Source organism: Devosia sp. (genome assembly GCF_017307495.1).
Taxonomy (GTDB): Bacteria; Pseudomonadota; Alphaproteobacteria; order Rhizobiales; family Devosiaceae; genus Devosia_A.
Window position 1 is genome coordinate 1 of sequence record NZ_JAFKHE010000015.1, and the last position, 55,580, is coordinate 55,580.

Annotated in this window: 54 protein-coding genes (1 of these 54 running past the window's edge); 23 read left to right on the top strand and 31 right to left on the bottom strand. The window is 66.8% G+C overall.

What is annotated here, in order from left to right:
• Positions 1–496: 496 nt before the first annotated feature.
• A complete protein-coding gene (rpoH, locus tag J0I99_RS06390; protein WP_291396656.1) occupies positions 497–1,384 on the bottom strand; it encodes an RNA polymerase sigma factor RpoH in 888 nt (295 codons plus the stop codon).
• A gap of 196 nt (positions 1,385–1,580) precedes the next feature.
• Positions 1,581–2,600, bottom strand: coding sequence for an RluA family pseudouridine synthase (locus J0I99_RS06395; RefSeq protein WP_291392147.1), 1,020 nt, complete (start codon positions 2,598–2,600; stop codon positions 1,581–1,583).
• Between J0I99_RS06395 and J0I99_RS06400 the strand changes: the two genes are divergently transcribed.
• Positions 2,599–2,952, top strand: coding sequence for a hypothetical protein (locus J0I99_RS06400; RefSeq protein WP_291392149.1), 354 nt, complete (start codon positions 2,599–2,601; stop codon positions 2,950–2,952). The two genes, J0I99_RS06395 and J0I99_RS06400, sit on opposite strands and share 2 nt — an antisense overlap.
• A gap of 203 nt (positions 2,953–3,155) precedes the next feature.
• Here the strand turns inward: J0I99_RS06400 and J0I99_RS06405 are convergent, their stop codons facing one another.
• Both J0I99_RS06405 and J0I99_RS06410 read right to left on the bottom strand, forming a co-directional pair.
• Entirely contained in the window at positions 3,156–4,322 is a 1,167-nt protein-coding gene (locus tag J0I99_RS06405) for a hypothetical protein (protein ID WP_291396658.1), read from the bottom strand.
• Between the two features lie 233 nt (positions 4,323–4,555).
• Positions 4,556–5,149 (bottom strand): DUF1134 domain-containing protein, encoded by a 594-nt coding sequence (locus J0I99_RS06410; protein ID WP_291392153.1) that lies wholly within the window; start codon positions 5,147–5,149, stop codon positions 4,556–4,558.
• 196 nt (positions 5,150–5,345) lie between these two features.
• Between J0I99_RS06410 and J0I99_RS06415 the strand changes: the two genes are divergently transcribed.
• Positions 5,346–5,846 (top strand): YHS domain-containing (seleno)protein, encoded by a 501-nt coding sequence (locus tag J0I99_RS06415; protein ID WP_291396660.1) that lies wholly within the window; start codon positions 5,346–5,348, stop codon positions 5,844–5,846.
• A 143-nt stretch (positions 5,847–5,989) separates the two neighbouring features.
• Positions 5,990–6,664, top strand: coding sequence for a histidine phosphotransferase family protein (locus tag J0I99_RS06420; RefSeq protein ID WP_291392157.1), 675 nt, complete (start codon positions 5,990–5,992; stop codon positions 6,662–6,664).
• 157 nt (positions 6,665–6,821) lie between these two features.
• Here J0I99_RS06420 and J0I99_RS06425 read toward each other — a convergent pair whose 3' ends face one another.
• Positions 6,822–7,922 carry a helix-turn-helix transcriptional regulator gene (locus J0I99_RS06425; RefSeq protein ID WP_291396662.1) on the bottom strand — a complete coding sequence of 367 codons (1,101 nt, stop codon included), beginning with the start codon at positions 7,920–7,922 and terminating at the stop codon, positions 6,822–6,824.
• A 327-nt stretch (positions 7,923–8,249) separates the two neighbouring features.
• On the opposite strand from J0I99_RS06425, the gene J0I99_RS06430 reads away from it, so the two are divergent.
• Entirely contained in the window at positions 8,250–8,633 is a 384-nt protein-coding gene (locus J0I99_RS06430; protein ID WP_291396664.1) for a response regulator, read from the top strand.
• 79 nt (positions 8,634–8,712) lie between these two features.
• On the opposite strand, the gene J0I99_RS06435 is transcribed toward J0I99_RS06430, so the two are convergent.
• Positions 8,713–9,621, bottom strand: a complete 909-nt coding sequence (locus tag J0I99_RS06435) for a LysR family transcriptional regulator (RefSeq protein ID WP_291396666.1) — start codon at positions 9,619–9,621, stop codon at positions 8,713–8,715.
• A gap of 88 nt (positions 9,622–9,709) precedes the next feature.
• On the opposite strand from J0I99_RS06435, the gene J0I99_RS06440 reads away from it, so the two are divergent.
• A complete protein-coding gene (locus J0I99_RS06440; RefSeq protein ID WP_291396668.1) occupies positions 9,710–10,114 on the top strand; it encodes a cupin domain-containing protein in 405 nt (134 codons plus the stop codon).
• Positions 10,115–10,184: 70 nt separating this feature from the next.
• Here the strand turns inward: J0I99_RS06440 and ctrA are convergent, their stop codons facing one another.
• Positions 10,185–10,895, bottom strand: a complete 711-nt coding sequence (ctrA, locus tag J0I99_RS06445) for a response regulator transcription factor CtrA (protein WP_291392172.1) — start codon at positions 10,893–10,895, stop codon at positions 10,185–10,187.
• Positions 10,896–11,278: 383 nt separating this feature from the next.
• Here ctrA and fliI point away from each other — a divergent pair, with 383 nt between their 5' ends.
• A complete protein-coding gene (gene fliI, locus J0I99_RS06450) occupies positions 11,279–12,616 on the top strand; it encodes a flagellar protein export ATPase FliI (protein WP_291392174.1) in 1,338 nt (445 codons plus the stop codon).
• Between the two features lie 28 nt (positions 12,617–12,644).
• Positions 12,645–13,058 carry a flagellar export protein FliJ gene (gene fliJ / locus J0I99_RS06455; protein WP_291392176.1) on the top strand — a complete coding sequence of 138 codons (414 nt, stop codon included), beginning with the start codon at positions 12,645–12,647 and terminating at the stop codon, positions 13,056–13,058.
• Positions 13,059–13,124: 66 nt separating this feature from the next.
• On the opposite strand, the gene J0I99_RS06460 is transcribed toward fliJ, so the two are convergent.
• The 3 genes from J0I99_RS06460 to J0I99_RS06470 all read right to left on the bottom strand — a co-directional run bounded on the left by J0I99_RS06460 (position 13,125) and on the right by J0I99_RS06470 (position 15,969).
• Positions 13,125–14,078, bottom strand: coding sequence for a PRC-barrel domain-containing protein (locus J0I99_RS06460; RefSeq protein ID WP_291396669.1), 954 nt, complete (start codon positions 14,076–14,078; stop codon positions 13,125–13,127).
• A 302-nt stretch (positions 14,079–14,380) separates the two neighbouring features.
• Entirely contained in the window at positions 14,381–14,818 is a 438-nt protein-coding gene (locus J0I99_RS06465; RefSeq protein WP_291396993.1) for a GNAT family N-acetyltransferase, read from the bottom strand.
• Positions 14,819–14,850: 32 nt separating this feature from the next.
• Positions 14,851–15,969: a putative zinc-binding peptidase gene (locus J0I99_RS06470; RefSeq protein WP_291396672.1), complete on the bottom strand. Its 1,119-nt coding sequence runs from the start codon at positions 15,967–15,969 to the stop codon at positions 14,851–14,853.
• Between the two features lie 110 nt (positions 15,970–16,079).
• On the opposite strand from J0I99_RS06470, the gene J0I99_RS06475 reads away from it, so the two are divergent.
• A complete protein-coding gene (locus tag J0I99_RS06475; protein WP_291396674.1) occupies positions 16,080–17,123 on the top strand; it encodes a hypothetical protein in 1,044 nt (347 codons plus the stop codon).
• Between the two features lie 8 nt (positions 17,124–17,131).
• Positions 17,132–17,323: a hypothetical protein gene (locus J0I99_RS06480; protein ID WP_291396676.1), complete on the top strand. Its 192-nt coding sequence runs from the start codon at positions 17,132–17,134 to the stop codon at positions 17,321–17,323.
• A gap of 86 nt (positions 17,324–17,409) precedes the next feature.
• Here the strand turns inward: J0I99_RS06480 and flhA are convergent, their stop codons facing one another.
• From flhA to fliF, 6 genes are all read right to left on the bottom strand, one after another.
• Complete coding sequence (gene flhA, locus J0I99_RS06485; protein WP_291396678.1) at positions 17,410–19,545, bottom strand: flagellar biosynthesis protein FlhA; 2,136 nt, start codon at positions 19,543–19,545, stop codon at positions 17,410–17,412.
• A gap of 216 nt (positions 19,546–19,761) precedes the next feature.
• Positions 19,762–21,132 (bottom strand): sigma-54-dependent Fis family transcriptional regulator, encoded by a 1,371-nt coding sequence (locus J0I99_RS06490; protein ID WP_291396680.1) that lies wholly within the window; start codon positions 21,130–21,132, stop codon positions 19,762–19,764.
• Positions 21,133–21,297: 165 nt separating this feature from the next.
• Positions 21,298–21,585, bottom strand: a complete 288-nt coding sequence (fliN, locus tag J0I99_RS06495) for a flagellar motor switch protein FliN (RefSeq protein ID WP_291393671.1) — start codon at positions 21,583–21,585, stop codon at positions 21,298–21,300.
• A 38-nt stretch (positions 21,586–21,623) separates the two neighbouring features.
• The gene (locus tag J0I99_RS06500; protein ID WP_291393667.1) at positions 21,624–22,271 is read right to left on the bottom strand and encodes a FliH/SctL family protein; all 648 of its coding nucleotides are present in this window, start codon (positions 22,269–22,271) and stop codon (positions 21,624–21,626) included.
• On the bottom strand, positions 22,271–23,305 hold the full coding sequence (gene fliG, locus J0I99_RS06505) for a flagellar motor switch protein FliG (protein WP_291396994.1): 1,035 nt from the start codon (positions 23,303–23,305) through the stop codon (positions 22,271–22,273). Before fliG ends, J0I99_RS06500 begins: the two co-directional genes overlap by 1 nt.
• A 53-nt stretch (positions 23,306–23,358) precedes the next feature.
• Positions 23,359–25,041 (bottom strand): flagellar basal-body MS-ring/collar protein FliF, encoded by a 1,683-nt coding sequence (fliF, locus tag J0I99_RS06510; RefSeq protein WP_291393665.1) that lies wholly within the window; start codon positions 25,039–25,041, stop codon positions 23,359–23,361.
• Between the two features lie 150 nt (positions 25,042–25,191).
• Here fliF and J0I99_RS06515 point away from each other — a divergent pair, with 150 nt between their 5' ends.
• Positions 25,192–25,818: a glutathione S-transferase family protein gene (locus J0I99_RS06515; protein ID WP_291396682.1), complete on the top strand. Its 627-nt coding sequence runs from the start codon at positions 25,192–25,194 to the stop codon at positions 25,816–25,818.
• 124 nt (positions 25,819–25,942) lie between these two features.
• Here J0I99_RS06515 and J0I99_RS06520 read toward each other — a convergent pair whose 3' ends face one another.
• Complete coding sequence (locus J0I99_RS06520; protein ID WP_055046067.1) at positions 25,943–26,221, bottom strand: DUF1153 domain-containing protein; 279 nt, start codon at positions 26,219–26,221, stop codon at positions 25,943–25,945.
• Positions 26,222–26,446: 225 nt separating this feature from the next.
• On the opposite strand from J0I99_RS06520, the gene J0I99_RS06525 reads away from it, so the two are divergent.
• Positions 26,447–27,004 (top strand): pyridoxamine 5'-phosphate oxidase family protein, encoded by a 558-nt coding sequence (locus J0I99_RS06525; protein WP_291396684.1) that lies wholly within the window; start codon positions 26,447–26,449, stop codon positions 27,002–27,004.
• Here the strand turns inward: J0I99_RS06525 and J0I99_RS06530 are convergent.
• Entirely contained in the window at positions 27,001–27,693 is a 693-nt protein-coding gene (locus J0I99_RS06530; protein ID WP_291393659.1) for a flagellar hook assembly protein FlgD, read from the bottom strand. The genes J0I99_RS06525 and J0I99_RS06530 overlap by 4 nt on opposite strands.
• A gap of 9 nt (positions 27,694–27,702) precedes the next feature.
• A complete protein-coding gene (locus J0I99_RS06535; RefSeq protein ID WP_291396685.1) occupies positions 27,703–29,571 on the bottom strand; it encodes a flagellar hook-length control protein FliK in 1,869 nt (622 codons plus the stop codon).
• A 223-nt stretch (positions 29,572–29,794) separates the two neighbouring features.
• On the opposite strand from J0I99_RS06535, the gene mnmA reads away from it, so the two are divergent.
• Positions 29,795–30,943 (top strand): tRNA 2-thiouridine(34) synthase MnmA, encoded by a 1,149-nt coding sequence (gene mnmA / locus J0I99_RS06540; protein WP_291396687.1) that lies wholly within the window; start codon positions 29,795–29,797, stop codon positions 30,941–30,943.
• A 179-nt stretch (positions 30,944–31,122) separates the two neighbouring features.
• Complete coding sequence (locus J0I99_RS06545) at positions 31,123–31,326, top strand: hypothetical protein (protein WP_291396689.1); 204 nt, start codon at positions 31,123–31,125, stop codon at positions 31,324–31,326.
• 63 nt (positions 31,327–31,389) lie between these two features.
• Here the strand turns inward: J0I99_RS06545 and J0I99_RS06550 are convergent, their stop codons facing one another.
• Positions 31,390–31,584, bottom strand: coding sequence for a hypothetical protein (locus tag J0I99_RS06550; RefSeq protein WP_291396691.1), 195 nt, complete (start codon positions 31,582–31,584; stop codon positions 31,390–31,392).
• 332 nt (positions 31,585–31,916) lie between these two features.
• On the opposite strand from J0I99_RS06550, the gene J0I99_RS06555 reads away from it, so the two are divergent.
• Together J0I99_RS06555 and J0I99_RS06560 are read left to right on the top strand one after the other, a co-directional pair.
• Entirely contained in the window at positions 31,917–32,474 is a 558-nt protein-coding gene (locus J0I99_RS06555; protein WP_291396692.1) for an RNA polymerase sigma factor, read from the top strand.
• Positions 32,471–34,504, top strand: a complete 2,034-nt coding sequence (locus J0I99_RS06560; RefSeq protein WP_291396693.1) for a VWA domain-containing protein — start codon at positions 32,471–32,473, stop codon at positions 34,502–34,504. The genes J0I99_RS06555 and J0I99_RS06560 overlap by 4 nt, the downstream gene beginning before the upstream one ends.
• Before the next feature lie 18 nt (positions 34,505–34,522).
• Here the strand turns inward: J0I99_RS06560 and J0I99_RS06565 are convergent, their stop codons facing one another.
• The 4 genes from J0I99_RS06565 to efp form a co-directional block, all read right to left on the bottom strand.
• Entirely contained in the window at positions 34,523–35,119 is a 597-nt protein-coding gene (locus J0I99_RS06565; RefSeq protein WP_291396695.1) for a hypothetical protein, read from the bottom strand.
• 3 nt (positions 35,120–35,122) lie between these two features.
• Complete coding sequence (locus J0I99_RS06570; protein WP_291396697.1) at positions 35,123–36,220, bottom strand: hypothetical protein; 1,098 nt, start codon at positions 36,218–36,220, stop codon at positions 35,123–35,125.
• A gap of 211 nt (positions 36,221–36,431) precedes the next feature.
• Positions 36,432–37,382: a ring-cleaving dioxygenase gene (locus J0I99_RS06575; protein ID WP_291396699.1), complete on the bottom strand. Its 951-nt coding sequence runs from the start codon at positions 37,380–37,382 to the stop codon at positions 36,432–36,434.
• Positions 37,383–37,633: 251 nt separating this feature from the next.
• On the bottom strand, positions 37,634–38,206 hold the full coding sequence (efp, locus tag J0I99_RS06580) for an elongation factor P (RefSeq protein WP_291394292.1): 573 nt from the start codon (positions 38,204–38,206) through the stop codon (positions 37,634–37,636).
• 192 nt (positions 38,207–38,398) lie between these two features.
• On the opposite strand from efp, the gene epmA reads away from it, so the two are divergent.
• Complete coding sequence (gene epmA / locus J0I99_RS06585) at positions 38,399–39,418, top strand: EF-P lysine aminoacylase EpmA (protein WP_291396701.1); 1,020 nt, start codon at positions 38,399–38,401, stop codon at positions 39,416–39,418.
• Entirely contained in the window at positions 39,415–40,467 is a 1,053-nt protein-coding gene (locus J0I99_RS06590) for a lysine-2,3-aminomutase-like protein (protein WP_291396703.1), read from the top strand. The genes epmA and J0I99_RS06590 overlap by 4 nt, the downstream gene beginning before the upstream one ends.
• 206 nt (positions 40,468–40,673) lie before the next feature.
• On the opposite strand, the gene J0I99_RS06595 is transcribed toward J0I99_RS06590, so the two are convergent.
• Positions 40,674–41,414 carry an SIS domain-containing protein gene (locus J0I99_RS06595; protein ID WP_291396704.1) on the bottom strand — a complete coding sequence of 247 codons (741 nt, stop codon included), beginning with the start codon at positions 41,412–41,414 and terminating at the stop codon, positions 40,674–40,676.
• 1 nt (position 41,415) lies between these two features.
• Positions 41,416–42,150, bottom strand: coding sequence for a GntR family transcriptional regulator (locus J0I99_RS06600; RefSeq protein ID WP_291396705.1), 735 nt, complete (start codon positions 42,148–42,150; stop codon positions 41,416–41,418).
• Positions 42,151–42,423: 273 nt separating this feature from the next.
• On the opposite strand from J0I99_RS06600, the gene J0I99_RS06605 reads away from it, so the two are divergent.
• The 5 genes from J0I99_RS06605 (at position 42,424) to J0I99_RS06625 (ending at position 47,532) form a co-directional block, all read left to right on the top strand.
• Positions 42,424–43,692 carry an extracellular solute-binding protein gene (locus J0I99_RS06605; protein ID WP_291396708.1) on the top strand — a complete coding sequence of 423 codons (1,269 nt, stop codon included), beginning with the start codon at positions 42,424–42,426 and terminating at the stop codon, positions 43,690–43,692.
• Between the two features lie 76 nt (positions 43,693–43,768).
• Complete coding sequence (locus tag J0I99_RS06610) at positions 43,769–44,599, top strand: carbohydrate ABC transporter permease (RefSeq protein ID WP_291391047.1); 831 nt, start codon at positions 43,769–43,771, stop codon at positions 44,597–44,599.
• Entirely contained in the window at positions 44,583–45,422 is an 840-nt protein-coding gene (locus tag J0I99_RS06615; RefSeq protein WP_291391045.1) for a carbohydrate ABC transporter permease, read from the top strand. Before J0I99_RS06610 ends, J0I99_RS06615 begins: the two co-directional genes overlap by 17 nt.
• Before the next feature lie 6 nt (positions 45,423–45,428).
• Positions 45,429–46,907 carry a beta-N-acetylglucosaminidase domain-containing protein gene (locus J0I99_RS06620; RefSeq protein ID WP_291396710.1) on the top strand — a complete coding sequence of 493 codons (1,479 nt, stop codon included), beginning with the start codon at positions 45,429–45,431 and terminating at the stop codon, positions 46,905–46,907.
• Entirely contained in the window at positions 46,897–47,532 is a 636-nt protein-coding gene (locus J0I99_RS06625; RefSeq protein ID WP_291391043.1) for an N-acetyltransferase, read from the top strand. The genes J0I99_RS06620 and J0I99_RS06625 overlap by 11 nt, the downstream gene beginning before the upstream one ends.
• Before the next feature lie 136 nt (positions 47,533–47,668).
• On the opposite strand, the gene J0I99_RS06630 is transcribed toward J0I99_RS06625, so the two are convergent.
• The 5 genes from J0I99_RS06630 to J0I99_RS06650 form a co-directional block, all read right to left on the bottom strand.
• Positions 47,669–48,445, bottom strand: a complete 777-nt coding sequence (locus J0I99_RS06630) for an SDR family oxidoreductase (protein ID WP_291391042.1) — start codon at positions 48,443–48,445, stop codon at positions 47,669–47,671.
• On the bottom strand, positions 48,442–49,437 hold the full coding sequence (locus tag J0I99_RS06635; RefSeq protein WP_291391041.1) for an ABC transporter permease: 996 nt from the start codon (positions 49,435–49,437) through the stop codon (positions 48,442–48,444). Before J0I99_RS06635 ends, J0I99_RS06630 begins: the two co-directional genes overlap by 4 nt.
• A 209-nt stretch (positions 49,438–49,646) precedes the next feature.
• On the bottom strand, positions 49,647–50,687 hold the full coding sequence (locus tag J0I99_RS06640; RefSeq protein WP_291396712.1) for a sugar ABC transporter substrate-binding protein: 1,041 nt from the start codon (positions 50,685–50,687) through the stop codon (positions 49,647–49,649).
• Positions 50,688–50,725: 38 nt separating this feature from the next.
• The gene (locus J0I99_RS06645; RefSeq protein ID WP_291396714.1) at positions 50,726–51,496 is read right to left on the bottom strand and encodes an ATP-binding cassette domain-containing protein; all 771 of its coding nucleotides are present in this window, start codon (positions 51,494–51,496) and stop codon (positions 50,726–50,728) included.
• Positions 51,493–52,641, bottom strand: coding sequence for an ROK family transcriptional regulator (locus J0I99_RS06650; protein WP_291396717.1), 1,149 nt, complete (start codon positions 52,639–52,641; stop codon positions 51,493–51,495). Before J0I99_RS06650 ends, J0I99_RS06645 begins: the two co-directional genes overlap by 4 nt.
• Positions 52,642–53,136: 495 nt before the next feature.
• Here J0I99_RS06650 and J0I99_RS06655 point away from each other — a divergent pair, with 495 nt between their 5' ends.
• Positions 53,137–55,580, top strand: partial view of an alpha-2-macroglobulin family protein gene (locus J0I99_RS06655; protein ID WP_291396718.1) — the beginning only. The gene runs 3,010 nt beyond the window's last position; the window shows 2,444 of its 5,454 coding nt (coding positions 1–2,444); its start codon is at positions 53,137–53,139; the stop codon falls past the right edge of the window.

The following is a 55,580-nucleotide window of genomic DNA, read 5'->3' on the forward strand; positions in this document are numbered from 1 at the left end:
GCCCGGTATCCGCCGGCGTCTGCCTGACGCGAACCCGTAGCTCCGCTGCCCATGCCCGGCAGCTTCCAGTCCTTGGCAGCACCGGCATGGCGCCACCCCGCGTTGACAGCGGCTCATCCGGCGAACCGGACCATGCCGCGCGTGCTTTGAGCCTGGGGCAGCACGACTGCCACCCCACCCAACCTCCCCTGCACCAACCACTCGTCATGATCTCCCTTCGGTGCAGCGGACGAGGGGGAGAATCGCATGGGTTGGAGCGAGGGGGACAAGATTGTGCAGATTCTTTTGTTCGGTGCGTGGGGCACCCCCCCTCCCACCGGCTTCGCCGGTACCCCCTCCCCCGCAGGCGGGAGAGGGAATCCCGACTGAAGCTTCGGTGGCGCACGGACATCCTCTCCCGCTTGCGGGGGAGGGGGACCAGACAAAGTCTGGTGGAGGGGGGCGGGAACAAGAAAGGCCGCCTGGGGGCGGCCTTTCTTACTTCGATCTGCCGGGCTCAGTGCGCGGCTTCGCGGGTCTTGGAGTTGGCGGCCTTCTGGACCGCTTCCTGCACCTTTTCGAAGGCCCGGACCTCGATCTGGCGGATGCGCTCGCGGCTGACGTTGTACTCCTGCGCCAGTTCCTCGAGCGTCGCCGGCTCATCCTGCAGGCGGCGCGCCTGGAAGATGGCCTTCTCGCGGTCGTTCAGATCCTGCATGGCGTTGTTCAGCAGCCCCATGCGCTCCTTGAACTCCTCGGTTTCGCCAAGGGTCGTCTCCTGGTCCGGGGTATCGTCGGCGAGCCAGTCCTGCCACTCGGAGGCACCCTCGTCGGCGCGCATGGGCGCGTTGAGCGAGGCGTCGCCGGACAGGCGCTGGTTCATCGACACCACGTCGGCCTCGGTGACGTTGAGCGTGGTCGCGATCTGCTTGATCTGGTCGGGATGCAGGTTGCCGTCATCGAGGGCGGCGATCTGGCCCTTGACCTTGCGCAGGTTGAAGAACAGCCGCTTCTGCGCCGCGGTGGTGCCGATCTTCACGAGGCTCCACGAACGCAGGACGTATTCCTGAATGGCAGCGCGGATCCACCACATGGCGTAGGTCGCGAGGCGGAAGCCCTTCTCGGGCTCGAAACGCTTGACCGCGTGCATGAGGCCGACATTGCCTTCCGAGATGACCTCGGAAATCGGCAGGCCATAGCCGCGATACCCCATGGCGATCTTGGCCACGAGCCGCAGATGCGACGTGATGAGCTTCTGGGCCGCGGCAGGATCCTCATGCTCCTTGTAGCGCTTGGCGAGCATGTACTCCTCGTCCGGCTCGAGCATCGGAAACTTGCGGATTTCCTGCAGATAGCGGCTGAGGCCGCCTTCAGCTGAAAGCACTGGCAGGTTGGTCTGGGCCATGGTGCACCCTCGTCTTTCCCCCGTCGTCACGGGCAGATGTCCAGCCCGCATCCAGTCGGCATACTGGCTGACGTCGTGATGATATAGGTCGAAATCGGGCCTTGATAAGACCCACTTCCTCGCCACCGTAATGCACCAGGCCGCCTTACGGTTGCATGAAGCGCAGCTTACATTTTGGTCACGTGACGCCGGGCGCCTACCGCGCGAACGCCCGGTCAAACGGCTCGATGGCGACCACAAGGGCCTCGAGGTCGGGCGGCAGGGGGGCCTCGAACTGCATCTCCTCGCCGGTCGAAGGGTGCTCGAAGCCGAGTTCGGCGGCGTGCAGGGCCTGTCGCCCCAAAGCATGGACGGCGGCCCTGGCTGCCTCGGGCAGGCGATTGACCTTGGTGGCAAAGCCCGGGGCGTACAGTTGGTCGGCGACCAGCGGATGGCCGATATGGGCCATGTGCACGCGGATCTGGTGGGTGCGGCCGGTCTCGAGCTCACAGCGGATACGGGTGATATCCCAGCCCTCGTCGCCATAGCGGGCTTCGACCCGGTAATGGGTGATGGCCTCGCGGCCATCCTTGCGCACGGCCTGCTTCAGGCGATTGGCCGGGTCGCGGCCGAGCGGCGCCTCGACCGTGCCGGAGGCCTGCTGGGTGCGGCCCCAGGCGAAGGCGGTATAGGCGCGGTGCAGGGGGCCGGTGCGGCCGTGGTCGGCGAACTGGGCGGCGAGGTGGTTGTGCGCGGCCTCGGTCTTGGCCGCGACCATTACGCCGGACGTATCCTTGTCGAGGCGGTGCACGATGCCGGGGCGCCTGACCCCGCCGATGCCCTTGAGGCTTGCGCCGCAATGATGGAGCAGGGCGTTGACCAGCGTGCCGGTGAGATTGCCGGGGGCGGGGTGGACGACCATGCCGACCGGCTTGTTGATGACGATGAGGTCGTCGTCCTCGTAGAGGATGTCGAGCGGGATATCCTCGGGGATCGGCTCGGCCTCGACCGGCTCGGGGGCGACGAGCAGGATTTCGTCGCCGGTCCTGAGCTTGTATTTCGGCTCATCGACAGCCTGGCCATTGATCGAAACGCTGCCGGCCAGTATCAGGTCCTTCAGCCGGTTGCGCGAGAAGACCGGCACGGCACGCGCCAGCGCGGCATCGAGGCGGCTGCCGGCTTCGGCCGCGTCGACCGTCACTTGCCATTCCTGTTCCTCGCCGGAAAATTCCTGCATGAGCCATCCTGAAGACAAAGACCAGACCACCACCCCGGAACTGACGCCGGAAGCCAGGGCCGTGCTCAACCGGGCACGGAAGAGCTTCATGGTGTCGATCGGGCTGCTGGTGGTGGGCCTTATCGCCGTCGGCGGCGCGCTTGTCTACCGCGCATCGCAGGGCGACTCCAGGGGCGGCGGGGACTATGTCATCGCGGCGCTGAAGATCCCCTCGGGCGGGGAAGTCGTTTCGGCCGTGGCGGCCGACGGGCGGCTGACCGTGACCTACAAGCTGGGGCCGCTCACCAGCGTGCGCATCTTCGACGGCAAGTCCGGCGAGCTGATCCGCGAAGTGCCGGTCGTCAGCGAGTAGGGCTGAACCAACGCCTCAGCCCCAAGGGAAACGCTGGGCTACATCACTGCCGGGGTCATCCCCGCGAAAGCGGGGATCTCCGTTCGGTCATGAGCACCGAAAACAGAGGTTCCCGCTTTCGCGGGAATGACTCCGTAAGTCACGGCGAAGACCGAGCGTCGTCCGAAGGGAATGCTCTCCCGGTCAGTGGGAGGACGAGAGGCTCAGTTGCCGTCCTGCAGCTCGCGCAGGGCTTTCAGGCGATCGGACACGGCCTGGCCCTCGGGCCGCGTGCCGTTCCGTGCGTTGGGGCCGCGGACGGGAGCGGTCGCCGCCTCTTCGACGTCGATGAACTTCTGCATGCGGGTGGCGAGGCTTTCCTCTTCGTCCACCGGGCCGTTGCCCTCGAGCGCATAGACGAGGCGGCTGACGTCCGAGGCGATATCGTTGAGGCGTTCGCGCAGGTGGGACTGCTCGATGCGGTCGGTATCCCAGTCCGCCATGATGCTGTCCTCGACGCTCGCCACCTTGGCGCGGAGCTTTTCCATCTCTTCCTCGAGGCCGAGCTTTTCCGCCAGCAGCATGTCGTGCCTGTGTTCGCCGTCATCGACCAGCTTGGTAGTTTCGGCAAGCAGCGAGGAGACGCGGCTCTCGGCGTCGGCGATGCGGGCCTCGGCGTCGGCAAGCTCGCTCTGGCCGGTCGACACCGCGTCCTCGCGGTGGGCCAGCGTTTCGCGCGCCGCAGCCGCTTCGGAGCGGGCGTTAGCAGCGGCCTTGTTGGCGCTCTCGAGTTCGGCGATCAGCGTCCGGTTCTGCGTCTCGAGGAATTCGGCGCGCTTCTTTTCGACCTCGAGATAGCCGAGCAGCTCGTCGACATCGGCATTGTAGTCGCCGGTCAGCGACTTGCCGTCGACGCTGAAGGCGCGGGGCGAGCTGCCGCGCAGGCTTTCGCGGGCGGCTTCGAGCTGGCTCGACTTGTCCGTCAGCTCGCGGTCGCGCATGCGCAGTTTCTGGGCGAGGTCGGCGCCCTCCTTCTCGAGCTCAAGAATGCGGCGGCGCGCCTCGGCCTCGCGCTCCTCCAGCTCGCGGACGATCTGCAGGTGGCTGTCGCGCTCGCCCTTGATGCCGCCGAGTTCGTTCTTCTTGCGGTTGATGTCACGCAACTGGTCGGCGAGGCGGCGGCGCAGGGCCTCGACGTTCATCTCCAAGCGCCTGGTGGACAAGGCGAATTCGGCGCGCAGCTGGTCCTTGTCGGCGCGGAATTCGGCCATGGTCATGGGCGTGGCGGCCTCAATTCGCTTCTTGGTCAGGCGCACGGCGCGGCGCCAGACAGCGGGCATCACGATCAGCGCAAGCAACCCGGCCACGAGCAGGCCGAGCACGAAATACATGATGTTTTCCAAGACCATAACTCAACTCCGCCACCACTGACCGGTTGCAGTCCGGCCAGGCGGGAACGCGCCCGCTGCAATGATACCGGAGAAAGCCGTTGCGGTCACGACACCAGAAGGCGCCGCCACACCAGCGCCGCCGGATTGCCGCATGGATGAACGCTAACTGAACGGGGCGCGCGCCAAATCGATCCCCGATTGAAGCCGAGGATCAAAGCAGCGGGGCCCGCGCGTCAGAACGGGTTCCAGGTCGGTTCCTGGGTGAACTTGAGATAGCCGACATTGATGCCGAGACGGGCGCCGACGCCGGAGCGGATCGGCACCATAACGACGTTGCCATACTTGACCACGGTCATGCCCAGCCCGCCGACGACATAGGCGGAGCCGTCGACGCCGGGGTAGCGGCCATAGACGTCCGAGATGGTCGAGAGGTTGTAGACCAGCATCATGACCTTGGAACCGTCGCCGCCGAAATCGAGGCCGACGGTGGGGCCCTGCCAGAACACCGGGTGTTCGCCCTGGTTGCGGGTGTACATGGTGCCTTCGCCGTAACGGGCGCCGGCGAAGATGGCGCCGCCGGCTTCCTCGCCCAGGATATAGGCGTTGGGCAGGCCGAACTGGCTGACCGCACGCTCGACCAGGGAGGCGAGGCCCTGCGCCACCGAACCGAAGAACTGATGGCCGGTATCGACCAGTTCGTCTCCGGAATAGCTGTCGGACAACGAGCCCTGCTGCTGGGCATAGGTCAGGGTGGGGGTCAGCACCAGCGTGGCCGCGGTCAGGGCGACGAAGGCGGCAAGGATCAGATAGACCATGCGATCAAGCATGTGGGCACTCCCGGCGGGCTAGTTCGAGCGGCAGTCCATTTACGCGGTACTTACCTTGGCGACGCTAAGGTCCAGCGCATCCGGTCTGCGTGAGGGGCCCTCAAGCTAGGCCTTCATGGCGGCAATGATGCGGCAAAAGCGTAAACAAAACTTAACCATAACCGGACTTCTCGCGGGCCTTGCGATGGTTTCCGGCATGGCCGCCGCCATGCCGGTCAGAGCCGCATCGCTGGTCGAGGCGATCGTTGCCGATCCGCTGACCGGGGTTGCGCTCGAAGGCTACGATCCGGTCAGCTATTTCCTCGGTGCGGAGCCCGTGCCGGGCTCGCCCGACCATGTGTTCGAATGGGGTGGGGTGCCGTGGTACTTCGTCTCGGATGCGAACCGCGACGTGTTCAGTCGCAACCCCGAGATCTACGCGCCGCAATATGGCGGGCACTGCCTTACCAGCCTCAGCCGGGGTTACATGTCCGACGGCAAGCCGCGGCTGCATGTCATCAGGCAGGCCAAGCTCTACCTGTTCTATTCCGTCGCCAACCGCGAGGCGTTCCTCGCCAGCGGCGACGACATCGTGGCCCTGGCCGACGCAAACTGGGCGAAGTTCCGGGATGGGCTCGCAGGCGCTGGGCAGGACGTCACGCAGGCGCTGGACGCGCCGGCGGAGCCGGTGGCAGACGCCGAGAGCGCAGGGCACTAGGGCTGCCGGACAAATGGGCGTGGTCGCGCTAGCGAACCGGAAAAGCCTGCAATCCCCGCCTTCGCGGGGACAGGCATTTTCCTGTGAACGCTCATCTCGGGTAATCTCACCAAAATTGATTCGACTGCAGAGGTCAGGAAAGAATGGCGGATATCATCGAGCTCAAGGCGACCGATCTCGCGGCGATGCTGTGTTCGCGGGTGTGCCACGACCTGATCAACCCGGTCGGGGCGATCGGCAACGGGCTCGAAGTGCTGGCCGATCCCTCGCAGGCTGCGATGGCCGATGGCGCTCAGGAACTGATCGTCAACGCCACCAAGCAGGCCCGCGCCAAGCTGGAGTTCGCTCGCCTGGCCTATGGTGCTAGCTCAACTGCCGGTGTCGATTTCAGCACGCGTGAGTGCGAGCGCGTGGCCCAGCTCTACTTCGAGATCGAGAAGGCCGAGCTGGACTGGCAAGTGCCGATGGTCATGGTGCCCAAGCACAAGGCCAAGCTGCTGATGAACATGCTGCTGATCGCCGCCATGGCGGTGCCGCGCGGCGGCAAGGTGTCGGTAAGGTTCGAAGGGCCGGAAGGCAACGAGCGGTTCGTGCTGGTGTCCACGTCCGACCCCGAGAAGCGGCAGAAGACCCTGATGCCGTCGGGCGCCGAGGGCCTGCTCTCGGGTGCGCCGGAAGGTGGCGTCGACGCTCGTGGCATCCAGCCCTTCTACACCGGCATCCTCGCCCGCATGACCGACATGGACCTGAAGATCGGCATCGAGAACGACGTCTTCGAGTTCAGCGCCACGCCCAAGGCCGTCGCCGCGGCGGCTTAAGCTAGCACCAACTCGCCTCATACGCGGTGTCGTCCCTGCGCAGGCAGGGATCCATTTCGCCGCCCGCGCCAGCTGAGAGTTGGATCCCTGCCTGCGCAGGGATGACAGCCGGTGGGTGGTGCGAAGGCGCGGGCAGACCACTCTCCGCAGAGAGTGCCTAACCCGCTTTCTCCGGCATCGGGCGGGTGGCCGACAACAGCAGTGTCAGCTCTGCCTGACGGCGGGTGCCGGTCTTGGACAGCACGGCGTTGAGCTGGTTGCGGACCGTTGCCGGCGACAGGTTCAGCGTGCCGGCGAGGCTCTCGACATTGAGGCCGGAGGCGATGCCGCGCGCCACCTTGGCTTCGGCGGGCGTCAGGTCGAACAGTCCGGTCAGGATGTGCGTCAGCGGCGCCTCGGGCATGGTGACGGGCGTGACGACGACGAGGCCCTCCGCGCGGGTGAAGACGTCGCCGGCCGAGCGCCGTATCGGCACGAGGTGCACGACGAGCGCGGAACCGGTTTCAGTGGAGCGTACGGGGATCGAGCGGAGCACCGGCCTTGCTTCGTAGCGCAGGTCGGCGATGGCGGCCGAGACCAGGCTGTCGACCTCCGGATCATCGAAGCGGAGGCCATCGAAGGCGGTGAAGGCGATGCGCGGCGCCAGGTCCTCGAACATCTGGTTGAGCGCCAGTACCCTGCCGCCGCGGCCGAGCACGGCGCAGGGCAGGCCGACCAGTTGCAGCGCTGCCGCCTGGTTGCTCGCCGACTTCAGGCCGAGGCGATGCGAGAGCAGGGCCGCGCGGGCCAGGTGCGGCCGGTAGCTGTCGAGCCGCGCCATGGCGGCGCGCTCAAACGGATCCGAGCCCATGCGGCGCGCGAGGTCGAAGACGATCAGGTCGCCGGTCGGCGTCGGAATCGCCGTCCCGGCGGTCCAGGCGAAGCCATGCGGATGAACGAAGTCCACGTAGATGGGATCGGCGGCCAGTTCGGCCGGGCTGCACAGCTCGAGATCGGTGGAGAAGGCGGCGGGAAACAGCTCGAGCCCACGACCGAAGCGGACATTCGCATGGGCCCGACCGTTGGCGATGAAGTCGCCATAGGCGAGCTCGTACGAAGGCGTGGCGGCGTATCGGCCGTATCCGTCCCGGTCGACGGAAAGGATTGTTGCAGCATCGGCCCGCGCCACCGCTGCCAGGCGCTCAAGTACGCCGGGCCATAGCTCAGGAATGGCCGCCGCCTCATAAATGTCGTCGACAAGAGTTTCCAATGTATTCAAGGCTGGCCTCGCAGACGGCCAGATGATCCACCCTTTTCGTGCTTCTGGTCAGATGCGGTTGCCGCGTTTCATTTCCAGGCGTGCAAAGCCGAGAAAGACGACCAGTAACATCAGGGGCCGGCGCTGTCATGCGATTTGGGCCGGGTGACGGGCGAGCCCATCATGCGCGGAATCCAGCATGTGCCGGATCGAGTTCCTGGCCGCAGGTCGGTGGGGCCGCTGTGATGGGGCCAGAAGATGGGGCAGGCTTCAGTCTTCGATAACCAATAGCAGGCAGATTTGGGAGAGCGTGCAGGCTTCAAGGCATGCCTCGCGGAGAGATGCGTCATGAAATCCTGCCTCGTGGTCGACGATTCCAGTGTCGTGCGCAAAGTCGCCCGGCGAATCCTCGAGGACCTCGACTTCATCGTCGATGAAGCCGAGGATGGGCAGGAAGCCTTCGACAAGTGCCGCCAGGAAATGCCCGACGCGATCCTGCTCGACTGGCAGATGCCGATCATGAGCGGGCTTGAGTTTCTGAAGCTGCTGCGTGGATATGTCGGTGGCAACACCCCGCACGTCGTCTACATGGTGACGGAGAACGACATCGGGCAGATCGCCATCGCGCTCCGGAGCGGCATCAACGACTACATGATGAAGCCGTTCGAGCGCGATCACCTCGAAGCGAAGTTCACCGCGCTTGCCGAGCCGGCCCAGGCCACCATCGCCTAGACCAGTCCAGGCGAGCCTGGCATCGGCCGGCGCGCCCGGGGTCGCGCAATTCCGGCCCGGCAATCATCGATCGGCCGCATCAGCCCATCAGTACGGCGCGCAGGGCGGCCAGGTCGGCGAAAACGAAGGCGAAGAAAGCGGCGATCCGCGGCTGTCGGCGAAGGTCCGGGTGCGTGAGCAGGTACCAGCCCCGGGTCAGTTCCGGGATGGTGGGCAAAACCTCGACGAGCCCCGGTTCGCCCTCGGCGATGGTCGTAGGCAGGGCCGCGAGGCCGACGCCGGACCGGGCCGCCAGCAATACGCCTAGGACGCTCGAATTGGTGGCGGCGATGGTGGCGCCAGGCGCGACGCTGGCCAGCCAGACGTTGGCGCGGTGCTGCGACATGGCGCCGTCGAAGGCGACGAGGCGGTGCCGTCGCAGGTCCGCGGTGCCCGCGGGCGCGCCGTGGCGGGCGATGTATTCCGGGCTGGCATAAAGCGCCCAGAACGAATCCGCGACCTTGCGGCCGACCAGGTGGGGATCTTCCGGTTCGCCCGAGCGCAGGGCGACGTCGGCTTCTCCCCGGCTCAGGTCGAGGTAGCGGTCGCTGGTGAGCAGCTCGACATGGGCGTCTGGATAGCGGGCATGGAAGCGGTCGAGCAGGCCCGATTGCGTGAGCCGGCCGACAATCGGCTCGGGGCAGGTCAGCCGGATCGTCCCCGTGACGGCCTCGCCGGCGCCCCGGGCCTGTCGCTCGAGCGCGATGACCGCGTCCTCGACGGAGCGGGCGAGGGGCAGGATGACGCTGCCGAATTCGGTCAGCTGGTAGCCGGTGGGCCGGCGGACGGCGAGGGGCGTGCCGAGGCGCCGCTCCAGCTCCGCGAGTCGGCGGTGCACGGTCGACTGGTTGACGCCAAGTGCCCGGGCCGCCGCCAGCGTGCTGCCATGGCGGGCAACGGCGAGCAGATAGCGAAGGTCACCCCACTCGAACATACCCCAGTTATGCACTTCTGCATCGGGCGCCGGCAAGCTTGCTGCTGCCCGGTCCGGGGCGGCGGACGTAGTCTTTCTGGCGTCGGATAGCGAGGAGGACAGGATGTTCGAGACACGGCCGGTCGACGCTGCCATCGCGGGACTTGATGTCGGCGTCACCACGAGTGCGAAGGCGAGCGGGATGGCGCAACTGACGCCCCTCCATCGGCAGGCGGTCCGGTCCATGCCGGTCGCGGCGGAGCAGGAGATCAGGGTGCTGCAGGCGGTGCTGCTGCCTGGGGATCGGACGCCGCGGCATACGCACCGCCACCCGGTGACGGTCTTCATGCTCGAGGGGGAGTTCACGCTCGAGTTCGACGGATTGCCGACGGTCGTGGCGCGGGCGGGCGAGGTGCTGGTGGAGCCGGCCGGCGTCGCGATGACGGGCGGCAACCGGGGCGACGTAGCGGCGCGGATGGTGCTGTTTTATGCCTGCGCGCCGGGGGAACCCTTCGCCGATCCGGCCTAACCGTCGGCCAGACAACAGAAACCCCGCGCCGAGGCGCGGGGTGCTCAGGTCCGCCGCAGGGCGGAGTGCGTCAGGCGACGCTGGATTCGGCGAAGGATTCGTTCTCGTCGGGCTCGCGCAGCACGTAGCCGCGGCCCCAGACGGTCTCGATGTAGTTCTTGCCGCCGGTGGCGACCGAGAGCTTCTTGCGCAGCTTGCAGATGAAGACGTCGATGATCTTCAGCTCGGGCTCGTCCATGCCGCCATAGAGGTGGTTGAGGAACATTTCCTTGGTGAGGGTGGTGCCCTTGCGCAGCGAGAGCAGTTCCAGCATCTGGTATTCCTTGCCGGTGAGGTGCACGCGCTGGCTCTGCACTTCGACGGTCTTGGTGTCGAGGTTCACCGTCAGGTCGCCGGTCGAGATGACCGACTGGGCGTGGCCCTTGGACCGGCGGACGATGGCGTGGATGCGCGCGACCAGCTCGTCCTTGTGGAACGGCTTGGTCATGTAGTCGTCGGCGCCGAAGCCGAGCCCGCGCACCTTGTCCTCGATGCCGGCGAGGCCGGACAGGATCAGGATCGGGGTCTGCACCTTGGCCACGCGCAGGGTGCGCAGCACTTCGTAGCCCGACATGTCGGGAAGGTTCAGGTCGAGCAGGATAATGTCGTAGTCGTAGAGCTTGCCGAGATCGACACCCTCTTCGCCCAGGTCCGTCGTGTAGACGTTGAAGCTCTCCGACTTGAGCATCAGCTCGATGCTCTGCGCTGTCGCGCTGTCGTCTTCGATCAAGAGCACACGCATGCCGCCAATCCCCTTAAACCGTTCCCTGCTGGAACCATGGGTGACGCGACCGGCGCGTTCACCCTTAACCGAACCCTACTGGATATGACCCAAACCTAAGCGCAATTAGTTAACAAAGTTTAATTCTGATCCGCAAGATGCAAACGTCCTCCCGCTAACGATATATTAAGTCATTGAAATTGCAGTCTAATTTAGCCTCAACCGACTTAAGATTTTAGGTTAAGAAAGGGTTCCAATCGACTCTGTCGACTCAGGGATTTCGAGGTGTCCGGGAAGGTTTTCAGAGCGGCGCACGCATGGGGCCGGCACCCTATGGTTAACGCTTTTTGCTTAACGTTCGGTTACCTTGGGAAGCAAGCGATTCGACCCTCCGAAAGAGGCTGATGCAGTCCCTAATTGCCGCCATCGACGCCATCGAGGACGTGGAGGTCTTCGGCCGGGTGAAGACCGTGCAGGGGCTGCTGGTCGAGATCGTCGGACCGGTGCGCGAACTGCGGGTCGGCGGACGGGTCGAGATCGAGACGACCAATGGCGGCGTGCTCGGCGCCGAGATCATCGGCTTCCGCGACGGGCATGCGCTGTGCCTGCCTTTCGGGGCCCTGACGGGGGTACGGCTCGGCTGCCGGGCCCTGTTCAGGAGCCATGACGGATCGGTGCAGCCCTCCGAGCAGTGGCTGGGGCGGGTGATCAACGCCGACGGGCAGCCCATCGACGGCAAGGGGCCACTGCTGCCGGGTCCGTTGTCGTATCCGATGCGACAGGTGCCGCTGCCGGCGCACGAGCGCGTGCGCGTCGGCGATCCGCTCGACATGGGCGTGCGCACGCTCAACACCTTCACCACCATGTGCGAAGGCCAGCGCATGGGCATCTTCGCCGGCTCGGGCGTGGGCAAGTCGGTGCTGATGAGTATGCTGGCGCGCAACGCGCAGGTCGACGTGGCGGTGATCGGGCTGATCGGCGAGCGTGGGCGCGAGGTGCAGGAGTTCGTCACCGACTACCTGGGCGAAGTCGGCATCCAGCAGGCGGTGGTGGTGGTGGCGACTTCCGACGAGGCGGCGCTGATGCGGCGGCAGGCGGCCTACCTGACGCTGACGCTCAGCGAGTATTTCCGCGACCAGGGCAAGCGCGTGCTGTGCATGATGGACAGCCTGACCCGCTTTGCCCAGGCACAGCGCGAGATCGGGCTCGCCATCGGCGAACCGCCGACGGCCAAGGGGTATCCGCCGACAGTGTTCACCGAGTTGCCGCGACTGCTTGAAAGAGCAGGTCCGGGGTTAAAGGATAGCGGCTCCATTACCGGTCTATTTACCGTTTTGGTGGAAGGTGATGACCACAATGAGCCCATTGCGGACGCCGTTCGCGGCATCCTCGACGGGCACATCGTGATGGAGCGCTCGATTGCCGAACGCGGTCGCTATCCGGCGGTCAACGTGCTCCGGTCCATCTCGCGAACGATGCCAGGATGCGTGCCGGTGACTGTCCGGCCTGTCCTGCAGAAGGCGCGGGAACTCATGTCGACATTTGCCGACATGGAGGAACTGATCCGGCTGGGGGCTTACCGGAAGGGATCGGATCCAGGCGTGGACCGTGCCATCGCGATCAACCCGGCGCTGGAGGCGTTCTTGAGCCAGCAGCGGGAAGAGCGCACCTCGATCGCCGACGGCTATGTGATGCTCGAGGCGATCCTGGACAAGGTGGGCGGTGAGGCGCCAGTGAAGTGAATGACTTGATGTGTAAGGAGTACAAGTCATGAAGTCGCGCAGCGAAAGCCTGATCCGGCTCAAGAAGTTTCAGGTGGACGAGAAGCGCCGGCAACTGACGCAGATCGAGATGATGATCGCCGATTTCGAGCGCATGGCCGCCGAACTCGACCAGCAGATCGAAATCGAACAGCAGAAGACCGGAATTTCCGACGTCGCCCATTTTGCCTACTCGACCTTCGCCAAGGCGGCGATCTCGCGTCGGGACAACCTGTTGGCCTCGGCCAACGACATGCGCGGCAACCTCGAGGCGGCGCAGGATGCCTTGGCCGAAGCAGTGGAGGACCTCAAGAAGGTCGAACTGCTGGACCAGCGCGAGCATGGCCGCGAGGCGGCGGCGGAAGCCAAGGCCGAGCAGGCCGAATACGACGAGATCGGCCGGCTGCGGCATACGCGTCGCTAAGCCGGCGGGAGCCGGATATGAAAAAAGGCCCGCCGGAGCGGGCCTTTCGTACTTGGACGGACGGCTTCACTTCAGCGGCTGGGTGGCCAGCAGCTGGGTGTCGCGCTCGTTGACGAAGGTGTCCTTGTTGTAGGCCACGGCCTTGTCGAGCTGGTCGCGCGTCACGTTGACGAACAGGTACTTGTTGCCGTTCGCGTCGGTGGCAAAGCGCAGGTTCTCGATCGCCACGGCAACCGGCTTGGTGCCGATCCCGAGGAAGCCGCCGAAGTCGATGACAACGGCGTCGACCATCTTGCCATCCTGGCCAAGGATCACATCGCCGATCGTGCCCAGATGCTCGTCGCCCGGGCCATAGGCGTTGGTGCCGATCAACTCCTCGGCGGTCAGCGGAGCGTCGGTCAGCTGGTCGCGGGCAATCGGGGTTGCGGCGGCAGCGTGATTCTGGTCGGCCGGTGCGGCGGTCTGGGTGGCCGGAGCAGCGGCATCGGCCGGCTGGTTGGCCGGGGCCATGGCGTTGTTGTCCGAGGGTGCGGCCTCTGCCTCGTCAGTGGTCTTGAAGTCCGGCGCGGATTCCAGCGCGTCCTTGCTGGTCGGGAGGACGAAGCGCTTCGAGCCGTCGTCCGCGGTCACCCACTGGAGCTCGGAATAGTTCACGGCGACGTTCTTCTCGCCGATGCCGAGGAAGCCGCCCACGCCGATGATCACCGCGGCGATCTCGCCGTTGGCGCCGACGACGAGATTGTTGACGTCGCCGATATGCTCGGCGTCAGCGGCCGTCGAGGAATACACCTGCTTGCCGATGATCTCGGTGGCGAGGTTGTCCTTGTCGGTGACGGTGTAGCCGGAGGCGAGGATCGAGCTGTCGACAGCAGCGGGCGCCGTCGTGGTGGCCCCGGCGGCGGGAGCCTCCGTGGTGGTGGCCGGAGCATTGGTGGCCGGGGCCTGGGTGGTGTCCTGCGCGATGGCGCCTGCCGTGAGAATCGCGGCGAGGGCAGTGGTGGTCAGCAGGGTGCGGAACATTGTATCGTCCTCTCGTTCGTGTCTGTCATGAACAAGGCCGTGCGGCACAACGCTTGGCTGTGAGGTGCCGCACGGCCCGATGAATAGGCAACGTGGGCGGACGCAAGTTGTTCCGCACCCTGGCGACGGAACGGTCCCGAACGACAAAAGGCCGGCCTCGTTTTCGAGGTCCGGCCTTCCACGCCTCCCAGCGTCCGGTCGGGGCGGCACAGCGCCCCACGTCCATCAAGCTAGCGGAGAATTGACGGCGGTGCGCGGCCTACCCGGTTAACCGGTAAAGATTGAATGAATCCAGTAACGGCTCAGTAGGTCTTCATCCTGAGGTGCAGGATGCCAGAGCCGTCGTCGAAGGGCTCGCCGTAGGCGACGAAGCCGAGCTTTTCGTAGACGCGGAGCTTGTCGTGCTGGGCGGTGAGATAGAAGCGGGACTGGCCGTTTTCGCGGGCGATGGCCATGGCGCGCTCGAGCAGGCGAGTCGAGACGCCCTTGCCGCGCCAAGATCTTGCGACGGCGACGCGGCCGAGCTTGGCGTGTTCGGGCGCGTCGATGATGCGCAGAGTGCCCACGACGTGGCCCGCCGCGATGGCGACGAGGTGGGTTGCCGTCAGGTCGTCGGCATCGAACTCCTCGCTTTCCGGGATCTGCTGCTCGATGACGAAGACCTCGCGACGCAGCGCAAAGGCGGCGTTGCAGAGGGTCGAGAAGACCGGAACGGTGAGCAGCGTGATGTCGTCGGGCATGAGCGCAGACAATCATACTGCTCCGGCTGCCGCTACTCTGCCTGCGGCACATTGATGGGGATCGGCCCTGCGGGTCCGGCAACCGTCCACTGCGACGCGCCGGCCTCGCGGACGAGGCGGAGGACGAAGCCGAGCTTTTCGATCACGGCGGGCGTGAGCACGAAGGGGTAGGCATCCTGCTGGCCGACGGCGCGGTTGAGGTTGTTGATCAGGGACGCGAGGGGGACCCAGTTCTCGACGAGGTCGTCGATCCGGGCATCCCGGTAGGGGTTGTAGTCGAGTTCCGCCGAGAGCTCGCCGGCCCGATCGAGCTTGGGCTTGAGCCGGATCCCGAAGGCGGCGGCCATTTCGGTCGTGTCCACCAGGTGCAGATAATGCGCGAAGGTCTCTGCGAAATCCTCCCACGGATGGGAGGTGGCATAGGCCGAGATATAGCCCTGCTGCCACTCGGCCGGGGCGCCATCGGCGTAGTGGCGCTGGAGCGCCACCCCATAGTCGGCGGTTTCATCGCCGAACAGGCGCCGGAACTCGGACTGGGCCGGTTTGCCGGAGACGAGGATGCTCCAGTAGTAGTGGCCGATCTCGTGCCGGAAATGGCCGAGCAGGGTGCGATAGGGCTCGTTGAAGCGAGCGCGGCGATACTCGCGCGCGGCATCATCCGCTTCCTTGAGAGCAATGGTGATCACGCCGCTCTCGTGGCCGGTCAGCACCGGGGCGGGCGACAGTTCCTCGTCGGGGAAGCGGAAGCTCAGGCCGTGCACGGGGTCCTCGTTGCGGGTGGCGAGGGGCAGGTGCAGGCGCAGCAGGGAGTAGATCAGCCGCTTCTTGGCGCGCTCGATGGCCTGCCAGCGGGCGAGGTCGGCGGGCAGCTCGATGGCGGGGACAAGCTCGTTGTGCCGGCAGGCGCGGCAATACGGATCGTGGCCGGGTTCGGCGGCGACCAGCCAGTTGCAGGCGCCGTGGGCGGCGTTGGCGCAAAAGACGAAGCTGCGGTGGTCGAGGTGCGGGGCCTGCCAGCTGTGGGGCCCTCCGTCGAGCGCGACCATGCGATTGGGCAGTGGCGCATAGCCGAGCGTGTGCCCGCAGCGCTCGCAGCGGGTGTTCTCGAAATACAGCATGTGACCGCAGTGGTCGCAGCGGAAGAGCTTCATCGCGGTCTCCGGTCGGCGCAGCCGGGAATGCGGCCCGATGCTAGCCGGTTCCGGGCAGAAGCCGAAAATTAAGGCCGAGGCGGCATGGTTTCGGGAAACCGGGAGCATTCATGTCGACACGACTCGCAGGCCTTGGGCGGGTGCAGCGCTGGGCGGTGCTCGGCGTCACCCTGGCGGCGATGCTGGTGCTGCTGTGGGTGGCGATGCAGCCCTCGCCCACGGTGGCCGGCTCTGCGGGAGGCGGCCCGGCCGAGGGCGACCTCGTGAGCTACCAGCGGATCATCGAGCGCATGCGTGGCGGCCAGGGCTACTACACCGCGGCGCATGAGGTGCTGGTGGCCGACGGCTACGGCACGCGCTCGGTATTCAACTGGCGGACGCCGGCCTGGCCGATGCTGCTCGCGGCACTGCCGGCTGGGTGGGGGCAGGGGCTGCTGGGGATGGTGGCGCTGGCGGGACTGGTGCTGAGCTATGCGGTGGTACGGCGGGACGGCGGGATCGTGCCGGCGGTGCTGGTGCTGATCGCGGTGGGCGGGAGCCTTGGCGGGCTGGCATCGCCGTCGAGCGCGGTGTTCTCCGAAGTCGGGGCGGGCACGGTGATGCTGCTCTCGGTTGCGGCCTATGGGATGGGCTGGCGCTGGGCCGGGCTGATCGCCGGATTGGCGGCGCTGTTCCTGCGCGAGCTGGCGGCGCCATACGTGGTGGTGGCGGCGGTGCTGGCGCTGCGGGAGCGGCGCTGGGGCGAGGTGGCGGCCTGGGTCTCGGGCGGGCTGGCCTATGCGAGCTATTTCGGCTGGCACTGGTGGAGCGTGATGCAGCAGCTGGGGCCCATGGACCGGGACTATGCCGAGGGCTGGGTGCAGTTCGGGGGGGTGCGATTCCTGCTCTCGGCGGCGAGCTTCAACGGGCTGTGGAGCCTCGCGCCAGGCTGGCTGGCGGCGCTGGTGCTGCCGCTCGGGCTGCTCGGGTTATGGGCCTGGCGGGGAGGCGTGCTCGCCCTCGCGGCGGTGGTCGCCTATCTCGTGCTCTTCGCGGCGGTCGGGAAGCCGTTCAACTCCTACTGGGGAGCACTGTTCACCCCGCTCTTGATGCTGGGGGCAGGCTGGGGCCTATACGCTCTCAGCGAGTTGTTCGGAAAGGCGAGGTCGTCGTGAGCAAGCGCATGTCGAAGACACTGGCGGCAGAACTCGCCGAACGGACGCTGGCGATTGTCAACCCGTCGAACCGGGCGATTGCGCTCAACGAGGCGCTGAAGCGGCGGGGGTTCGAGCCGGTGCGGATCGCGGCGGCGGAACTACCCAAGGAGAAGGCGGCTCTGGCGCTCTGGCTGATGGGGCGGTTTCCGGGGGAGTAGTCGGGGTAGGGCTCGGTGCGCCTGGCTGCCCCTCACCCCGGCCCTCTCCCCAGAGGGGCGAGGGGGCGCTGTGGGGCTTGCGGTGATCAAATGCTTCCGATGGTCTTCAGCCGCACCCTCGGATGCACTTCGTTCTGGCTCATCACCACGGTCTGCGGGCGGAAGCGTTCGATGATGGCGCGGACGTGGGGGCGGATGCCGGGGCTGGTGATCAGGACCGGGATTTCGCCCTGTTGAGCGGCATTCTCGAAGCCCTGCTGGACGCCGATGATGAACTGCTGCAGGCGCGACGGGGCCATGGCGAGGTGGCGGTCGTTGCCGTCACCGATCATCGCTTCGGCGAAGTCGCGCTCCCACTGCGGCGAGAGCGTGAGGAGCGGCAGGTTGCCGTCCGGGCCGAGGTTGGCGGCGCACAGCTGGCGGGCGAGGCGCGAACGGACATGCTCGGCGATCGACTGGGCGGTACGGCCCGGGCCGGCGATCTCGGCGATGCCCTCGAGGATCGTCGGCAGGTCGCGGATCGAGATGCGCTCGGTGAGCAGCGTCTGCAGCACGCGCTGGATGCCGGAAACCGAGATCTGGCTGGGGACGATGTCCTCGACGAGTTTCTGCTGGTCCTTGGGCAGGCCCGACAGAAGCGACTGGACGTTGGCGTAGCTCAAGAGGTCCGAGACGTTGGCCTTCAGCACCTCGGTGAGGTGGGTGGAGATGACGGTCGAGGGGTCGATGATCGAATAGCCGCGGAGTTCCGCTTCGTCGCGCAGCGCCGGCTCGATCCAGGTGGCGGGGAGGCCGAAGGTCGGCTCGGTGGTGTGGACGCCGGGCAGGTTGATCTCCCGGCCCATGGGATCCATGACCATGAGCTGGTGCGCAAAGATCTGGCCGCGGCCGGCGTCGACCTCCTTGATCTTGACTTTGTAGTCGTTCGGCTCGAGCTGCATGTTGTCGAGGATGCGCACCGGCGGCATGATGAAGCCGAGTTCGGTGGCAAGCTGGCGGCGCAACGCCTTGATCTGCTCGGTCAGCCGGTCGGTGCCGGTGTCGTCTTCCTTGACCAGCGAGAGCAGGCCGTAGCCGAGTTCGAGCTTCAGTTCGTCGATCCTGAGGCTGTCGGTGATCGGCGCTTCCTCGGCGGGTCTATTCTGCTGGGCCTGGGCCATGGCGGTTTCGATGATCGCCTTGTCGGCGGCGTTCGACTTCTTCTTGCCCGACTTGAACGCCAGCCAGCCGACGCCGCCCGCGAGGCTCAGAAACGGGATGATCGGCATGCCGGGCAGCAGGGCGAGTGCACCGATCACGGCGGCGGACATGCCCAGCGCCTTGGGATAGCCGGTGAATTGGGCGACCAGCGCCTTGTCGGCTGAACCGGTGACGCCGGCCTTGGAGACAAGCAGGCCGGCAGCGGTCGAGACGATCAGCGCGGGAATCTGCGAAACAAGGCCGTCGCCGATGGTGAGCAGGGTGTAGTTGTGGCCGGCTTCGGCAAAGCTCAGGCCTTCCTGCAGCATGCCGATGACGAGCCCGGCGATGATGTTGATGAAGGTGATGAGCAGGCCCGCGATGGCGTCGCCGCGCACGAATTTGCTGGCGCCGTCCATGTTGCCGAAGAAGGCGCTTTCGGCCTCCAGCGTCTCGCGGCGCTTCCGGGCGGTCGCTTCATCGATCAGGCCGGCGCTCAGGTCGGCGTCGATGGCCATCTGCTTGCCGGGCATGGCGTCGAGGTTGAACCGCGCCGCGACTTCCGCGATGCGACCCGAACCCTTGGTGATGACGATGAAGTTCACGATGATGAGGATCGCGAACACCACGACGCCGATGACGAAGTTGCCCTTGGTGATGAACTCGCCGAACGCTTCGATGACGTGGCCGGCCGCATCGGTGCCGTTATGGCCCTCGGCGAGGATGAGGCGAGTGGTGGCGAGGTTGAGCGCCAGACGCAGCATGGCCGCGATCAGCAGCACGGTCGGAAAGGAGCTGAACTCGAGCGGCGTCTGGATGAACAGCGCCGTCATCAGGATCAGCACCGAGAAGACGATCGAGATGGCCAGCAGCAGGTCGAGCAGCAATGGCGGCAGCGGCACGATGAGGACGACGATGATCCCCATGATGCCGACGGCAAGGCCGATCTCGGACGAGCCGAGCGACTTCAGCAGCCCCTGCAGCGTGAACGCCGGGAGCTTCAGGCCGGAGGCAGGTCCGCCGGTATTGGAGAGATCAGCCATGGCTCGTCACGAGTCTCGCAGTTGTCGCCTTCTCCCCTTGAGGGAGAAGGTGGCCGAAGGCCGGATGAGGGGAATGTCTCGGAGTCCCCGGTCGCTCGTCGCTTCGCTCCAAGGGCGCAGACTGCGTCCGCGAACCCCTCATCCGACGCTGCGCGCCACCTTCTCCCTCAAGGGGAGAAGGAAGGACCGAGAGGCTGGCGGCGAAATCAGGCTGTGTCACGCCGCGTTGGTCCGCTGTTCGCCCGGGCCGGGCACCGGAATGCCTTCGTCCATGTACTGGTTGAGCTTGTTGCGCAGGGTGCGGATCGAGATGCCGAGGATGTTGGCGGCGTGGGTGCGGTTGCCGAGGACATGGTCGAGCGTATCGAGGATCAGGTCGCGCTCGACGTCGGCGACGGTGCGGCCGACCATGGCGCGCGAGATCGACTCGGCGGCCTGCGCTGCCTGCGTCGCGAGCGAAGCGGTGGCGACGAGTTCGGTGAGGCCGGTGCCGTCGGGCATGGCGATGGCGTCGGGCCCGATGATCTCGCCGCCGGCGAGCAGAACGGCGCGGTGCAGGGTGTTCTCGAGTTCGCGTACGTTGCCGGGCCAGGGCGCCTTGAGGAGGGCAGCGCGCGCCTCGTCGGAGAGCACGCGGCGGCCGAGGCCGTTGGCCTTGGCATACTTGTCGACGAAATGATCGGCGAGGGTCGCGACGTCCGCCGGGCGCTCGCGCAGCGGCGGCAGCTTGAGGTTGACGACGTTGAGGCGGAACAGCAGGTCCTCGCGGAAGCTGCCTTCCTTCACCGCCTCGCCAAGGTTGCGGTTGGAGGTGGCAATGATGCGGATGTCGACCGGCACGGGCTTGGTGCCGCCGATCCGGTCGATCAGCCGTTCCTGGATGGCGCGCAGGAGCTTTGCCTGCAGCCGCACGTCCATTTCGGAAATCTCGTCGAGCAGGAGAGTGCCGCCGGAGGCTTCCTCGAACTTGCCGATGCGGCGGGCGACGGCGCCGGTGAAGGCGCCCTTCTCGTGGCCGAAGAGCTCGCTCTCGAGCAGCGCCTCCGGGATGGCGGCACAGTTGATCGAGATGAAGGGTTTGCTGGCGCGCTTCGAACGGGCGTGGAGGTATTTGGCCATCACCTCCTTGCCGGTGCCGCTCTCGCCGGTGATCAGCACCGAGGCTTCGGACGGGGCGATCTGCTCGGCGAGCTTGACGACGCGCGCCATGGCCGGGTCGCGGTAGAGGAAATCGCTCGACTCGCGGGCGACGGCGGCGATCACGGCGGCGATCAGCTCGGCGTCGGGGGGAAGGGGGATATACTCCTTGGCGCCGGCGCGAATGGCGCTCACGGCGGCCGCGGCGTTGCTCTCGGTGCCGCAGGCGACCACGGGGATGACGAAGCGCTCGGCATCGAGGCCGGCGATGAGGCCGGAAATGTCCATCATCACGTCGACCAGCAGCAGGTCGGCGCCGCGGCCGGCGCGCAGGCTGGCGAGCGCAATTTCAACCGACGGAGCGTGGGCCACCTTGGCGCCGCCGCCCATGGCGAGCTTGGTGGCGGTGGTGAGCTGGCCCTCGAGGGCGCCGACGATCAGTAGCCGCATATTATGCTCCTCGAGTCCTGGTGGTCGTCCCAACCACTGCTGTCATCCCCGCGGAAGCGGGGATCTCTGTTTGCGGTGCCAGCCGCGCGTGCCGAAAACAGAGGTTCCCGCTTTCGCGGGAATGACTCGGTAATGGAAGGGGAACGGCGGCGTGGTTGTTTGGCATCACGTTGCCTTGATGATTTCGGTCATGGTGACACCGAGGCGGTTCTCGACGAGAACGATTTCGCCGCGGGCGACGAGGCGATCGTTGACGTAGATTTCGACGGCCTCGCCAACCTGGCGGTCGAGCTCGACCACCGAGCCGACATCCATCTTGAGCAGGTTGGCGACCGGCACCTTGGTCCGCCCCAGGACCACCGAGATGCGGACGGGAACGTCGAATACTGCCTCGAGGTCGGCGGCCGTCTTCTCGCCGGGCGGCATCTGGCCCTCGCGGCCAGGGGCGGTCATTTCCTCGAACTCGACGCCCGGGTTCATGCCTCCGGTGCTCATTGTTCGGTCTCCTCGTCTGTCCCGCGGCGGATGCCGCGGGCGGCAAAGTAGTCGGCGATCTTCTGGTCGATCTCGGCGCTGAGCTTGCGGATGTCGCGCACCACGCCGCCGTCGGCCCATTCGATGCGGGCATCACCGATGGCGATGTCGGGATCACCGAGGACGACGAGGCGGCCGTTGAAGCCGGAGGTGCTCATGCGGCCGGTGGCGATGTCGCGCACCGCGTCGGCGAGATGGGGCTCGCAGCGGATGACGAGGTGCGGCACGCCATCGAGCGTCGCCATGCACTCGGCGATGAGGCCTTCGATCTCGCCGGTCGGCTGGCGGGCGATGAGGCCGCCCGCGAGCTTGCGCGCGATGGAGAGCGAGAGTTCTACTGACTCGGCAATGATCTGCCTGCGGGCATCGTCCATGCCGGCAGCCATGGCCGCGACGCGGGAACCGAGCGCCTCGGCAGCGGCGACCTGGGCCCGCTGGGCACTGGCGAGGGCGGTCCGCTCGCCCTCGGCCATGCCGGCGGCGATGCCGTCGGCGCGCGCAGCGGCGAGCAACTCGGCCATGGCCGTCTCGGTGACCAGCGAGTTGCGCTCCTGGCGGTGGCCGAGGTCAAGGTCGAAGGTGAATCGGGCGGGTGCGGCGGTCATCAGCCGATCATCTCCTCATCGGCCTTGCCCTTGGTGATGACGATCTCGCCCTTGGCGGCGAGGTCCTTGGCGGTCGCCACCATGCGGCCCTGGGCTTCGTCCACGTCCTTGAGGCGCACCGGTCCCATGGCCTGCATGTCTTCCTTCAGCATCTTGCCGGCGCGGGCGGACATATTGGCGAAGAACACGTCCTTGACCGTCTCGTTGGCGCCCTTGAGGGCGAGCGCCAGCTCCTTCTTGTCCAGCTTCTGGACCAGGGTCTGGATGGCGCCGGGCTCAAGGCGGGCGAGATCCTCGAAGGTGAACATCAGCGCCTTGATGCGCTCGGAACCGTCGCGGTCGCGCTCCTCGAGAGTGGTGAGGAAACGGGCCTCGGTCTGGCGGTCGAAGGCATTGAAGATCTCGGCCATCTGCTCGTGGCTGTCGCGGCGCTTGGTGTGGCTCAGCGTCGACATGAACTCGGTGCGCAGCGTCGTTTCGATCTTTTCGAGGATCTCCTTCTGCACCGGGTCAAGCGCCAGCATGCGCTGCACGACTTCCAGCGCCAGTTCCTCGGGCAGGTTGGCGAGGACCTTAGCGGCGTGGTCGGTGTTCAGCTTGGAGAGGACGACGGCGATGGTCTGCGGGTACTCGTTCTTCAGGTAGCTTGCGAGCACGTCTTCCTGAACGTTGGAGAGCTTCTCCCACATGTTGCGGCCGGCCGGCCCGCGGATTTCCTCCATGATGGAGTCGACGCGATCGGAGGGCAGGAAGCTCAGCAACAGGCGCTCGGTGGTGTCGGTGTTGCCGGCGAGCGAGCCGTTCGACGAGATCGTGGTGACGAACTCGATGAACAGGGTGTCGAGCATGTCCTGGGTGATCGGGCCGAGCTTGACCATGGCGCGCGAGAGCTGGCGGATTTCCATCTCGTCGAGCTCCTCGAGGATCGGCCGGCCGAAATCGGGACCGAGCGCGAGCAGCAGGACCGCGGCCTTCTCGTCACCGCGCAGCGCGCGCTGCATGGCGTTGGCGCCGACGACGAGCTGGGTGCTCATCGCCTGCTGGGCGTCGTTCTGCGCGAGTGCGTTTGCGGGCATGCCTGTCGATCCTATGCCGCGCTACCAAGCCAATCGCGAACGATCAGCGCGGCCTGCTTTGGGTGTTCTTCAACCAAGCTGCCGACGGTGCGCAGCGTGTTGGCCTGGGCCTCGCCCATGGACTTGGCATTCTTCATCCAGGCGGGATCGCCCTTGGGCCGGATCGGCTGGTCGTCGTCGCCGTACTCACCGTTGAGGTTGGGGAGCGTTGAAGGGACGCCGTCTGCACCAAATTGACCAGGGGCGGGCACGCCGGGGGCGGCGCCCAACTCGGCGCTGGCGGGCAAGGCCAGGGTCTTGTTCTCGGGCGCCAGGACGCGCTTGAGCAGCGGGCGGAGGACGAAGAAGACGAGGGCCAGCGCGATCAGTAGGGTGACGGCCATCTCGGCGCCGTTCATCAGGTCGTCGCGGGTGAAATCGAACAGGCCGGGTGAGGCCGTACCCTGAGCGGCGAGGTCCGGGCGATCGGCGAACTGCAGGTTCGCGACCTGGACCTGGTCGCCGCGCGCCTGGTCGTAGCCGATGGCGGATTTCACCAGCGCGGTGATCTGGTCGATCTCGGCCGGCGTGCGCGGGGTGTAGGTGGCGTTGCCGTTGGCGTCGGCGACATAGGTGCCATCCACGACCACGGCGATGGACAGGCGCTTGATGCCGCCGGCCTGGGTCAGCTCGGTCTGGGTGACCTTGGAGATCTCGTAGTTGGTGGTTTCCTCGGTGGTCGTCGAGTCCTCGCTGGTGCTCGAACCCGAGCCGGAGTTGGCCGAGGCGCCGGGCAGTTCGTTGGCCACGCTGACCTGGCCCGAGTCGCCGCCCTTGGCCGAGTTGGCGAGGTCGCGGGTCTGGGTGGAGCGGACGACCTGGCCGTTAGGATCGAAGGTCTCGGAGGTCTTGCTCAGCTGGTTCATGTCCAGCTCGGCGGAAACCTGTACGCGGGCGCGGCCGGCGCCCACGATATTGGCGAGCAGGTCCTCGACCCGGCCGCGCAGCCTGTTCTCGACGCTGAGGGTACGCTCCTCGCCCTCGGAGGCGAGGATGCCGTCGGCGCCGTTGCCGGCGCCCGAGGCGAGCAGGCGCCCGGTGTCGTCGACCACCGAGACGCGCATCGGGGTCAGCCCCTCGACGGCGGAGGCGGCGAGGTGCTGGATGGCGCGGATCTCGCCGGCCGACAGCTCGCCGCGCACCGACAGGACGATCGAGGCCGTCGGGTCCTTCTGCTCGCGGCTGAACAGGGCACGCTCGGGCAGGACGAGGTGGACGCGGGCGCTCTTGATGCGGGCGAGCGAGCCGATCGTGCGGGCCAGCTCACCCTCGAGGGCGCGGACATTGTTGATGTTCTGGACGAAGCTGGTGGCGCCCAGCGTCGACTGCTGGTCGAAGATCTCGTAGCCGACCTGGCCGCGGGTGGGCAGGCCGTCCTGCGCGAGCGACATCCGAATCGAGGTGATCTGGTCGCGCGGCACCAGGATGGTGTCGCCGTCACCGCGCACTTCGTAGGCGATGTTCTGTGCCTGCAGCTCGGTGACGATGGCGGAGGAATCTTCCAGCGACAGGCCGGAATAGAGCGGGGCGAGAGAAGGCGCGGAGGCGCGCATGATGAGGAAGGCGAAAAAGCCCAGCATCAGCACGGCGATGACGGCCATGGCGGCGACGCGCGCCAGACCGAGGCGGTTGATAAACGCTAGTAACCCGTCCACGCGGGATCACCCTTTAGTCTTGGGTGCGCGTCAACGCACCGAGCCCATAGGCAAAAATTACCGAGTGGATGGTAAACAAGGTGTTAACTCGGTGTCGCAAAATGCGAAAATCGGCAGGAACTGCCGGGCGAAGGTTAAGGAGAAGTGACCATGGCGGAACTCAGGATCCTGGGGCGGATCACCTCGATCAACATGCGCAAGGTACTCTGGACGGCCGACCTGATCGGCACCGAGTATGTGACCGAGCTATGGGGGATGCCGCATCGCGATCCCAGATCGCCCGAGTACCTGGCGCTCAACCCCAACGGGCTGGTGCCGGTGATCATCGAGGATGGATTCGTGCTGTGGGAGAGCAACGCGATCATGCGCTACCTCGCCGATACGCGCCGGAGCGGACTATGGCCGGTGGGGGCGCGGGAGCGGGCGCTCGTCGACCAGTGGCTGACCTGGCAGGTGTCGGAACTCAATGCGCAATGGGGCTACGCGGTTTTCGCCCTGCTGCGCAAGAACCCTGCCTATGCCGACGAGGCGCGGATCGCCGAGTCGATCAAGAACTGGACGGCGCGGATGCACATCCTCGAGAACCAGCTGATCAAGGGCGGCGGCCATGTCGCCAACGGCCGGCTCAGCATTGCCGACCTGGCGATCGCGCTGTCATCGCATCGCTGGTACTCGACCCCGTTCGCGCGCGAGGAGTTCCCGGCGATCCGCGACCACTACGAGCGGCTGAAGGCGACGCCGGAGGGGGCGAAGTATCTGAGCGCGGAGACACCATAGGGGGTAGCCTCATCTCCTCCAGGAGGGGGTGGCCACAAGCACAGGTGTCTGCTCGGTCAGCCGAATAGACTAAAGCCCGCCAAGCATTTGCCGGGCGGGCTTGAACTTATCGTGGAACTTCAGCTCAGCCTTCGCGGTAGTGCTGGATCCAGGTCGTGCGCAGGCCGGCAAGGCCATGCTTGTCGATGGCAGCCTGCCAGTTGAGGAATTCATCGACGGAGAGGGTATAGCGCTGGCAAGCCTCCTCAAGGCTCAGCAGGCCGCCGCGCACGGCGGCAACGACCTCGGCCTTGCGGCGGATAACCCAGCGGCGGGTGTCCTTGGGGGGAAGGTCCGCAATCGTCAACGGACTTCCGTCCGGACCGATCACGTACTTTACGCGGGGACGCATTTGGACGGTCATTGTACTCACTTACTCAACCTGACCACGCCGCAGACGCTACCGGATCGCGCTTAAAATTCGGCTAAGGCATTACTTACAATGCGTTAAGAGCCGGAGCAGACTGGGAGGGCACTCCTTAACAAGCGCGAGGTAGGTGCGGGCGATTCCGCGCTCAAGACTTGGTCGCAAGTTGCATCGAATGTGAAATGTGTCGGCGTCGCCGGCTCTAGCTGAAAGGGGCTCCGGATGGCCAAGGACTTCCCCGCGCTCAATGCGCATCACCGCGATTTCATCGGCAAGCAGCACGTCTTCTTCACCGCGACGGCGGCCACGGGCACGCGCATCAACATCTCGCCGCGCTCGACCGACCTGTTCCGGGTCATGGGCGACAACTCCGCCTGCTATCTCGACCGTACCGGGAGCGGCAACGAAACGGCGGCGCACCTCAAGGCGGACGGACGGATGACCATCATGTTCTGCGGCGTCGATGGTCCGCCGCTGATCCTGAGGCTTTATGGGCGCGGCCGGATCATCGCGCGGGGGAGCGCTGATTACGCGCGTCTGCTGGTGGCGGAGTTCGCCAATACCGAACCGCTGGGCGCGCGCCAGATCACCTGGCTTGACTTCGACCTGGTCAAGACCTCGTGCGGCTACGGCGTGCCGCTGATGGACTATGTCGGGGAGCGCGACACGATGGACCGCTGGGCCGAAGCCAAGGGACCGGACGGCATCGAGGCCTACTGGCGCGACAAGAACATGGTCAGCATGGACGGGCTGCCGACCGGGTTCGGGGATCAGGACTAGACGGAGCTGCCGCTGCCGGCCTGGCCGTCGGCCGCCGTCCTGGCGCGTACCGAGAGGATGGAGGAGAGGTTGACGCGGCCGCCGCCGACGATGAGGACCGGCTCGGAACCGGTGAAATCGACGCCGGTGACTTCGCCGGTCATCTCGGTGGCTACGTCGACCAGCTTGCCGGTGGCGCTGTCGCGGGCCTCGATGGACACGGTGTAGCTGCCTTCGGGCTTCTGCTTGCCGTCGTTGCCGATACCGTCCCAGGTGAAGACGCTCTCGCCTGAATTCACCGTGCCGGACTTGGTATAGACGGTATTGCCCTTTGCATCGCGGACCGTGGCGGTGATGTCGGACTTGCTGCCGACTGCGAAGTGCCAGGTGGCGCTGCCGTCGACCAGCTCGGCCTTGGTGCCCGAGGCGGTCACGACCTTGCCGACGTAGCTGACCGCCTGGGAGTTGTTGGCGGTCTGGGTCGAGGTCATCATGGCCTCGAGGAACTGGTTGGTCTTGAGCTGCTGCTCGACGCCGGTGAACTGCACCAGCTGCTGGGTGAACTGGTTGGTGTCCAGCGGATCGAGCGGGTTCTGGTTCCTGAGCTGCGTGGTGAGCAGTTGCAGGAACGTATCGAAGTTCTGCGCGATGGTCTGGCGGCTGGTTGCCGTCGAACTGCTGGAACTGGCGCCGATGCCGGAAACGGCCATGCTGGCCTCCTACACGAACAGGTTGACGCCGCCGGCCGAAGCCGTGCCGCGATAAAGGGTGGTCGCCGTGTCGATGGACTCCTCCGATGGGAGGAGGCCGTCACCACTGCCGGGAGACGCCGGTTGCTGGCCGCGCCCGTCGCCCATGCCGCCCTGGGCGGCGAAGGGGTTCTGGCGCAGCGAGAATTCGAGATTGGTCCTCGAGGCGTCGAGGCCGGCCTGCTGCAGGGCCTGCTGCAGGGCGCGCTGGTCGCGCTGCATCAGGTCGAGTGTTTCGGCGCGCTCGACGGTCATGCGGGCGTTGACGGTGCCGGACTTGTCGACATCGAGCTTGACGTCGATGCGGCCCAGCTCGGGCGGATCGAGCCGGATCTGGAAGCGGGAATTGCCGGCCTCGAACTGGCGCACGACCTCGAAGGCGACCTGCGGCAGGTTCACCTGCTGCACGGGCGTCTGGTACGCGGCGTGGATGGTGCGGGCGACGGGCGCGGCGGGGGGCTGGCTGCTGTTGGCCGTAGCCGTGGCGGCGACGGCCGTATTGTCCGCGGTGGCGGATGCGTTGGCCTGCGGGGCGGGTGCCGGATCGGGGCCGGTGGTCGACCTCGCTTCGGCGGCGACCGGAGTCGTCGCGGCCGGCTTCTTCACTTCAGCGAGGACGGGATCAAGCGTGTCGGCGTCGCTTGCCCGCCGTTCGTTGTCGACTGGTTGCGCCGGCGTTGAGGCGGCCTTGTCCCTTGCTGCCACCGCTTCGGGCAGTTCCAGCGCAGGGGCGGCGAAAGGCTGGGTTTCAGCCGACCTGGCGACGGCCGGCCTGGCCGCGGCAAGCGCCTCGACAATGCGCTCGATGTCGGGGGCGCCGCTGGTGGGTGCGGGGGCGACCGCAGCCGTGGTCGTGGCGGCGGCTTCGAGGCGGGACGCAAAGGCTTCCAGTTTTCTTGCCAGCTCCGGGGTTACCGGCTCGGCCTTGTCGACCAGCTTTTCGAGCGCCTGGGCCAGCCGTGCGAGTTCCGGGCGCGGGGCAGGGGCTTGCGCAGCCGGCTCGGTGTCCTCTGCTATGGCCGACGCGGTCGTGTCCGAGGCGGCGGCGGCCTTGGCCGGAGTCGCAGGGGCGAGTGTGGCCACGAGGTCGGTCACCGCTCCGACGATGTCTTCCGGCACGTCGGCGTCAGGGAGCGCGGCAACGATCGCATCGAGATCGGGGGGCGCAACGGCGGGCATGTCGGCGGCCACCGGGGCAAAGCTGGCCGTTCCGGCTGCGGGCTGCTGCGGGACCGATGCCGGAGCGGGGGCGGGAGGTGTGGCGCGGTCGTCCTGGGGCGCGGCGGGCGGAGCGATGGCTGCACCAGCGGCAAGTTGAGCCGCGTCCTCGATGGCGGGCAGGATGCCCTTGCCGCTGGCGAGGGCGGAAATCCGGGGATCGATCGCGGGCTGCGGCGCCGGCTGGGCGATGCCGAACCAGGCGGCGGCGGCATCGAGGGCCTCGCTCAGCTTCCTTTCGAGCGCCGGATCGACGGGTTTACCCGCCTCCAGCGCGTCGTTGAGCGCGATGAGGGCGTCGCCGAGGTCCTTGAGCAGGGACTTGCCCTTTGGCGTCTGCGCCGCGGCGGGGGCGATCGATGCGGTCGCAGCGTCGGGGCCTGCCGCCTGAGCCGTCTCGGCCGGCACCGCGAGTTCGCGGGCAGCAGCGATCGGCTGGATCGCCGAGGGCGTGCCGGGGGGGGTGGCAGAACCGGCCCCGGGTACCTGCTGGCCGATCAGCGCCAGCAGGGCGGCAAACAGGTCACCCTCCGTGCCGCCCCGGGCCTGCGGCGCAACCGAACCCGTACCGGTCACAAGACCGGGATTGGCTGCTGGGACAAATCCGACCGATACCGTCACGTAGGCCTCGCGAGACACAATACTCCGGGGAATGCGATGCAAGCCGCGTGCCGGACACGAATGCCATGAATTTCAGTGAGTTAGGCTGACATTGCGCCGGCCGCTCGCAGGCAGAAAGGGACCCGGCGGCAAGAATTGCCGAGCAGGAGCGCTTGCGGCGCCCCAACGACGCGCCTATACCGCCGCGCATCCGCAGGACCTTGACCCCTTCTGGATGAGAGAGATGTTGAATTCGCTTGATCTGCCCAAGCGGCCCCAGGACACGCGCGTCGTGGTCGCGATGTCGGGGGGCGTGGACAGTTCCGTCGTTGCCGGCCTGCTTGCCCGCGAGGGCTACGATGTCGTCGGCGTTACCCTGCAGCTTTACGATCACGGCGAGGCGACGCACCGGAAGGGCGCCTGCTGCGCCGGGCAGGACATCCACGACGCGCGGCGCGTGGCGCAGGCGCTCGGGATTCCGCACTACGTGCTCGACTACGAAGAGCGCTTCAAGAACTCGGTGATGAAGCCGTTCGCCAATGCCTACCGGCAGGGCGAGACGCCGGTGCCGTGCATCGCCTGCAACCAGAGCGTCAAGTTCGTCGACCTGATGGACGTCGCCAGGGACCTCGGCGCCGACGTGCTGGCAACGGGGCACTATGTGCAGTCGAAGCTCGTGGACGGGCGGCGCCGGCTGTTCCGGCCCGTCGATGACAGCCGCGACCAGAGCTATTTCCTGTTCGCGACGACGCAGGAGCAACTCGATTTCCTGCGCTTTCCGCTCGGCGGCATGACCAAGCCGGCAGTGCGCGAGCTGGCGCGCGAGTTCGGGCTCGAAGTGGCGGAAAAGCACGACAGCCAGGACATCTGCTTCGTGCCGCAGGGCAAGTACACCGACGTGATCCGCAAGATGCACCCGGAGGCGCTGGAGGGCGGCGAGATCGTGCATCTCGACGGGCGCGTGCTCGGCCGGCACGAGGGGATCATCAACTACACGATCGGCCAGCGGAAGGGCCTCGGCGTCGCCGCAGGCGAGCCGCTCTACGTCGTCAAGCTCGACCACAAGACAGGCCGGGTGATCGTCGGGCCGCGCGAGGCGCTGATGACGAGGACGGTGCGGCTGCGCGACGTGAACTGGCTGGGCGAGCGCGCACTGGCGTCGCTTGCGGCCGGCAACGGCATGCCGATCGAGGTGAAGGTGCGCTCGACACGACCGCCGCAGGCCGGGGCCGTGCACATGGACGGCGGCGAAGTGTTCGTCACGCTGTTCGCGGGCGAGTACGGCATTTCGCCGGGGCAGGCCTGCGTGTTCTACGCCGACGACAGCGAGACGACCGAGGTGCTGGGCGGCGGTTTCATTGCCGAGGCGGTGCCTCAGGCGCTGGTGGCGTAAGGTTCTGACGAGGTACCACTTTTCTCTGGCCACGAACGGAGGATGCGATGTTGGGGGGAGTGGCGCGCTGGTGGGTTGTCGTTGTTGCGCTTCTGGCATGTGCCGTGCCGCCGCCCGCATCCGCGCAGGAGGGCCCGGCCGATCAATGTGCCCAAGTGGGCGACATTGCCGAGTTGATCATGCGTGAGCGCCAGCACGGAGCGACCATGGATGACCTCATCCAGATCGAACGGCAGTATCCCGCCGATCAGCGCGGTGCGGTCGAGGTCGCCATCATAGCCTCGTTCCAGTTCCCGCAGCACGACAGCGAGGAGGAGCGGGAGGCTGCCGCCAAGGACTTTCGCGCCTGGATGCAGAGCCATTTCTGCCAGTCGGCTCAATAGCTACGGTCGGTGTTGCGGGCCCCAGCCGACGGCTCCGGTCACGCTGCCACGGGCGGTCCTAGGCTAGGGAGTGGTGGTCGACGGGGCCTCGACGGACTTGGCGCCCTGGGCGGCTTCCTTGAGCTGCTGGTAGTTGCCGAGGCCGCCGAGCAGAGCCGAGGCGACGTAGATCAGGATCAGCACGCCAAGGACGAGCAGCACCACGCGGCTCGAGTTTAGCTTCCACGGGCTCTGCGGCTTGTTGGGGTCGTCGGTCATGCGTGTGGCGTACGCCGGCGATGGGGCGGATGCAAGGCGACATAGCGCGCGTCGCCCGACCCCCTCCGAGCTGCGCTAGGCAGCAAGCTGCCAAGCTTCGCTTGCCTCCCCCATCAAGGGGGAGGTGGGCATCGAGTTTGTGGCTGGATTTCGCCGGAGTCACCGGCTGGCACCTCCCCCTTGATGGGGAGGCTGGGAGGGGGTGGGGCGTGCTACTCGATGACTCGGCCACGTTCCGCAGAAAAATCTCGCGGCCCACCCCAAGGATCAGTTGGCGTTCATCGTCTCATCGATAGTGTGCCGGCCGAAAGCTCCAACAGGTGCTGAGTTCCTTGACGCCTGAACTGATCGATAGCGGGGTGCTGGCGGCGCCGGTTGCCGACGAGACGCTGATCGCGCGTGCGATCGGAGGTGATCGTCGCGCCTTTGCCGAGCTCATTGAGCGGCACTACGACTTCATCTTCCGTACGGCGTGCAAATGGTGCGGCAAGGTATCGGACGCCGAAGATGTCGCGCAGGAGGTGTGCGTCAAGCTCGCCTCGGTGTTGAAATCGTTCGACGGGCGCTCGGCCTTCACCAGCTGGCTCTATCGCGTGACGCTGAACGCGGTGCGCGACATGCAGCGGGCGCGGAGCCGACGGGGTCGCAATGCCGACCGCTATGCGGAAGTGGCGCCCGACGAGTACCTGCCCGACCAAGAGGATTCGGCGGCGGCCAAGGAGCTATGGCAGGCGGTGCGGCGCCTGCCCGAGCAGCAGCGCGATGCGGTGCTGCTGATCTACGCGGAGGGGATGAGCCACGCCGAAGCTGGCGGGATCATGGGCTGCAAGGAAGCAACCGTCTCGTGGCATGTCCACGAGGCCAAGAAGACCCTGAGGGGGCTCCTATGAGCAACCATTCCGACGAGGACAGGCTCAACCTGTTGAAGACCTCCGGCTCGCCCAAGCCGAGCGAGGCGGCGCGCCGCCGGGCGCTGGAGGCCGCGATGCTGGCGTTCGACGCCGAGCAGGAAAAGGTGGTGCGTGCGCCCCAAGGAAACCCGATCATCGACCGTCTCAGGTCCATCTTCGCCTCTCAGAAAGGGAAATGGATCATGGACAACCGTCTCGCCTACGGGCTTGGCACCGCCGCCCTCGCCTTGTTCCTGCTGCCGCTCGGCTACCAGCTCTACACCTCGACGGCGATCACGCCGATCAAGTTGCCGGGGGTGATCCCGACGACTGTGGCGACGCCGGAGCCGGAACTGACGGCACCGGCGGACAAGACGGATAGCGGCGGCGCCGCATCGATGGATGCACCCGTGGTGGTCGAGAACTTCGCCAACGGAATTGCGTCCATGCGGGCTGCCAAGCCGGCGGGCGAGGCTGGCCAGCTGCGCGACGAGGAAGCCGCGGTCGGCCTTGCGGCCCCCGAAGCCGCTCCGCCGATGCAGTCGCTTGCCGCGATCCCGGCGCCGGCCGACGCGATGATGGCGCAGCCGACCGAGCCGAGCGGGGACCAGTTCAGCACGTTCACGGAGTCGCCGGTCAAGATCGTCAAGAACGAGCCGGTCTCGACCTTCTCGATCGATGTCGACACAGCCTCCTACGCTTATGTGCGGAAGACCCTGACCGAGGGCTGGGTGCCCGAGCCCGATGCGGTGCGCATCGAGGAGCTGGTCAACTATTTCGACTACGACTACCCGGCCCCAACCGACGCCAGCACGCCGTTCAAGCCGAACGTGTCGGTCTATCCGACGCCGTGGAACGCCAGGACGCAGATCGTCCAGATCGGCATCAAGGGCTATGTGCCGGCCGCGACCGAGAAGAAGCCATCCAACCTCGTGTTCCTCATCGACACGTCGGGGTCGATGGACGAGCCGGACAAGCTGCCGCTGCTGAAGCGGGCATTTGCGCTGCTGGTCGACCGGATGGGGGCCGAGGACACGATCTCGATCGTCGCCTATGCCGGCTCGGCCGGCGTGGTGCTGGAGCCGACCAAGGGGACGGACAAGGCCAGAATCCTCAGCGCGCTCGACAATCTCAGCGCGGGCGGTTCGACCGCGGGTGCCGAGGGGATCGAACTCGCCTACCGGCTGGCCGAGCAGAACAAGGTGAAGGACGGGGTCAACCGGGTGATCCTTGCGACCGATGGCGACTTCAACGTCGGGATCGACGATCCGGAAGCGCTGAAGACCTTCATCAAGGGCAAGCGCGACGGCGGGGTGTTCCTGTCGGTGCTGGGCTTCGGGCAGGGGAACCTGGGCGACGACACGATGCAGGCGCTGGCCCAGAACGGCAACGGCAACGCCAGCTACATCGACAGCTTCAAGGAAGCGCAGAAGGTATTGGTGGCGGATGCCGGCGGCACGCTCGAGACCATCGCCAAGGACGTGAAGATCCAGGTCGAGTTCAACCCGGCGGTGGTGAGCGAATACCGGCTGATCGGCTACGAGACGCGGGCGCTGAACCGCGAGGATTTCAACAACGACAAGGTCGATGCGGGCGAGATCGGGGCGGGAACGACTGTTACCGCGCTCTACGAGATCACGCCAGTCGGCTCGGGCGCGGCGCTGAACGATGCGTTGCGCTACGAGCAGGGCGGCACGGCAGCCGCGACGCCGGTGGCGGCCAACGAGATCGGGTACCTCAAGCTGCGCTACAAGCTGCCGGACGGGGACACGTCGAGGCTGGTCGAAGAGCCGATCAGCGCGGACCTGGCGGTCGGTGACGTGGCGCAGGCTTCGGCGGACTCGCGGTTCGCGGCGGCGGTGGCAGCGTTCGGGCAGAAGCTCAGGGGCTCGAACTACGGCGACATGAGCTGGGACGCGATCCGGGCGCTGGCGCAAGGGGCGCGGGGCCCGGACCAGAACGGCTATCGCGCCGAGTTCGTGCAACTGATCGATCTGGCCAGGACGCTGGTGCCGGATAGCCGGGGGTAGGCCTGGGGCTGTCCCCGGTCAGTCAGCGGGTCCGAGCCAGATGGACCCGACCAACAGGGAGTGGAGCCGGGAATCCTTGCCCGTCGGCTCCACATGGGGCAGGCGTTGCATGCGCAGCGCGATGTCGAGCCTGCCGGAGGCTGCAGCCCGGGCTGACGCCCGGATCAGGAACTCCACCTGGTGCGGATCCTTGTCGTCAAAGGTGACAATCCCGACCGGTTGCCCGTTGGCGAACACGGTCAACTGCTGACGGAAGGACGGGGTCACCCTGGCACTCGCGTCGAGCCTGAGCACAAGGTCGCCAGGCGCGCCATCGTCCAGCGTGAAGCGCAGCCGGCCCTCGATCCCGCGCAGCCAGGTCCCCTCGGGTATGGAGTTCTCGAAGCCGCAGACGAGGATGTCGTCGAAGGCCCTGCGGGGCTTGCCGGATTGCGGCTCGACGGTCGTGCCCAGCGCGTAGGTGCCCGGCACTTCGCGCGGCAGGCAGCCGGTGGTGCGGTCGATGTAGTAGGCGCGATACTCGGGGCCGACGTCGGTCGTCGCCGCGAAGGCGCCGAGCGCGAGTTCGGCAAGTCCCAGGGCCACGATCCCGGCGAAGGCCAGCTTTCCTCGCATCGGTCACACCATCGTAAAGTCGCGACCGCTGATCCAGCCGGCGACGACAAGCAGGCCGAGCGCCAGTCCGATCGGGTAGGCGGACCAGGACAGCCAGCGCCGCCGGGCGATCAGTTCAGCCGACACCAGGCCGAGCGGGGCCAGACCAGCGGCGAAGCGGACGCTCGAGAACAGGCCGGCACTGAACGACAGCACGAGCGCGATGAAGCAGAACAGGGCCGCCGCGTAGTGGCCGCGCAGGGCGACCAGCGTGGTCAGCACCACCGCGACCAAGCCGCCGACGGCATAGGTCGAGAAGGGGTCCCAGTGGGCCTTGAATGGCCATCCGCTATGCAGGGCGATGCCGAACTGGATGAACGGATTGTCGAGCGCGCGGCCCCAGGCCACCTGAACATGGGCGAAGGCAAGTCCATCGCCCATCCACAGGCGCAGGTAGACCATGTAGCCCAGCAGGCCGAGCGGCACGAGCGCCAAACCGAGCAGCAGGCGGTTGTCGGACAGGAAGCTGCGCGGCAGGTCGCGCCAGGCCCCGCCCGCCCGGCGATAGTCGATGATGGCCTGAAGCACGATGGCGGCGCCGATCAGGACACCGGTGACCCGTGTAGCCGACAGCAGGGCTGCCCAGGCGCCGGCGCGAAGGTAGTCGCCGCGCTGCAACTGAACCAGCACCAGGATGGTGAGCAGGATGAACAGGCTCTCCGAATAGGGCATCGAGAAGAGCAGCGAGAACGGCCCGAGCAGGGCGCCGAAGGCGAACAGCCAGTAGGCCCGGGTCTGGCTGCCGAAAAGTGGCCGGGCGCAGCCGGCGGCGAGGATGCCAAGCACCTGCGAAACCAGCACTCCGGCCGCCGTCCACGGGAGCATGGTGAGCATGGCGACGGCTTTGACCAGCAAGGGATAGAGCGGGAAGAAGGCCCAGTTGGCCTCGCCGTTGCGGTTGGTCGGCAGGCCGACCTCGTAGCCCTGCGCGACCTTGCCAAACCACCGGCAGTCCCAGAGGCAGATGCGGTCGGCAAAGGCGAGGGGCGACAGGTCGCCCGTCATGTAGACGAAGACGGCGAACTTGAGCAGCAGGCTGCAGGCGGCAAACAGGGCAAGCACGGCCCATAGCCGCACGTCCGCCGAATGCGACCGGCGAAAGGATCGATCTGACGCAAGAAGTCCGTCGGCGCTGGTCAGTTCCGCCCCCCGAAGCAAGCTTCACCGACCAGTGCAATAGCCGGGCGAGCTTAACATTTCGAGTATTCGGGGGACGGGAAGCGGGCGAAGTCCGGTCGCCGCGATCAGGTCGATCGCGGCGCGGCCGGCAAGGTCATAGCGGTTCCAGGCCCGCCTCGATCTCGGTGCGGCGACCTTCGAGGAAGGGCGGGAGCGCCAGCCGCTCGCCGAGGGTCTCGAGCGGCTCGTCGGCGGTGAAGCCGGGGCCATCGGTTGCGATCTCGAACAGTACGCCGTTGGGCTCGCGGAAATAGAGCGACTTGAAGTAGAAGCGCTCGACTTCGCCGGAGGTGCGGACGCCGTGGTTGGCGGTGCGCCTCACCCACTCGTCGAATTCGTCCTTGTCCGGCGTGCGGAAGGCGACATGGTGCACGCCGCCAGCGCCCTGCCGGGCCTGGGGCAGATCGGGGTTCACCTCGACGTGGAGTTCGGCGGCGGCGCCACCCGGGCCCATCTCGAAGACATGGATCTCGCCGTTCTTCTCGCGGGCCGGATAGGAGCGGACCTCGCGCATGTTCATGATGCCGGTGAGGATCGGTGCGGTGCGGCGCAGATCGGGGACGGCCAGCGTGATCGGGCCGAGGCCCAGGATCTGGTGCTCGGCGGGGATGGGGCTCCTGTCCCACGGATGGCTCTCACCAGCCTTGGGGTCGGCGACGAGGCGGAAACGCTGGCCCTCGAAATCCTCGAACTCGAGCGACAGGTGACCGGCGCGTTCCTTGATGTTTCCGGAGGCGATGTCCTGCTCGGCGAGATGCTCCTTCCACCAGCTCAGGTCGGCTTCCGAGCGGACGCGCAGGCCGGTGCGCGAGACCTCGTGATTGCCGCGCCGGGCGGGGGCGGCCGGCCAATCGAAGAAGGTGAGATCGGCACCCGGAGAGGCGACGGCATCGCCGTAGAACAGATGATAGGCACTCACATCGTCCTGGTTCACCGTCTTCTTGATCAGCCTGAGGCCGAGGACGCGGGTGTAGAAATCGACGTTGCGCTTCGCCTGCGCGGTGATCGCGGTGAGGTGGTGGATGCCTGCGAGTTCGAGGGCCATGACGTCGCTCCGCTTGTTTGTGTCGCCAACACATAGGTGGGATTGGCGCGCACGAACAGCAGGGCGGCACCGACGCATCGTTCGCAATGGGTGAACGATCGCCGGCGTTCCGTACAAAAGCTGATGGGGCCGTGAGGCCCCATCTTGATCGGTCGGTTCTTGTCGCTCTGCCCTGCGGGCGTAGCTCTCCGGGCCTGATCCTTCCAAAATCAGTCCGCTGGACTGATTTTGCCTCATTCGGAGGCCGAGGATCAGTCCTTGGCGCGCTCGACGTAGCTGCCGTCTTCGGTCATCACGACAACGCGGGTGCCGACGCCGATATGGGGGGGCACCATGGTCTTGATGCCGTTGTTGAGCGTCGCCGGCTTGAACGAGGACGAGGCGGTCTGGCCCTTCACGACGGGCTCGGTCTCGACGATCTCGAGCGTGACGCGCTGCGGCAGCTCGATGGACAGGGAGGCGCCCTCGAAGGTCTTGATGAAGACCTCCATGCCATCGACCAGATAGGCCGCCTGGTCGCCCACGACATCGTTCGAGACCGTGATCTGCTCGAAAGTGGTCGGCTCCATGAAATGGTAGCCTTCGGCGTCGCTGTAGAGGAAGTTGTAGGCGCGCTCGTCGACGTCGGCCTTCTCGACCATTTCCACGGTGCGCCAGCTGGCGGCGACCTTGACGCCATCGGAGATGCGCCGCATGTCGACCTTGGTCACCGAGTTGCCCTTGCCGGGATGGATGTTTTCGGCGACCAGCACAACGTAGAGCTTGCCGTCGTCGTGCTCGACGACGTTGCCCTTGCGCAGCGACGAGGCGATGACCTTGACCATTATTTCTTCCTTGTTCACGCGTTGGCGGCGGCCTAGATGAGCGGCAGCAGGGCCGGCCGGGCGCACTGATCGTTGTGTGTGGGCCGCCCGATACCTCAATTCTGCGAAAACCGCCAGTCCCAGCGCGAAAGTCTGACGAAAGTGCCGCCCGACTCCCCAACGCCAGCCCGATCGCCGTGGTGGACGCCTTCGGTGCATGCCGACCGGCGGCCGGTGCTGCTGGCGCGCAATCGGATCGAGGCGGCGGTGCGGAGCTATTTCGGCGCGCGCGATTTCCTGTTCGTCGACCCGCCGGGATTGCAGCGGAGCCCAGGCAACGAAACCCATCTGCATGCCTTTGCCACTGAAATGATTGGCAATTCCGGCGCGGGCGAGACGATGTACCTGCACACGTCGCCGGAATTCTCGATGAAGAAGCTGCTGGCGGCGGGGGAGCAGCGCATCGTGTCGCTCGGGCATGTGTGGCGGAACCGGGAGCGGAGCGCGCTGCACCACCCGGAGTTCACCATGCTGGAGTGGTACCGCGCAGGCGAAGCCTATGACGCGGTGATCGCGGATTGCGTGGCCCTGTGCCGGATGGCGGCGGAAATTACTGGAGCCGGGCTGCTGCGCTATCGCGGGCGGGAGTGCGATCCGTTCGCGGAGCCCGAGCGAGTCGGAGTTATCGAGGCGTTTCAACGGTTTGCGGGGATCGACCTGTTCGCGACGATGGATGTCGAGGGGGAGACCGACGCGGACGTGCTGGCGGCTGAGATGCGGCGGGTGGGGCTGGAGGTGCCGGCGGAGCACACGTGGTCGTACCTGTTCAGCCGTGTGCTGGTAGAAAAAATCGAGCCGAATCTAGGACTTGGCCGGATTACCGTGCTGGACAGATATCCGGCGGCGGAGGCGGCATTGGCGCGGCGGACGGCAGATGACCGGCGAGTGGCGGAGCGGTTCGAGCTCTATGCCTGCGGCGTCGAACTGGCGAACGGCTTCGGCGAACTCATCGATGCGCCCGAACAGCGCCGCAGGTTTGCCGCCGAGATGAACGAAAAGCAACGGCTCTACGGGGAAACCTATCCGCTCGATGAAGAGCTGCTGGCGGCCTTGCCGCTGATGAGCGAGACGAGCGGGGTGGCGCTCGGGTTCGACCGGCTGGTGATGCTGGCGACGGGGGCGCCGCGGATCGAGGATGTGATCTGGGTGCCGGTGGCCGGAGGCGAAAGATGAAGCACGACAAAGCCTTGCGGACGGCTGCCGAGCTGGTTGAGGCAGGACTGCTGCCGGCCGGGCGGCTGGCTGCAGCCGAGGCGGTGGCCAGGAAGTACGCGATCGCGGTGACGTCGACGGTGGCTGGGCTGATCGACCGGGACGATCCGGACGATCCGATCGCGCGGCAGTTCGTGCCCGACCTTGCCGAACTCTCGGTTACGCCGGAGGAGCGGGCGGACCCGATCGGGGACCAGACGCACTCGCCCCTCGAGGGTATCGTCCACAGATATCCCGACAGAGTTCTGCTGAAAGCAGTGCATGTTTGCCCGGTCTATTGCCGGTTCTGCTTCCGGCGCGAGATGGTGGGGCCGGAGGGCCTCGGAACCCTCTCGCCGGAGGCGATGGACAGGGCGATCGGCTACATCGCGGACCATCCGGAAATCTGGGAAGTGATCCTCACCGGCGGCGATCCGCTGGTGCTGTCGGCGCGACGGCTCGAGGACATGATGCGGCGGCTCGCCGCCATCGCGCACGTGAAGGTGGTGCGGTTCCATACGCGCGTGCCGGTGGTCGAGCCCGAGCGGGTCGACGGTTCGCTGATCGCGGCGCTGAAGGCGAGCGGCAAGACGACCTATGTGGCGCTGCATGCCAACCACCCGCGCGAGCTGACGGAAGCGGCGCGGGCGGCGGCGGGACGGCTGGTGGATGCCGGCATCGTCATGCTCAGCCAGTCGGTACTGCTGCGCGGCGTCAACGACGACGTGGAGGTGCTGGCGGCGCTGTTCCGCGGCTTCGTCGAGGCGCGGGTGAAGCCGTATTACCTGCACCATCCGGACCTGGCGCCGGGCACGGCGCATTTCCGCGTGTCGATCGCCGAGGGGCAGGCGCTGGTGAAGGCGCTGCGGGGCAGGGTGTCGGGGCTGTGCCAGCCGACCTATGTGCTGGATATCCCGGGCGGGTACGGCAAGGCGCCGCTCGCGGCGGCGAACGTGCGGGACGAAGATGGCGCGTGCATGGTCACGGACTGGCGGGGCAGGGAGCACGTGTATCCGCCGGTGGGGGAGTAGGCCCGCCTGACCAAACTTGAGTGTCGTCCCTGCGAAAGTGGGGACCCCGGTTTGGACGGAGTTGTTCCGCCGATCGCGAAACGGAGATTCCCGCTTCCGCGGGAATGACCCGGAGCTTCAGGCCGCGAGAGCTGGGTCCCTGCTTGCGCAGGGATGACACCGGGTGGGCAGAAGCGGGAAATTGTAGGGTCGCCTGCCCGACGACCCTACAACCCCCTGATCCGCGCTTGCCACCGGCGGATCATCTCTTGTGCGGCCGCTTCCGCGCCCTGCATGTTGGCACTCTGGTAGACATCGACGTCGACGCCGATCCCGGCGAGCTTGTCGACGGCTTCGGCGAGGACGGCGTTGAGGATGAAGACGCCGGCGATGGTCGAGGTCGGCCCCATGCGGCGGTCGTGGCCAACGATCAGCGCGGCGTCGCCATACTCGCCGCCGTTGTCGAGCACGAGATCGGTGACCTGGTAGAGCAGCTTGCCCGAGCCGTGGCGCGAGGTGATCGCGGTGGCGTGGCGCATCGAGGTGATGGCGATGGTCAAGGCGCCGCGCGCCTTCGCGGCCAGCGCCATCTCGATGGGGTAGGCGTTGCGGCCGGAATTGGAGGCGATGAAGACCACATCGCCGGGGCCGACCGGGTAGTCGGCGAGGGCGCGCTCGGCGCGACCTTCCTCGCGCTCGAGCAGGGTGGAGCGCTCGGCGCCAAGGTGCAGCATCAGGTCGGGATCGAGGATGGCCTGGGCCGCGGCGATGCCGCCGGCACGGTAGAACACTTCCTCGGCCAGCAGGTGCGAGTGGCCGGAGCCGGCGACATAGACGAGGTGGTCGGAGGCGAGGGCGGCGGCGACGGCATCGCGGGCCGCGTCGAGCGCCTCCGGCTGCGTGTCGAGCACGCGGTCGAGGATCTCGACCAACTTGTCGCGATAGCGCCGACGCACGGGTGCGGTCATCTCAGCCCCTGATCTCGCCGACATACTTGTAGCGATCGCCGCGGTACCAGCTGACGGCATCCTCGACGACGGTGCCGCTCTCGCCGTAGCCGAGCTGGGTGATCTCGAGCACGGCGGCGCCGGGGCGAATTCCCAGATAGTGCGCCAGCGCCTCGTCGGCCTCGGTCGCCTGCAGGCTTTGCAGCACGCGCCGGGGACGGGCGTTGCGGGCATCCATGCGCTCGTAGAGCGAGCCCGACCCGTCGTAGTCGGCGCCCACGGCCTCAACCGGCACCATGGCGCGCTCGTAGGCGATGGGCTCGCCGCCGGCGAGGCGCAGGCGCACGAGGGTGAAGACCGGCGTGCCGAGCGGCAGGCCGGTGCGGAAGGCGGCATCGGCGCCCACCGGGGCGACGTGACACTCAAGCACCCGCGAGGTGGCGACGAGACCGCGCAGCTGCATGTCCTCGGTGAAGCCGGACAGGCGCGACAGGGCCTTGGGAATGCGGCCGACGACAATGGTGCCGGCGCCCGGGCGGGTCGCGACGAGGCCCTGCAGGGCGAGTTCCTTGAGGCCCTGCCTGAGCGTCGAGCGCGAGACATTGAGATGTTCGGCCATCTCGCGTTCCGACGGCAGGGCCTCGCCCGCCGCGATCACTCCGGACTCGAGCACGCCGGTCAGCGCATTGCGCAGCCGATCGCCCAGGGGGCCGTGCTGGCGCCCCATCCGTTCCAGCACTGCAGCGTAGAAATCCAATGCCCTCTCCGATCGCTGTTCGCGATCCTGTCTGGCCACTGGTATGATTTTGGTTCAGGCATTGCAAGCCATTTCGCCCTGCGATACGGGGATGGACAATGGCGGTTAAACCAATAACATACCAGTGAGTTCGATCGCACCGATGGGTGTTCATTCAGCTTTCGGTGCCGAAAACAGAGCTTCCCGCTTTTGCGGGAATGACTCCGCGCGGAATGGCGCGGCGCTGTGGGGTGTGGTCCGGGGAACACGACCCGAGAAACAGGGGTGGGATTGATGATGACCAAGAGATTTGCCTTCGCGACGCTTGGGGCGTTGCTGATGCTGACCACCAGTGCCATCGCGCAGGTCGAGGTGCGGTTCACGCACTCGATCACCGGCGGCTCGAGCCGCGAGGCACTCGATGCGATCATCGCCGCGTTCGAGGCGGCCAACCCGGACATCAAGATCAAGCAGATCGTGTTCGATGACGACCAGTATTCGAACCAGGGCCTTATCACGCAGCTCAAGAGCAACGAGGTGCCGGACATCTTCTTCGAGTGGGCGGGGTATCCGGTGCAGCGCGACGTTGCTGCGGGATATGCCTACGACCTCAGCGAGGCGATGCAGGCGGACGGCTGGAAGGCCAGCTTCTCGCCGGCCGTGTGGACGGACGGCGCCGGCACCATGGTGGACGGCAAGCCGTACCTCGTGCCGCTGTCGCTCGATCTGACCAACACCATCTGGTACAACAAGAAAATCTTCGCCGAGCACAACCTGACGCCGCCCAAGAGCTGGGACGAGTTCGTGGCGCTGACCAAGACCCTGGCCGACGCCGGCGAGACCCCGATCGTCGAAGGCAACAACGAGTTCTGGCCGCTGGGCAACTGGGCCGGCCACATCGCCGCGATGGTGGTGCCGCCCGAGGCCTATGTGGCGGCGTTCAGGCAGGAAGCGCCGTTCGATACACCCGAGTTCGAGAAGGCGCTGGGCCTGCTGGTGCAACTGCACGACGTCGGCGCATTCAACAAGGACATGCAGGCGCTCGGCGCCGATCCGGCGATGGCGACGTTCTTCCAGGAGGGGGCGGTGATGCACCCGATCGGCTCGTGGCTGGTGTCGGAGACATCGAACCTGGCCGAGGACGGCTTCGAGTACGGGCAGTTCAACACGCCGGTGATCGATCCGGGCCATCCGCTGGCCAACAGCGTGATCGGGACCATCACGGGGCTCGTGGTGCACAAGAATGCCCAGCACCCGGCCGAGGCGATCAAGTTCCTCAAGTTCCTGACCTCGGAAGCGAGCCAGATCCAGTGGGCCGAGAGCGGCCAGATGAGCCCGGTGCTCGGTGTCAGCGACAAGGCCAAGCTCGACGAGCAGACACAGGCGATGCTGGCCCTGATGAGCGGCGCGCCGGCGATCGTGCCGCCGCCGGACAACAAGTACCCGGTGCCGGTGGCCGAGGCATTCTACCAGGCCGCGGCCTATGCCGCCGACGGCGAGAAGAGCGCCAAGGATGCCCTCGTCTGGCTCGACCAGACGCTGGCGGCGATGGGCAAGCAATAGGCCGGCCCGTCCTTTGGAAGATCGCTCGGCCCCCATCAGCTCCGGCGCCGCGAACGCGTTGTTCGCGGCACCGGCCATGCTGCTGTTCGCCACCTTCGTGCTGCTGCCGCTGGGAGCCTCGCTCTACTACGCCTTCACGTTCTGGGACGGGTTCAGCGCGCCGAGATGGGCGGGGCTGGCCAACTTCGCGCGGGCGGTGACCGACCCGACCTACCTCAACTCCTATGTGCACGTGGTGCTCTACATCCTCGCCACGCTGGTGTTCGAGGTGAGCTTCGGCCTGGGGATGGCGGTGCTGCTGAACTCGGACCGGCGCGGCTTCTCGCTGATGCGGGGGATGTTCTTTTCGCCGGTGGTGCTGTCGATGTCGGCGGCCGGCGTGCTGTGGACGTTCGTGCTCGACTATCGCACCGGGCTGCTCAACTCGGTGTTGAAGTCGCTCGGCCTCTCGGACTGGGCGCAGCCGTGGCTGGCGCAGCCGGAGACGGCGCTGCTCTTCATCTGCATCGTGTCGGGCTGGAAATATGCCGGCTTCTACATGGTGATCTTCTTTGCGGCGCTGCGGCGCATTCCGCGCAACCTCTACGAGGCGGCGCGGCTCGACGGCGCCAACGCGCTGCAGCAGTTCACCGCGATCACGCTGCCGATGCTGAAGCAGAACGTGATCGTGTGCATCCTGCTGGCGGTCACCGGCGGGTTCGCCGGGTTCGACCTGTTCTTCACCATGACCAACGGCCAGCCGTTCGGGGCGACGGAAGTGCCGGCGACCTGGATCATCAAGCAGGCCTTCGACCAAAACCAGATCGGCTATGGCGTGGCGCTGACGGTGGTGCTGACGCTGGTCGTGTCGCTGATCTCGATCGTCTATCTCAAAATCTCGGAGCGCGGCCATGTCACGCGCTATTGAGAGGCCGCGCAGCGCCGCCGAATGGCTGCAGTTCGGGTTCGCCGGCGCCATCGTGCTGGTGATGTTCTATCCGGCGATCTGGATGGTCTATTCCGCGTTCAAGTCGAACCGCGAGATCTTCCGCACGCCGTTCGCGCTGCCGGCCGAATGGCGCTGGGGGAACCTGGTCGAAGCCTGGCAGGTGGGTGGGCTCGGCACGCTGTATTTCAACTCGGTGTTCGTGACGGTGATCGCGGTCAGCATGTGCGTGCTGTTTGCGACGGCGGCGGCCTTCGCGTTCACGCGGCTCGAGTTTCCCGGCCGGAGGCTGATGTACCGGGTGCTGCTGATCGGGCTGCTGCTGCCGCCGCCATCGGTCGCCATCGCGCTGTTCACGCAGCTGCGCGACATGCACCTGCTCAACACGCCCTGGGCGCTGATCCTGCCCGGCGCGGCCTGGCAGCTGGCCTTCACGGTGTTCCTGATGCGGGCCTATTTCATCTCGATCCGGCCCGACATGGAGGAGGCGGCCCGGCTCGACGGCGCCAATACCTGGGAAATCTTCTGGCACGTTTCGGTGCCGATGGTCTGGCCGGCCATGCTGACGCTGGTGGTGCTCAACACGATCAGCGTGTGGAACGAACTGCTGTTCGCGCTGCTGTTCATCACCGACGACGCCCAGCGCACGCTGCCGGTCGGGCTGGTGCGGTTCTCGGGCTACCACAGCACCGACTACGCGCTGGTCTTCGCGGCGCTGACGATCACCACGGTGCCGATCCTCATCCTCTACTTCCTGCTGCAGCGGCACGTGATTGCCGGTCTGACGGCGACTGCAATGGACTAATTGCCAATGGGTACAGTGCATCAATTGCCGCTGATGTCGGCCTCGCCTCCCGGGCTCTCGGGCTGGTCGCTCGACATCCTGCTCGACCAGCCGGACCGGGGGCGGGGCGGCACGACGCCGGTGCTGCCGTTCCTCACCGGCGTGATCGAGGGTTTTTACGGCCGGGCGTGGACGCATGCGCAGCGCGTCGAGATGCTCGACTGGATCGCGGCGGCGGGGATGAACAGCTTCGTCTACGGGCCCAAGGACGACATCAAGATCCGCGCGCGCTGGCGCGAACCCTACAACGCGGCGGAAGCCGCACAACTCCGGGAGCTGGTCGAGGAGGCCCGGGCGCGCAAGGTCAACTTCATGGTGGCGATCGCGCCGTGCCTCGATGTCGTCTATTCGGACGCAAGCGACTTCGCGGCGCTGCAGCGCCGTCTCGACCAGCTCCTGGACCTCGGCGTCCGGCACTTCGCGCTGCTGTTCGACGATGTTCCGCCAACTATGATGCGGGCCGACGAGAGGGCGTTTCCCTCGTTCGCGGCGGCCCAGTGCCATTTTGCCAACGCGGCGCTCGACCACCTGAAGAGCCGGGCGCAGGACGTGGCCATGCTGTTCTGCCCGACCGAATACTGCGCGGCGTTCGCGGGCCGGGACGTGCCGGCATCTGCCTATCTCAGGACGCTCGGGGCGGAGCTCGATCCCGAGATCGGGGTGTTCTGGACCGGGCCGGACATCGTCTCCGAGGCCATCGATGCCGAAGGGCTGAGGGAGCTTGCGGCGGTGATCGGGCGGAAGCCGGTGATCTGGGAGAATTTCCACGCCAACGACTACGACATCAGGCGCGTGCATGCCGGGCCGCTGGGCGGGCGGAGTGCGGAAATCCTCGATCTGGTCGACGGGTTCATCACCAACCCCAACAACGAGTTCGAGGCCAACTACGTGCCGGTGCGGACGACGGGGCTGTTCGCGAACGGCGAGGGCGACGAGGGAGCGGCCTTTGCGACAGCGCTCGAGGCGTGGCAGCCGCGCTTCCGGCTGGCGTTCGCCGAGGCCGGCGAGACGCTGACGCGCGAGGAGATTCGGCTGCTCGGCGAGCTGTTCTACCAGCCGTTCCGCTGCGGACCGGAGGTGGAGGAGGTGTTGCAGACGGCGCGGCGGCTGCTTGGCGAGCAGCGCCCGGATGTGCGCGATCACCGCTGGCAGGCCGGTCATGACGCGCTGGTGGAGTTCCGCGACCGCATCCGCGACCTGTTCAGCCGGATGACGGAGCTCGAGAACCGCGACCTGTTCTACGCCTTCCACCCCTACCTGTGGGAGGCGCGCGAGGAGATCACGCACCTCGTGACCTATCTCGACTGGCTGGCGGGCGATCCGCCGGCGGGAACGGAGTTCCCCCATCGGGACCGAATCTATAACTTCTACCGCCAGGGATTCACCGTCGCGGTGCAGGAGCTGCTGCCGCGCGATGCAAGCGGACGGTACCGGCATGGTCGTTGAGTTGGGTGGCGGCTACCGCCTGCGGCAGGCGGAAGCTTCCGACCATGCGGCGATGGAGATGGTGTGCCTCAGGACGGGCGACTCCGGCGCCGATGCGACGGCGCGCGAGGACGATCCGCGGCTGCTCGGGCTGATCTATGCCGTGCCCTACCAGGTGTTCGCCCCAGAGTTTGCGTTCGTGATCGAGGGGCCGAACGGGGTGTGCGGCTATGTCCTCGCGGTCACCGACAGCGCGGCCTACTATGCCTGGGCGCAGCGCGAGTGGTTTCCCGGGATCGCGGCGACGGTGGCCGACCCTGGGCCGGACAAGGCGACGTGGACCCGGGGCAGCGACTGGGCGCGCTACGAGATCCACCACCCGGACTTCACCTACCCCGAGGCGCTGCATCCCTATCCGGCGCACGGGCATATCGACCTGCTGCCGGAAGCGCAGGGCAGGGGGTTCGGGCGCAGGGCGCTGGAGCACGTGATGGCGGCGCTCGCGCGCGCGGGGGCCCCGGGCATGCACCTGGGCGTCAGCACGAGCAACCACGCCGCGCTGGCGTTCTACGAGAGACTGGGGTTTGCGCGGCTGACCGGGCCGGGAGCGCCGACGCACGCGGTGTACATGGTGAAGGCGCTGTAGCCCGGGCGTAATCCAAGGAGTCATTCCCGCGAACGCGGGAACCACTGTTCTTGCGCTTGTGGCCAAACAGAGATCCCCGCTTTCGCGGGGATGACCCGGTTGCTGGTGCAAGCTGAACGCTTCCCCCGAAGGAGGATCAGGGCCGATCCGGCATGATGCGGAAGTCGGCGCCTTCGGGGAGGAGCTGGCCGCCGTCGACGACGATCGTCGTGCCGGTGATGTAGGCGGCTTCGTCCGAGGCGAGGAACAGGAAGGCGTTGGCGACGTCGCGCGGGCTGCCGAGGCGGCCGAGCGGGATGGCGTCTTCCATGCCCTTGATGAACTCTGGCGAGCGGTGCAGCTGGATCGCCTCGGTCAGGATGTTGCCGGGCTCGACGCCGTTGACGGTGATGCCGTAGCCGGCGAACTCGAGCGCGGCGGCGCGGATCAGGCCGTTGATGCCGGCCTTGCTGGCCGAGTAGTGGCCGTGACCGGGGCTGGTGACGTGCGGGCCGGTGATCGAGGAGGTGAAGAGGATGCGGCCATAGCCCTGCTGCTTCATCGGCACGAGGGCGGCGCGGGCGGCGATGAAGCTGCCGCGCAGGTTGACGCCCAGGACCCGGTCCCAGTCCTCGACGGACGTCTGTTCGAGCAGTTGCCAGGGATAGATGCCGGCGTTCTGGACGACGATGTCGAGCCGGCCGAAGCGTTCGACGGCAAGGGCGACGGCGGCCTCGGCGGCGGCGAGTTTCGAGATATCGAGATCGACGAACAGTGCGCCGATCTCGCGGGCGCTGGCCTCGCCGGCCTCGCGCTCGGTGTCGGCGATGATGACGCGGGCCCCTTCCTCGGCGAAGCGGACGGCGGTGGCCTTGCCGATGCCGCGCGCCGCGCCGATGACGAGGGCAACTTTTCCTTCGAGACGACCGGTCATGCGAGTTTCTGCCGTAGCTGGAGTTTGAACGCGTCGAGCAGCACCGCGGCGAGCACCAGCAGGCCGTGGATGAGCTGGGTGAAGGTGGCCGGCAGGCCCATCAGGTTGATGGCGGTGTTGATCGAGGACAACAGCAGGACGCCGGCATAGACGCCGGGCAGGGCGCCGACGCCACCCTTCAGGCTGACGCCGCCGATCACCACGGCGGCGAAGGCGTTGAACAGCAGGCCGATGCCGAGATTGGCGGTGGCGCCGGAGGTGCGGATAGCCAGCAGCCAGCCGGCCAGGCCGGCGATCGAACCGGCGAGCACGAACGCCGAGATGAGGATGCGATCGACCTTGATGCCGGCGCGGAAGGCGGCGTTCTCGTTGCCGCCGATGATGATCAGGTGGCGGCCGAAGCGGGTGCGGGCCATGACGAATGAGAAGGCGACGAAGCACAGAATGGCGAGCCAGGCGGTCAGCGGCAGGCCGAGCAGGCGGGTGATGCCGAACCAGCGGATGGCGGGCGCCAGGTCTTGCGCCGAGCTGCCGCCGGAAATGGCAAGCACGATGCCGCGCACCCAGATATAGCTGGCAAGGGTGACGATGAAGGCATTCATCTTCAGCTTGACGATGAGGACGCCGTTGATGGCGCCGACCGCGCCGCCGACGAGGATGGCAAGGACCAGCGACACCGGCGTGGCGAGCCAGTCGGGTTGCAGCTCGACGCCGCGTCCGATGCCGGCCGAGCAGAAGATGATGCCGACGGTCATGGCGCTGAGCGCGGCGACGGACTCGACGCTGAGGTCCATATGGCCGGCGATGATCACCAGCGCCAGGCCGATCGACATGACGCCGAGCACCGAGGAGGCCTCGACGATGTTGGCGAAGATGCCGGGCTGGAAGTAGTTCGGCACGAGCAGGGAAAATGCAGCCAGCACGAACAGCAGCATGAACCAGGCAAGGTTGTCGAGGATGAACTCGAGGGTACGTCGGGTTTGGGGATTCATGAGTTGCTCGGGTTGGCGGGTGTAGTCCTGTGTCACGGCTGCGGAACGAGCGTGGGGGCTTACCCCCACCCTAGTTCCGCTAGGTCGCTTCGCTCCCAGCTCCACTACCCTCCCCACAAGGGGGAGGGAGGGGCTGGGGTGCTGGGCTGCCTCTCACCCTGACCCTCTCCCCTGAGGGAGAGGGGACGTTGTGGGAGGCCGGCCTTGCCTTACTCGACTGCCTTGACCTGGTCGGTCGGGGGCTTGAGGTTGCCCCAGAACTTGGCGTCGTCGACGTTGGACTTGTCGATGGCGGCGCCGGGCAGCTTGATGTTGGGGCCCCAGGCTTCGTTGGTGACGGTGCCGGTGAGGCCGATGATGTCGTACTCACCCGGCTTGATCTCGGCATGCGCCACGATCTTGTCCATGAAGGCGGCGACGGCGGCAGCCTGGGCGTAGAGCGGCTGCTCGACTTCGACGTTGAGCCAACCCTTGCGGATCAGGTCGAGGCCGACCGGGGCACCGTTCGAGCTCATCAGCATGACGTCGCCCGGCTTCTTGCCGGCGGCTTCGAGCGAAGCGACGACGGCGACCGAGAGGTGGGCGGCGTGGCTGAAGATGAGGTCGATGTCGGGGTTGGCGACGAGCTGGTCGTTGGCAATGGTGCCAGCGGCGTCGGCAGCCCAGCCCATGGCCGGCACGGAGATGATCTTGACGTCCGGGAAGGCCGCCATCTTCTCCTCGAAACCCTTCTGGATATCGAGGGTGTAGGGATCGCCGGGGTCGCCGAGGATCTGCAGCACCTTGCCCTTCACCGAACCATACTTGGAGGTGAGCAGCTTCTGCGCCTGCTCGGCCGCGATATGGCCGATCTCGATGGTGCCGGCGACCGAGGTGAAGGACGAGGGCGTCGAGGTGATCTGACGGTCGAACTCGACCACCGGAATCCCCGCAGCCATGGCCGCCTCGATCGAGGGCTTCAGCGCATTGAAATCAACCGCGGCGAGGATGATCGCAGCGGGCTTCAGCGCGATGACGTCGTTCATCTGGGTCTGCTGGACGTCGGTCTTGTTGTCGGCGTTCAGCGTCTGCATCTCGTAACCGACCTGCTTGAGGAAGGTCTCGAGCGCCGAGACCGAGCCGGTCTGGAACTCGTCGAGCAGAGTCGGCACGAGGTAGTAGACCTTGCCCTTGGTCTGGGCGATGGCCGGCGTCAGCATGGCGAGCGCCAATGCCAGAACGCCGAAGACGGACAGAAGTATTCGCTTCATTTCGTTCGCTCCTAGCTGCCGGATTTCCCTGTTTCCCCTCAGCCTGCCGCTCCGGCAGCGGCAAGGGTTTCCCCGGTGATCATCCTGATCACCGCATCGGGGCTCGTATCTTTGGTTGCAACATCGCCGGCGACGACGCCCTGGCGAATCACCACCATGCGGTCGGCGACCTGGAAGGCCTGCTGCATGATGTGGGTGATGATGACGACGCCGATGCCCTGGCTGGCCACGGCGCGGATCATGTCGAGGCCGCGTCGCGTCTGCTCGACACCGAGCGCGGCGAAGGGCTCGTCGAGCAGCACCAGCTTGCCGCCCCAGTGCACGAAGCGGTTGAGCTCGATGGCCTGGCGCTGGCCGCCGGAGAGATGCTCGACCTTGGTGCGCAGCGACGGAATGCGGGTGCCGGCATTGGCGAGGGCCTTGGCGACCACGTCCTCCATCGCCTTCTCGTCGAGCACGGGAATGCCGAGGATGCGGCGCGTCAGCTCGCGGCCCATGAAGAAGTTGGCGACGACGTCGACATTGGTGGCGAGCGAGAGGTCCTGGTACACCGTCTCGATGCCGGCGGCCTTGGCTTCGGACGGCGATTTCGCCAGCCACTCGCGGCCCTCGAACAGCATGCGGCCGGAGGTCGGCTCGAGGCCGCCGGAGATGATCTTAACCAGCGTCGACTTGCCGGCGCCGTTGTCGCCGAGCAGCGCCACGACCTCGCCCTTGCCGATGGCGAAGCTGATGCCCTTCAGCGCTTCGATTGCGCCGTAGTTCTTCCTGATGTCGTCGAGAACGAGCAGCGGCTCGAAGGCGGTCATGCGGCGATGCCCTTCATCTGGTCGCGGCCGGGCGTGAACAGCTGGCCGAAGCGGGGGGAAAGAACGCCGGCGACCGCGAGGGCGGCAGCGCCGAGCAGCACGGTGTCCGGCCCGCCCGTGGCGACGACGAGGCGCGGGGCCTTGCGATCGCGGCGGGCGGAGACGGAATTGGGCAGCGCGACAGCGGCGGCGGTGAGTTCGGCGGCGAGGCGGGGCGGCACGAGGCCGCCCAGGATGATGGTCTCGGGGTCGAACAGGTTCTCGATGGTGGTGAGCGCGGCATGCAGCTGCGGCCGGATGCCAGCGACCCAGCGGGCCGCGTCGAGGTCCTGGCGGGCGAAGGCGTCCAGCGAGACATAGCGCTCGAGGCAGCCACGATTGCCACACGGGCAGGGCTCGCCGTCGGGAACGACCGGGATGTGGCCGATCTCGCCGGCATTGCCCCAGGCGCCGCGCTGGGCGACGCCCTCATGCACCATGATGCCGCCGAGGCCGGCGCCGAGGAAGAGATAGTAGAAGTCGGAGAAGTCGGCGCCCCGCCCGTAAAGGCTTTCACCGTGAGCGGCGGCGGCCATGTCGGTCTCGATGAAGGCGGGCAGGCCGCTGACTTCGGCAAGGCGCTCGCGCAGCAGGACGTTGCCCCAGCCGGCCATGGTGGTGGGACCGACAAAGCTCATCGAGTCGACGTCGAACGGGCCGGGCAGGGCGAGACCGGCGCCGAGCATGCGGGCACCCGGGCGCAGGGCCCTCAATTCGGCCACCATGGCGCGGATGAGGGTGAAGCCCTCGTCCGGCGTGGCCTGGGCGGCGTCGCGGCGCGTGCTGCCGATGACCGCGCCGGCAAGATCGACGAGCGCGGCATCGATGCCGAGCGGTGAGACGTGGATGCCGATGGCGTAGCCGCCCTCGGGATTGATGCGCAGGGTCGTCGGGGGCAGGCCGCGGCCGCGCGGCTCCTCCTTCTCGGAGAGGATGTAGCCCTGCTCGGCGAGTTCGCGGATGATGGTGGAAACGGTCTGGACGGTGAGGCCAACCTCATCGGCAATGCGGCCGCGCGTGGTCGGGCCGTTGGCGCGAATGGCCTCGAGCACGATGCGCCGGTTGTACGGCCGTCCGAATTCCTGGTTGGTCCCCCTCAGGCCCAAGTGCACTCCCTCCAGCGCAGCCGGCGTTGGGGGAGCGTCTGCAGCCGATCTTTCCCTTCCATCACTGTCATCCCAGAAAGCCGGGGCCCAACTGTCCGCCGGCGCGGGCCAAGCCATGGTCCCAGCTCTCGCCGGGATGACATCGAGTGGGAGGCGAGATCGGCAGCCATCACTCCCGGCAGCAGCCGGTTCGAAGGGAGACTGCGACGGCCGGGGTATTAAGTCAAATGGAATTCAAAAATGCTGCCGCGGGTGCAGGCGCCGGGCCTACAACGGGTCCTGCGAGCCTGGAACGCCGGCCCTGCCGGAATCTGCCGTGCGGGGGCGGCGCCGGCGCGCCTGTCGGACCCAAGGACTTGCGGACTGCCGCCGTCCAAGTGTCTGAGGCCCGTCATTCATTTGTCGTTCAGGGCCAATCATCTTAGGGTAGCAGCAAAGGCGTCGATCATGAGGGTGAGGGATATGAAGCGGCTTGTTCGGACCGCCTGTTGGCTCGTGGCGAGCGTTTTCCTCTCTCTCAGCCCGGTGATGGCGCAGGAGCGCAGCATCACGCTGCTGCCGGACACGGACCTGCCCGGCTTCGACTATGCGGTGCAGAAGGGCGTGACGCTCGACCAGTGCCAGGCGGCGTGCACGGACGACAGGCTGTGCCAGGCATTCACCTTCAACGCGAAATCGAAGTGGTGCTTCCTCAAGGGCGAGGCGGGCACGGCGAAATCGTTCAAGGGCGCGACCTCGGGGCAGGTCGAGTACAACCCGTCGGTCGACGAGATCATCACCGAGCGGGTGAATGCGCTGCCGTTCCCGGCGCGCGACCTGTTCGATTCCGCCGTCTATTTCGCCAACAGCCTGCCGCAGACCGATCCGCCGCCGCCGGGCGTGACCTACTACGACCTGGTGACCTCGGGCGACGAGGCGGCGGCGCAGAACAATCCGTCGGCGGCCATGGTCTCGTACCGGCAGGCGCTGGCGATCGTGAAGAACGATCCGGCGGTGTGGCTGAAGCTCGCCGACGAGACCGACAAGCGCGCCGATATCGAGGCGGCGGCCGGCAATGGCACCTATGACCTCGCGGTCAACGGCTCATATGCGGCGCTCAACGCCTACATGTTGTCGGAGACGCCGCAGGAGAAGGCGGCGGCCCTGGCCGGGCTCGGCAAGGCGCTCGAGCGGCGCGAGATGTGGCGCGAGGCCATCGCGACCTATCGCATGAGCGTGGGGCTGGTGGACGATGCGACGCTGCAGGCGCGGCTCGACAAGGTGGTCGCCGAGCACGGCTTCCGCGTGACCTCGAACCAGGTGGATGCCGAGGCGGCCGAGCCGCGCATCTGCGCCGTGTTCTCCGATCCGCTGCCGACCGGCGACACGGACCTCTCGAGCTATGTCGTCGTCGACAATGCCCGGAACGTGGCGGTGGAAAGCGACCAGAGCCAGATCTGCCTCACCGGCGTCGAGCATGGCCGGCGCTATCACATCAAGCTGCGCGCCGGCCTGCCGTCGGCGAGCGGCGAGCAGTTGCGCTCGGATGTCGAGCTCGACCTCTACGTGCCGGACCGCGCGCCGTTCGTCGGCTTTGCCAACAACGCCTACGTGATGCCGGCCGGGCTCGGCGGCGGGCTGCCGATCACCTCGGTCAACGCCAAGTCGGCGGATGCGGTGATCTACCGGATCGGCGACCGCAATATCGCGACGGCGGTGCGCAATGGCATCTTCCAGCGCACGCTCGACGGCTATTCGGCCGAGGACGTGGCCAATTCCTATGGCGAGAAGATCTGGGAAGGCACGGTCGACCTGGCGCAGGGGGCGCCCAATGTGCTCGGCGTGACCGCCATTCCGGTGCGCGACGCGATCAAGGACCTGCAGCCGGGCGCCTATGTGGTGACGGCCAGGGTGACGGGCAGCCAGGACGAATACTGGAAGGAGATGGCGACGCAGTGGTTCATCGTCACCGACCTGGGGCTGACCACGGTTTCCGGCGACGATGGCGAGCACGCGTTCGTGCGCTCGCTGACCAGCGCGCAGCCGGTGGCGGGCGCCAAGGTGCGGCTCGTCGCGGTGAACAACGAGATCCTCGGCGAGACGACGACCGATGCGGACGGCAAGGCCGACTTCGCGCCGGGTCTCGCGCGCGGCGAAGGCGGCCGGGCGCCGCAGCTGATCGTCGCCGAGACGGGGAACGAGGAAGACTATGCGTTCCTCGACGTGTCGAAGTCGGCGTTCGACCTGACCGACCGTGGTGTCGAGGGCCGGCCGTCGCCGGGGCCGCTCGATATCTATGCCACCACCGAGCGCGGCGTGTACCGGCCGGGCGAGACGGTATTCATCACGGCCCTGTTGCGCGACGTGCACGCCAAGGCCGTGACCGACCTGCCGCTGACGCTGGAAGTGCAGCGTCCGGATGGCGTGGTCGACGAGACGATGCTGATCAAGGATGGCGGGGCGGGCGGCTATTTCCAGCCGATCGAACTGGCGCCCGAGGCGATGCGCGGCTCGTGGTCGGTGCGGATCTATGCCGATCCGAAGGCCGAGGCGCTGACCACCGTCGGCTTCCTGGTCGAGGATTTCGAGCCGGAGCGGCTCGCCTTCGAGATCAGCGCGGCCGACCAGCCGATCGTCCCCGACGAAGTGACCGAGGTCACGGTCGCGGCGAAGTATCTCTATGGCGCGACGGCGCCCGACCTCGGGGTCGAAGCCGACGTGGTGCTGCGGCCGGTGGGGTCGCTGCCGGGCTTCCCTGGCTATTCGTTCGGGCGGCTGGACGATCCGTTCCAGGTGTCGCGCGAGCCGCTCGGCACGGTCGGGACGACGGATGCGGAGGGCAACGCGACGGCCGAAGTGACGGTCAGCCTGCCGCAGGAGACGACCAAGCCGCTCGAGGCGCAGCTGATCATGCGGCTGGTGGACAGCAATGGCCGCGCCGTCGAGCGCAGCCTGACCCG

Coding starts and splice junctions, on each gene's coding strand:
- J0I99_RS06480 (WP_291396676.1), top strand. CDS start 17,132: ATGTCGAAGACACTGGCGGCAGAACTCGCCGAACGGACGCTGGCGATT.
- mnmA (WP_291396687.1), top strand. CDS start 29,795: ATGTTGAATTCGCTTGATCTGCCCAAGCGGCCCCAGGACACGCGCGTC.
- J0I99_RS06475 (WP_291396674.1), top strand. CDS start 16,080: ATGTCGACACGACTCGCAGGCCTTGGGCGGGTGCAGCGCTGGGCGGTG.
- J0I99_RS06520 (WP_055046067.1), bottom strand. CDS start 26,221: ATGACCGTCCAAATGCGTCCCCGCGTAAAGTACGTGATCGGTCCGGAC.
- J0I99_RS06635 (WP_291391041.1), bottom strand. CDS start 49,437: ATGAATCCCCAAACCCGACGTACCCTCGAGTTCATCCTCGACAACCTT.
- J0I99_RS06590 (WP_291396703.1), top strand. CDS start 39,415: ATGAAGCACGACAAAGCCTTGCGGACGGCTGCCGAGCTGGTTGAGGCA.
- J0I99_RS06630 (WP_291391042.1), bottom strand. CDS start 48,445: ATGACCGGTCGTCTCGAAGGAAAAGTTGCCCTCGTCATCGGCGCGGCG.
- J0I99_RS06645 (WP_291396714.1), bottom strand. CDS start 51,496: ATGACCGCCTTCGAGCCGCTGCTCGTTCTCGACGACATCAGGAAGAAC.
- efp (WP_291394292.1), bottom strand. CDS start 38,206: ATGGTCAAGGTCATCGCCTCGTCGCTGCGCAAGGGCAACGTCGTCGAG.
- fliG (WP_291396994.1), bottom strand. CDS start 23,305: ATGAGCACCCAGCTCGTCGTCGGCGCCAACGCCATGCAGCGCGCGCTG.
- flhA (WP_291396678.1), bottom strand. CDS start 19,545: ATGGCTGATCTCTCCAATACCGGCGGACCTGCCTCCGGCCTGAAGCTC.
- J0I99_RS06530 (WP_291393659.1), bottom strand. CDS start 27,693: ATGGCCGTTTCCGGCATCGGCGCCAGTTCCAGCAGTTCGACGGCAACC.
- J0I99_RS06605 (WP_291396708.1), top strand. CDS start 42,424: ATGATGACCAAGAGATTTGCCTTCGCGACGCTTGGGGCGTTGCTGATG.
- fliJ (WP_291392176.1), top strand. CDS start 12,645: ATGAAGTCGCGCAGCGAAAGCCTGATCCGGCTCAAGAAGTTTCAGGTG.
- J0I99_RS06470 (WP_291396672.1), bottom strand. CDS start 15,969: ATGAAGCTCTTCCGCTGCGACCACTGCGGTCACATGCTGTATTTCGAG.
- J0I99_RS06460 (WP_291396669.1), bottom strand. CDS start 14,078: ATGTTCCGCACCCTGCTGACCACCACTGCCCTCGCCGCGATTCTCACG.
- J0I99_RS06490 (WP_291396680.1), bottom strand. CDS start 21,132: ATGCGGCTACTGATCGTCGGCGCCCTCGAGGGCCAGCTCACCACCGCC.
- J0I99_RS06560 (WP_291396693.1), top strand. CDS start 32,471: ATGAGCAACCATTCCGACGAGGACAGGCTCAACCTGTTGAAGACCTCC.
- J0I99_RS06545 (WP_291396689.1), top strand. CDS start 31,123: ATGCGTGAGCGCCAGCACGGAGCGACCATGGATGACCTCATCCAGATC.
- J0I99_RS06395 (WP_291392147.1), bottom strand. CDS start 2,600: ATGCAGGAATTTTCCGGCGAGGAACAGGAATGGCAAGTGACGGTCGAC.
- J0I99_RS06575 (WP_291396699.1), bottom strand. CDS start 37,382: ATGGCCCTCGAACTCGCAGGCATCCACCACCTCACCGCGATCACCGCG.
- J0I99_RS06610 (WP_291391047.1), top strand. CDS start 43,769: ATGCTGCTGTTCGCCACCTTCGTGCTGCTGCCGCTGGGAGCCTCGCTC.
- J0I99_RS06525 (WP_291396684.1), top strand. CDS start 26,447: ATGGCCAAGGACTTCCCCGCGCTCAATGCGCATCACCGCGATTTCATC.
- J0I99_RS06440 (WP_291396668.1), top strand. CDS start 9,710: ATGTTCGAGACACGGCCGGTCGACGCTGCCATCGCGGGACTTGATGTC.
- J0I99_RS06550 (WP_291396691.1), bottom strand. CDS start 31,584: ATGACCGACGACCCCAACAAGCCGCAGAGCCCGTGGAAGCTAAACTCG.
- J0I99_RS06515 (WP_291396682.1), top strand. CDS start 25,192: ATGGCGGAACTCAGGATCCTGGGGCGGATCACCTCGATCAACATGCGC.
- J0I99_RS06410 (WP_291392153.1), bottom strand. CDS start 5,149: ATGCTTGATCGCATGGTCTATCTGATCCTTGCCGCCTTCGTCGCCCTG.
- fliI (WP_291392174.1), top strand. CDS start 11,279: ATGCAGTCCCTAATTGCCGCCATCGACGCCATCGAGGACGTGGAGGTC.
- J0I99_RS06640 (WP_291396712.1), bottom strand. CDS start 50,687: ATGAAGCGAATACTTCTGTCCGTCTTCGGCGTTCTGGCATTGGCGCTC.
- J0I99_RS06595 (WP_291396704.1), bottom strand. CDS start 41,414: ATGACCGCACCCGTGCGTCGGCGCTATCGCGACAAGTTGGTCGAGATC.
- J0I99_RS06620 (WP_291396710.1), top strand. CDS start 45,429: ATGGGTACAGTGCATCAATTGCCGCTGATGTCGGCCTCGCCTCCCGGG.
- J0I99_RS06565 (WP_291396695.1), bottom strand. CDS start 35,119: ATGCGAGGAAAGCTGGCCTTCGCCGGGATCGTGGCCCTGGGACTTGCC.
- ctrA (WP_291392172.1), bottom strand. CDS start 10,895: ATGCGTGTGCTCTTGATCGAAGACGACAGCGCGACAGCGCAGAGCATC.
- J0I99_RS06415 (WP_291396660.1), top strand. CDS start 5,346: ATGGCCGCCGCCATGCCGGTCAGAGCCGCATCGCTGGTCGAGGCGATC.
- J0I99_RS06465 (WP_291396993.1), bottom strand. CDS start 14,818: ATGCCCGACGACATCACGCTGCTCACCGTTCCGGTCTTCTCGACCCTC.
- J0I99_RS06625 (WP_291391043.1), top strand. CDS start 46,897: ATGGTCGTTGAGTTGGGTGGCGGCTACCGCCTGCGGCAGGCGGAAGCT.
- J0I99_RS06400 (WP_291392149.1), top strand. CDS start 2,599: ATGAGCCATCCTGAAGACAAAGACCAGACCACCACCCCGGAACTGACG.
- fliN (WP_291393671.1), bottom strand. CDS start 21,585: ATGACCGCCCCTGGCCGCGAGGGCCAGATGCCGCCCGGCGAGAAGACG.
- J0I99_RS06500 (WP_291393667.1), bottom strand. CDS start 22,271: ATGACCGCCGCACCCGCCCGATTCACCTTCGACCTTGACCTCGGCCAC.
- J0I99_RS06405 (WP_291396658.1), bottom strand. CDS start 4,322: ATGTATTTCGTGCTCGGCCTGCTCGTGGCCGGGTTGCTTGCGCTGATC.
- J0I99_RS06420 (WP_291392157.1), top strand. CDS start 5,990: ATGGCGGATATCATCGAGCTCAAGGCGACCGATCTCGCGGCGATGCTG.
- J0I99_RS06430 (WP_291396664.1), top strand. CDS start 8,250: ATGAAATCCTGCCTCGTGGTCGACGATTCCAGTGTCGTGCGCAAAGTC.
- rpoH (WP_291396656.1), bottom strand. CDS start 1,384: ATGGCCCAGACCAACCTGCCAGTGCTTTCAGCTGAAGGCGGCCTCAGC.
- J0I99_RS06615 (WP_291391045.1), top strand. CDS start 44,583: ATGTCACGCGCTATTGAGAGGCCGCGCAGCGCCGCCGAATGGCTGCAG.